The organism is Pseudomonas sp. TKO26 (assembly GCF_003225665.1).
GTDB lineage: Bacteria > Pseudomonadota > Gammaproteobacteria > Pseudomonadales > Pseudomonadaceae > Aquipseudomonas > Aquipseudomonas saponiphila.
Map to the genome: position 1 here is coordinate 1 of NZ_QKLN01000005.1, position 54,911 is coordinate 54,911.

54 protein-coding genes, 6 tRNA genes and 2 pseudogenes (1 of these 62 running past the window's edge) are annotated in these 54,911 nt (G+C 63.0%); 50 read left to right on the top strand and 12 right to left on the bottom strand.

The window, feature by feature from the left end; translation table 11 throughout:
• Together DNK59_RS32080 and DNK59_RS08870 are read right to left on the bottom strand one after the other, a co-directional pair.
• Nucleotides 1-120: pseudogene (locus DNK59_RS32080) on the bottom strand (two-component sensor histidine kinase); the annotation flags it as partial.
• Nucleotides 120-884 (bottom strand): response regulator, encoded by a 765-nt coding sequence (locus DNK59_RS08870; protein ID WP_092316878.1) that lies wholly within the window; start codon nt 882-884, stop codon nt 120-122. The pseudogene DNK59_RS32080 and the gene DNK59_RS08870, both read right to left, overlap by 1 nt.
• A 316-nt stretch (nt 885-1,200) precedes the next feature.
• Between DNK59_RS08870 and pyrF the strand changes: the two genes are divergently transcribed.
• On the top strand, nt 1,201-1,902 hold the full coding sequence (gene pyrF / locus DNK59_RS08875; RefSeq protein ID WP_167365678.1) for an orotidine-5'-phosphate decarboxylase: 702 nt from the start codon (nt 1,201-1,203) through the stop codon (nt 1,900-1,902).
• Between the two features lie 105 nt (nt 1,903-2,007).
• Here the strand turns inward: pyrF and DNK59_RS08880 are convergent, their stop codons facing one another.
• The gene (locus tag DNK59_RS08880) at nt 2,008-3,012 is read right to left on the bottom strand and encodes an NADP-dependent oxidoreductase (RefSeq protein ID WP_092316875.1); all 1,005 of its coding nucleotides are present in this window, start codon (nt 3,010-3,012) and stop codon (nt 2,008-2,010) included.
• Nucleotides 3,013-3,248: 236 nt separating this feature from the next.
• Here DNK59_RS08880 and DNK59_RS08885 point away from each other — a divergent pair, with 236 nt between their 5' ends.
• The 3 genes and pseudogenes from DNK59_RS08885 (at nt 3,249) to DNK59_RS32470 (ending at nt 6,177) form a co-directional block, all read left to right on the top strand.
• Entirely contained in the window at nt 3,249-4,010 is a 762-nt protein-coding gene (locus DNK59_RS08885; RefSeq protein ID WP_110722984.1) for an SDR family oxidoreductase, read from the top strand.
• Nucleotides 4,011-5,091: 1,081 nt separating this feature from the next.
• Nucleotides 5,092-5,316, top strand: a pseudogene (locus tag DNK59_RS32465) (HAMP domain-containing protein); the annotation flags it as partial.
• Nucleotides 5,314-6,177 (top strand): methyl-accepting chemotaxis protein, encoded by an 864-nt coding sequence (locus tag DNK59_RS32470; RefSeq protein ID WP_371920272.1) that lies wholly within the window; start codon nt 5,314-5,316, stop codon nt 6,175-6,177. The pseudogene DNK59_RS32465 and the gene DNK59_RS32470, both read left to right, overlap by 3 nt.
• Before the next feature lie 68 nt (nt 6,178-6,245).
• Here DNK59_RS32470 and DNK59_RS08895 read toward each other — a convergent pair whose 3' ends face one another.
• Nucleotides 6,246-7,016, bottom strand: coding sequence for a hypothetical protein (locus tag DNK59_RS08895; RefSeq protein WP_092316867.1), 771 nt, complete (start codon nt 7,014-7,016; stop codon nt 6,246-6,248).
• Nucleotides 7,017-7,383: 367 nt separating this feature from the next.
• On the opposite strand from DNK59_RS08895, the gene DNK59_RS08900 reads away from it, so the two are divergent.
• The 6 genes from DNK59_RS08900 to DNK59_RS08925 all read left to right on the top strand — a co-directional run bounded on the left by DNK59_RS08900 (nt 7,384) and on the right by DNK59_RS08925 (nt 8,057).
• Nucleotides 7,384-7,459 (top strand) — tRNA-Glu (locus DNK59_RS08900).
• A 2-nt stretch (nt 7,460-7,461) separates the two neighbouring features.
• Nucleotides 7,462-7,537: transfer RNA gene (locus tag DNK59_RS08905), tRNA-Gly, on the top strand.
• Between the two features lie 105 nt (nt 7,538-7,642).
• Nucleotides 7,643-7,718: transfer RNA gene (locus DNK59_RS08910), tRNA-Glu, on the top strand.
• A gap of 3 nt (nt 7,719-7,721) precedes the next feature.
• Nucleotides 7,722-7,797 (top strand) — tRNA-Gly (locus DNK59_RS08915).
• Nucleotides 7,798-7,902: 105 nt separating this feature from the next.
• Nucleotides 7,903-7,978: transfer RNA gene (locus DNK59_RS08920), tRNA-Glu, on the top strand.
• A gap of 3 nt (nt 7,979-7,981) precedes the next feature.
• Nucleotides 7,982-8,057 (top strand) — tRNA-Gly (locus tag DNK59_RS08925).
• 123 nt (nt 8,058-8,180) lie between these two features.
• On the opposite strand, the gene DNK59_RS08930 is transcribed toward DNK59_RS08925, so the two are convergent.
• Nucleotides 8,181-8,813 carry a LysE family translocator gene (locus tag DNK59_RS08930; RefSeq protein ID WP_092316864.1) on the bottom strand — a complete coding sequence of 211 codons (633 nt, stop codon included), beginning with the start codon at nt 8,811-8,813 and terminating at the stop codon, nt 8,181-8,183.
• Between the two features lie 44 nt (nt 8,814-8,857).
• A complete protein-coding gene (locus tag DNK59_RS08935) occupies nt 8,858-9,484 on the bottom strand; it encodes an alanyl-tRNA editing protein (protein ID WP_110722986.1) in 627 nt (208 codons plus the stop codon).
• A gap of 89 nt (nt 9,485-9,573) precedes the next feature.
• Between DNK59_RS08935 and DNK59_RS08940 the strand changes: the two genes are divergently transcribed.
• On the top strand, nt 9,574-10,527 hold the full coding sequence (locus tag DNK59_RS08940; protein WP_110722987.1) for a LysR family transcriptional regulator: 954 nt from the start codon (nt 9,574-9,576) through the stop codon (nt 10,525-10,527).
• Nucleotides 10,528-10,680: 153 nt separating this feature from the next.
• Here DNK59_RS08940 and DNK59_RS08950 read toward each other — a convergent pair whose 3' ends face one another.
• Nucleotides 10,681-11,088 carry a PA2817 family protein gene (locus DNK59_RS08950; RefSeq protein WP_016968255.1) on the bottom strand — a complete coding sequence of 136 codons (408 nt, stop codon included), beginning with the start codon at nt 11,086-11,088 and terminating at the stop codon, nt 10,681-10,683.
• Nucleotides 11,089-11,173: 85 nt separating this feature from the next.
• Nucleotides 11,174-13,621 carry an acyl-CoA dehydrogenase gene (locus DNK59_RS08955; RefSeq protein ID WP_110722988.1) on the bottom strand — a complete coding sequence of 816 codons (2,448 nt, stop codon included), beginning with the start codon at nt 13,619-13,621 and terminating at the stop codon, nt 11,174-11,176.
• Nucleotides 13,622-13,849: 228 nt separating this feature from the next.
• Here DNK59_RS08955 and DNK59_RS08965 point away from each other — a divergent pair, with 228 nt between their 5' ends.
• The 4 genes from DNK59_RS08965 (at nt 13,850) to DNK59_RS08980 (ending at nt 17,015) form a co-directional block, all read left to right on the top strand.
• Nucleotides 13,850-14,509, top strand: a complete 660-nt coding sequence (locus DNK59_RS08965) for a transglutaminase family protein (protein WP_092316850.1) — start codon at nt 13,850-13,852, stop codon at nt 14,507-14,509.
• Nucleotides 14,510-14,551: 42 nt separating this feature from the next.
• Nucleotides 14,552-15,175 (top strand): glutathione S-transferase family protein, encoded by a 624-nt coding sequence (locus tag DNK59_RS08970; RefSeq protein WP_110722989.1) that lies wholly within the window; start codon nt 14,552-14,554, stop codon nt 15,173-15,175.
• 131 nt (nt 15,176-15,306) lie between these two features.
• A complete protein-coding gene (locus DNK59_RS08975) occupies nt 15,307-16,239 on the top strand; it encodes an ABC transporter ATP-binding protein (RefSeq protein ID WP_092316844.1) in 933 nt (310 codons plus the stop codon).
• Nucleotides 16,236-17,015 carry an ABC transporter permease gene (locus DNK59_RS08980; protein ID WP_060838224.1) on the top strand — a complete coding sequence of 260 codons (780 nt, stop codon included), beginning with the start codon at nt 16,236-16,238 and terminating at the stop codon, nt 17,013-17,015. Before DNK59_RS08975 ends, DNK59_RS08980 begins: the two co-directional genes overlap by 4 nt.
• A 52-nt stretch (nt 17,016-17,067) precedes the next feature.
• Here the strand turns inward: DNK59_RS08980 and DNK59_RS08985 are convergent, their stop codons facing one another.
• Nucleotides 17,068-17,583: a DUF2062 domain-containing protein gene (locus DNK59_RS08985; RefSeq protein ID WP_092316841.1), complete on the bottom strand. Its 516-nt coding sequence runs from the start codon at nt 17,581-17,583 to the stop codon at nt 17,068-17,070.
• A 139-nt stretch (nt 17,584-17,722) separates the two neighbouring features.
• On the opposite strand from DNK59_RS08985, the gene DNK59_RS08990 reads away from it, so the two are divergent.
• From DNK59_RS08990 to DNK59_RS09045, 12 genes are all read left to right on the top strand, one after another.
• On the top strand, nt 17,723-19,939 hold the full coding sequence (locus DNK59_RS08990; RefSeq protein WP_110722990.1) for a DNA internalization-related competence protein ComEC/Rec2: 2,217 nt from the start codon (nt 17,723-17,725) through the stop codon (nt 19,937-19,939).
• 117 nt (nt 19,940-20,056) lie between these two features.
• Nucleotides 20,057-20,692, top strand: a complete 636-nt coding sequence (locus DNK59_RS08995; protein WP_016968261.1) for a MotA/TolQ/ExbB proton channel family protein — start codon at nt 20,057-20,059, stop codon at nt 20,690-20,692.
• A complete protein-coding gene (locus tag DNK59_RS09000) occupies nt 20,689-21,117 on the top strand; it encodes a biopolymer transporter ExbD (protein ID WP_110722991.1) in 429 nt (142 codons plus the stop codon). Before DNK59_RS08995 ends, DNK59_RS09000 begins: the two co-directional genes overlap by 4 nt.
• Nucleotides 21,117-22,127 carry a tetraacyldisaccharide 4'-kinase gene (gene lpxK / locus DNK59_RS09005; protein WP_110722992.1) on the top strand — a complete coding sequence of 337 codons (1,011 nt, stop codon included), beginning with the start codon at nt 21,117-21,119 and terminating at the stop codon, nt 22,125-22,127. The genes DNK59_RS09000 and lpxK overlap by 1 nt, the downstream gene beginning before the upstream one ends.
• Before the next feature lie 23 nt (nt 22,128-22,150).
• Nucleotides 22,151-22,336 (top strand): Trm112 family protein, encoded by a 186-nt coding sequence (locus tag DNK59_RS09010; RefSeq protein ID WP_019689343.1) that lies wholly within the window; start codon nt 22,151-22,153, stop codon nt 22,334-22,336.
• Nucleotides 22,333-23,097 carry a 3-deoxy-manno-octulosonate cytidylyltransferase gene (gene kdsB / locus DNK59_RS09015; protein WP_092316829.1) on the top strand — a complete coding sequence of 255 codons (765 nt, stop codon included), beginning with the start codon at nt 22,333-22,335 and terminating at the stop codon, nt 23,095-23,097. Before DNK59_RS09010 ends, kdsB begins: the two co-directional genes overlap by 4 nt.
• Nucleotides 23,097-23,561, top strand: a complete 465-nt coding sequence (locus DNK59_RS09020; RefSeq protein WP_110722993.1) for a low molecular weight protein-tyrosine-phosphatase — start codon at nt 23,097-23,099, stop codon at nt 23,559-23,561. Before kdsB ends, DNK59_RS09020 begins: the two co-directional genes overlap by 1 nt.
• Nucleotides 23,558-24,577, top strand: coding sequence for a UDP-N-acetylmuramate dehydrogenase (murB, locus tag DNK59_RS09025; RefSeq protein ID WP_110722994.1), 1,020 nt, complete (start codon nt 23,558-23,560; stop codon nt 24,575-24,577). Before DNK59_RS09020 ends, murB begins: the two co-directional genes overlap by 4 nt.
• 251 nt (nt 24,578-24,828) lie before the next feature.
• Nucleotides 24,829-25,299, top strand: coding sequence for a (2Fe-2S)-binding protein (locus tag DNK59_RS09030; RefSeq protein ID WP_092316819.1), 471 nt, complete (start codon nt 24,829-24,831; stop codon nt 25,297-25,299).
• Nucleotides 25,296-27,611, top strand: a complete 2,316-nt coding sequence (locus tag DNK59_RS09035) for a xanthine dehydrogenase family protein molybdopterin-binding subunit (protein WP_110722995.1) — start codon at nt 25,296-25,298, stop codon at nt 27,609-27,611. The genes DNK59_RS09030 and DNK59_RS09035 overlap by 4 nt, the downstream gene beginning before the upstream one ends.
• A complete protein-coding gene (locus DNK59_RS09040; RefSeq protein WP_110722996.1) occupies nt 27,611-28,606 on the top strand; it encodes an XdhC family protein in 996 nt (331 codons plus the stop codon). Before DNK59_RS09035 ends, DNK59_RS09040 begins: the two co-directional genes overlap by 1 nt.
• Nucleotides 28,603-29,199, top strand: coding sequence for an NTP transferase domain-containing protein (locus tag DNK59_RS09045; protein ID WP_110722997.1), 597 nt, complete (start codon nt 28,603-28,605; stop codon nt 29,197-29,199). Before DNK59_RS09040 ends, DNK59_RS09045 begins: the two co-directional genes overlap by 4 nt.
• A 62-nt stretch (nt 29,200-29,261) precedes the next feature.
• On the opposite strand, the gene rne is transcribed toward DNK59_RS09045, so the two are convergent.
• Nucleotides 29,262-32,519, bottom strand: coding sequence for a ribonuclease E (gene rne / locus DNK59_RS09050; RefSeq protein WP_110722998.1), 3,258 nt, complete (start codon nt 32,517-32,519; stop codon nt 29,262-29,264).
• A gap of 715 nt (nt 32,520-33,234) precedes the next feature.
• Here rne and rluC point away from each other — a divergent pair.
• From rluC to sppA, 3 genes are read left to right on the top strand one after another with little or no spacing between them, the layout of a single operon-like run.
• On the top strand, nt 33,235-34,191 hold the full coding sequence (gene rluC / locus DNK59_RS09055; protein WP_016965316.1) for a 23S rRNA pseudouridine(955/2504/2580) synthase RluC: 957 nt from the start codon (nt 33,235-33,237) through the stop codon (nt 34,189-34,191).
• The gene (locus tag DNK59_RS09060; RefSeq protein ID WP_110722999.1) at nt 34,181-34,843 is read left to right on the top strand and encodes an HAD-IA family hydrolase; all 663 of its coding nucleotides are present in this window, start codon (nt 34,181-34,183) and stop codon (nt 34,841-34,843) included. Before rluC ends, DNK59_RS09060 begins: the two co-directional genes overlap by 11 nt.
• 21 nt (nt 34,844-34,864) lie before the next feature.
• Entirely contained in the window at nt 34,865-35,854 is a 990-nt protein-coding gene (sppA, locus tag DNK59_RS09065; RefSeq protein ID WP_110723000.1) for a signal peptide peptidase SppA, read from the top strand.
• A gap of 54 nt (nt 35,855-35,908) precedes the next feature.
• On the opposite strand, the gene DNK59_RS09070 is transcribed toward sppA, so the two are convergent.
• Nucleotides 35,909-36,487: a nucleoside triphosphate pyrophosphatase gene (locus tag DNK59_RS09070; RefSeq protein WP_110723001.1), complete on the bottom strand. Its 579-nt coding sequence runs from the start codon at nt 36,485-36,487 to the stop codon at nt 35,909-35,911.
• 105 nt (nt 36,488-36,592) lie between these two features.
• Here DNK59_RS09070 and DNK59_RS09075 point away from each other — a divergent pair, with 105 nt between their 5' ends.
• The 20 genes from DNK59_RS09075 to DNK59_RS09170 all read left to right on the top strand — a co-directional run bounded on the left by DNK59_RS09075 (nt 36,593) and on the right by DNK59_RS09170 (nt 54,576).
• Nucleotides 36,593-37,120 carry a YceD family protein gene (locus tag DNK59_RS09075; protein WP_009047832.1) on the top strand — a complete coding sequence of 176 codons (528 nt, stop codon included), beginning with the start codon at nt 36,593-36,595 and terminating at the stop codon, nt 37,118-37,120.
• A 13-nt stretch (nt 37,121-37,133) separates the two neighbouring features.
• Nucleotides 37,134-37,316, top strand: a complete 183-nt coding sequence (gene rpmF, locus DNK59_RS09080) for a 50S ribosomal protein L32 (RefSeq protein ID WP_003179396.1) — start codon at nt 37,134-37,136, stop codon at nt 37,314-37,316.
• A 3-nt stretch (nt 37,317-37,319) separates the two neighbouring features.
• Nucleotides 37,320-38,330 carry a phosphate acyltransferase PlsX gene (gene plsX / locus DNK59_RS09085; RefSeq protein WP_110723002.1) on the top strand — a complete coding sequence of 337 codons (1,011 nt, stop codon included), beginning with the start codon at nt 37,320-37,322 and terminating at the stop codon, nt 38,328-38,330.
• 126 nt (nt 38,331-38,456) lie between these two features.
• Nucleotides 38,457-39,395 (top strand): ACP S-malonyltransferase, encoded by a 939-nt coding sequence (gene fabD / locus DNK59_RS09090; protein ID WP_110723003.1) that lies wholly within the window; start codon nt 38,457-38,459, stop codon nt 39,393-39,395.
• 16 nt (nt 39,396-39,411) lie between these two features.
• Nucleotides 39,412-40,152 (top strand): 3-oxoacyl-ACP reductase FabG, encoded by a 741-nt coding sequence (fabG, locus tag DNK59_RS09095; protein ID WP_110723004.1) that lies wholly within the window; start codon nt 39,412-39,414, stop codon nt 40,150-40,152.
• Nucleotides 40,153-40,348: 196 nt separating this feature from the next.
• Nucleotides 40,349-40,585, top strand: coding sequence for an acyl carrier protein (acpP, locus tag DNK59_RS09100; protein ID WP_003175607.1), 237 nt, complete (start codon nt 40,349-40,351; stop codon nt 40,583-40,585).
• Nucleotides 40,586-40,695: 110 nt separating this feature from the next.
• A complete protein-coding gene (gene fabF / locus DNK59_RS09105; RefSeq protein WP_110723005.1) occupies nt 40,696-41,940 on the top strand; it encodes a beta-ketoacyl-ACP synthase II in 1,245 nt (414 codons plus the stop codon).
• Entirely contained in the window at nt 41,940-42,755 is an 816-nt protein-coding gene (gene pabC, locus DNK59_RS09110; protein ID WP_092316793.1) for an aminodeoxychorismate lyase, read from the top strand. Before fabF ends, pabC begins: the two co-directional genes overlap by 1 nt.
• Nucleotides 42,756-42,758: 3 nt before the next feature.
• The gene (gene mltG / locus DNK59_RS09115) at nt 42,759-43,919 is read left to right on the top strand and encodes an endolytic transglycosylase MltG (RefSeq protein ID WP_110723006.1); all 1,161 of its coding nucleotides are present in this window, start codon (nt 42,759-42,761) and stop codon (nt 43,917-43,919) included.
• Between the two features lie 19 nt (nt 43,920-43,938).
• A complete protein-coding gene (tmk, locus tag DNK59_RS09120) occupies nt 43,939-44,571 on the top strand; it encodes a dTMP kinase (RefSeq protein ID WP_092316789.1) in 633 nt (210 codons plus the stop codon).
• A complete protein-coding gene (locus DNK59_RS09125) occupies nt 44,564-45,550 on the top strand; it encodes a DNA polymerase III subunit delta' (protein WP_092316786.1) in 987 nt (328 codons plus the stop codon). The genes tmk and DNK59_RS09125 overlap by 8 nt, the downstream gene beginning before the upstream one ends.
• Before the next feature lie 84 nt (nt 45,551-45,634).
• Complete coding sequence (locus DNK59_RS09130) at nt 45,635-46,426, top strand: TatD family hydrolase (protein WP_110723007.1); 792 nt, start codon at nt 45,635-45,637, stop codon at nt 46,424-46,426.
• Between the two features lie 798 nt (nt 46,427-47,224).
• Nucleotides 47,225-47,863 carry a TetR/AcrR family transcriptional regulator gene (locus tag DNK59_RS09135; RefSeq protein WP_092316782.1) on the top strand — a complete coding sequence of 213 codons (639 nt, stop codon included), beginning with the start codon at nt 47,225-47,227 and terminating at the stop codon, nt 47,861-47,863.
• A gap of 139 nt (nt 47,864-48,002) precedes the next feature.
• Nucleotides 48,003-48,971, top strand: coding sequence for a GTP 3',8-cyclase MoaA (locus DNK59_RS09140; protein ID WP_110723008.1), 969 nt, complete (start codon nt 48,003-48,005; stop codon nt 48,969-48,971).
• Between the two features lie 100 nt (nt 48,972-49,071).
• Nucleotides 49,072-49,674: a DUF4823 domain-containing protein gene (locus DNK59_RS09145; protein WP_110723009.1), complete on the top strand. Its 603-nt coding sequence runs from the start codon at nt 49,072-49,074 to the stop codon at nt 49,672-49,674.
• A gap of 18 nt (nt 49,675-49,692) precedes the next feature.
• A complete protein-coding gene (locus DNK59_RS09150; protein WP_092316776.1) occupies nt 49,693-50,256 on the top strand; it encodes a DUF1285 domain-containing protein in 564 nt (187 codons plus the stop codon).
• A 68-nt stretch (nt 50,257-50,324) separates the two neighbouring features.
• The gene (locus tag DNK59_RS09155) at nt 50,325-51,038 is read left to right on the top strand and encodes a GntR family transcriptional regulator (RefSeq protein ID WP_092316774.1); all 714 of its coding nucleotides are present in this window, start codon (nt 50,325-50,327) and stop codon (nt 51,036-51,038) included.
• Nucleotides 51,035-52,033 carry an ADP-ribosylglycohydrolase family protein gene (locus DNK59_RS09160; protein WP_110723010.1) on the top strand — a complete coding sequence of 333 codons (999 nt, stop codon included), beginning with the start codon at nt 51,035-51,037 and terminating at the stop codon, nt 52,031-52,033. The genes DNK59_RS09155 and DNK59_RS09160 overlap by 4 nt, the downstream gene beginning before the upstream one ends.
• Before the next feature lie 154 nt (nt 52,034-52,187).
• Nucleotides 52,188-53,654 carry a cytosine permease gene (locus tag DNK59_RS09165; protein WP_092316770.1) on the top strand — a complete coding sequence of 489 codons (1,467 nt, stop codon included), beginning with the start codon at nt 52,188-52,190 and terminating at the stop codon, nt 53,652-53,654.
• Nucleotides 53,647-54,576 carry a PfkB family carbohydrate kinase gene (locus DNK59_RS09170; RefSeq protein WP_110723011.1) on the top strand — a complete coding sequence of 310 codons (930 nt, stop codon included), beginning with the start codon at nt 53,647-53,649 and terminating at the stop codon, nt 54,574-54,576. The genes DNK59_RS09165 and DNK59_RS09170 overlap by 8 nt, the downstream gene beginning before the upstream one ends.
• 289 nt (nt 54,577-54,865) lie before the next feature.
• On the opposite strand, the gene DNK59_RS09175 is transcribed toward DNK59_RS09170, so the two are convergent.
• Nucleotides 54,866-54,911, bottom strand: partial view of an HD domain-containing protein gene (locus DNK59_RS09175; protein WP_110723162.1) — the final stretch only. Its footprint extends 596 nt past the window's final position; the window shows 46 of its 642 coding nt (coding positions 597-642); its start codon lies off the right edge, out of view — the gene reads right to left on this strand; its stop codon occupies nt 54,866-54,868.

A 54,911-nucleotide genomic window follows, 5' to 3' on the forward strand; every position in this document is an offset into this window, starting at 1 on the left:
GGGCGGCGGTGGGTGTCCGTAATAGTGGAACCAGAAAAATGCCAGAAGATGGGCGAGCACGATCGCGATCAGCAGGAGGCCAAACAGGCGGCCGAACAGCGTATCGAAGCGCCCGCGCATCAGCCGATGTCTCGTGCGTCGAACAGGTAGCCTTCGCCACGCACGGTCTTGATCAGTTGCGGCGATTTCGGGTCGTCTCCGAGCTTCTGCCGCAGGCGCGACACCAGCAGGTCGATGCTGCGATCGAAGGCCTCGATGGAGCGACCCCGGGCCGCGTCCAGCAGTTGTTCGCGGCTCAGTACCCGGCGCGGGCGCTCAATGAACACCCAGAGCAGGCGAAACTCGGCGTTGGACAGCGGCACCACCAGCCCATCGGCGGAGATCAGTTGGCGCAGGACGCTGTTCAGGCGCCAGTTGTCGAAGCGGATGCTGGCCCGCTGTTCGCTGCGGTCGTCGCGGACCCGGCGCAGGATGGTCTGGATCCGCGCCACCAGTTCCCGCGGTTCGAAGGGCTTGGCCATGTAGTCGTCGGCCCCCAACTCCAGGCCGATGATGCGGTCGGTGGGCTCGCAGCGGGCGGTGAGCATGAGGATCGGAATGTCCGATTCGCTACGCAGCCAGCGGCACAGGGACAGGCCGTCTTCACCAGGCAGCATCAGGTCGAGCACCACCACGTCGAAGTGCTCTGCCTGCAAGGCCTGGCGCATCGCCGCGCCGTCGGTGACACCGCTGGCGTGGATGTTGAAGCGTGCCAGGTAGTCGACCAGCAGTTCGCGGATCGGCACGTCGTCATCGACGATCAGGGCCCGGGTATTCCAGCGCTTGTCGTCGCCATTGGCCACGGCTTTGGAGTCGTCATTCAGAGGGGCTGGAGTGTTATGCATGGGTGCGTTCATCTGCCAGGTAGGCTGCCGGCCATCAGGAGGCGACGGCGAGGTTATGGCTTCAGCATAGGCGTCCGGCTCAGAGGCAGGAAGTGCTGTTCGAGGGTGTTGCGGCTGGCGAGGGTAGCGCCGGGTATTGTTGCTGGCGTGTCGTCAGTGTATCTGCGCCGATACAAATGCCGGGGCAGCCCGCGGATTTGACGGTGGATCGAAGATCCCTGGCACCGTTGAGGAGGATTTACCGCTGATCGGGTCCCGGATCGTCCCGGCTTGCGCTACAATCCGCGCCGATTTCGACTTGCCTGAGAGCCCCTTCATGTCCGCCTGCCAGACTCCTATCATCGTCGCCCTGGATTTTCCCACCCGTGACGCCGCACTGAAACTGGCCGATCAACTGGACCCGAAACTGTGCCGGGTCAAAGTCGGCAAGGAGCTGTTCACCAGCTGCGCCGCCGAGATTGTCGGGACCCTGCGCGACAAGGGTTTCGAAGTGTTCCTGGACCTGAAGTTCCACGACATTCCCAACACCACCGCCATGGCGGTCAAGGCCGCCGCGGAAATGGGCGTGTGGATGGTCAATGTGCACTGCTCCGGCGGCCTGCGCATGATGGCTGCCTGCCGCGACGTGCTGGACCAGCGCACTGGCCCCAAGCCGCTGCTGATCGGCGTCACCGTGCTCACCAGCATGGAGCGTGAAGACCTGGCCGGCATCGGCCTGGACATCGAGCCTCAGGAGCAGGTGCTGCGCCTGGCCGCCCTGGCGCAGAAGGCCGGGATGGACGGCCTGGTGTGCTCGGCCCTGGAAGCCCAGGCCCTGAAGAGCGCCCATCCGACCCTGCAACTGGTAACTCCGGGGATTCGTCCGGCGGGCAGTGCCCAGGATGACCAGCGGCGAATCCTCACCCCGCGCCAGGCCCTGGATGCCGGTTCCGATTACCTGGTGATCGGTCGCCCCATCAGCCAGGCGGCCGATCCGGCCAAGGCCCTGGCCGACGTGGTCGCCGAACTGGCTCTGTAACACGCCTGCTCTTGTGGGAGCCGGCTTGCCGGCGATAGCGGTTTTGCGCTTGGCGGCCCTTTCCGGCCGCCGTTGCGGATCGCCGGCCAGCCGGCTCCTGCGGATTCAGACTTTCAGCACCAGCTTGCCGAAGTTCTCGCCGCTGAACAGCTTGCCCAGCGTCTCCGGGAAAGTCTCCAGCCCTTCGACGATATCCTCCTTGCTCTTGAGCTGCCCCTTGGCCATCCAGCCGGCCATTTCCTGCCCGGCGGCGGCGAACTGCGCGGCGTAGTCCATGACCACGAATCCTTCCATGCGCGCCCGGTTGACCAGCAGCGACAGGTAGTTGGCCGGTCCCTTGACCGCTTCCTTGTTGTTGTACTGGCTGATGGCGCCGCAGATCACCACCCGCGCCTTGAGGTTCAGGCGGCTGAGCACGGCATCGAGGATGTCGCCGCCGACGTTGTCGAAATACACATCGACGCCTTTCGGGCATTCACGCTTGAGCCCGGCGTTGACGTCTTCGCTCTTGTAGTCGATGGCGCCGTCAAAACCCAGTTCGTCGATGAGGAACTTGCACTTGTCCTGGCCGCCGGCAATGCCCACCACGCGGCAGCCCTTGAGCTTGGCGATCTGCCCGGCGATGCTGCCCACCGCGCCAGCGGCGCCGGACAGCACCACGGTGTCGCCGGCCTTGGGCGCGCCGACGTCCAGCAGGGCGAAGTAGGCGGTCATGCCGGTCATGCCCAGGGCTGACAGGTAGCGTGGCAGAGGGGCCAGCTTGGGGTCGACCTTGTAGAAGCCACGGGGCTCGCCGAGGAAGTAGTCCTGCACCCCGAGGGCGCCATTGACGTAGTCGCCGACGGCGAATCCGGGGTTGTTGGAGGCAATCACCCGGCCCACGCCCAGGGCGCGCATGACTTCGCCGATGGCCACCGGCGCAATATAGGATTTGCCCTCGTTCATCCAGCCGCGCATGGCTGGGTCCAGGGACAGGTACTCATTCTTTACCAGAATCTGCCCGGCGGCGGGCTCGCCCACGGCTACCTGCTGGTAGGTAAAGGTGTCGCGGGTAGCCGGGCCGACGGGGCGTTTGGCGAGCAGAAACTGGCGATTGGTCAGGCTGGTCATGGCAGGCACTCAAGGGGTGGATGAAGTCCTAGTTGATAGACCCTCGGGTGGGTTGCTGCAAGGTTTGCCGATTCAGCGAATGAATGTCGATCCAGTGTGGTGATGAACACCCCGGTATTTTCATCACCAGGATGCATAAGGCCTCAACCGGCCTTCTGATAATGCTGACGCCGACCTGGACCGCTATGGCTAGATGGGCCTCACAGCTGACCCGTATCTGATCGAGGATCTTTGCAATGAGCATGACGTTTTCCGGCCAGGTGGCCCTGGTGACCGGCGCGGCCAATGGAATCGGCCGGGCGACGGCCCTGGCGTTTGCCGCAGAAGGCTTGCAGGTGGTGGTGGCGGATCTGGATGTGGCCGGGGGCGAAGGCACCGTGGCGCTGATCCACGCGGCGGGAGGCGAGGCGGTGTTCGTGCCCTGCGACGTCACGCTGGAAGCGGATGTGCAACAACTGATGGCCCGTACCCTCGAGGTGTATGGCCGTCTGGACTATGCCTTCAACAACGCCGGGATCGAGATCGAGAAGGGCCGGCTGGCAGAAGGTAGCCTGGACGAGTTCGACGCCATCATGGGGGTCAACGTCAAGGGCGTCTGGCTGTGCATGAAGTACCAGTTGCCGTTGCTGCTGGCCCAGGGCGGCGGGGCGATCGTCAATACCGCCTCGGTGGCGGGCCTGGGCGCGGCGCCGAAAATGAGCATTTATGCGGCGTCCAAGCATGCTGTGATCGGCCTGACCAAATCGGCGGCCATCGAGTACGCCAAGAAAAAGATCCGGGTCAACGCGGTATGCCCGGCGGTGATCGACACCGACATGTTCCGTCGGGCCTATGAAGCGGATCCGAAGAAGGCCGAGTTCGCCGCGGCGATGCACCCGGTGGGCCGTATCGGCACGGTCGAGGAAATCGCCAGCGCCGTGCTTTACCTGTGCAGCGATGGCGCGGCCTTCACCACCGGTCATGCGCTGGCGGTGGATGGTGGTGCCACCGCGATCTGAGCCTTCGACCGGCCCCCGGCGGCAGTTGTCGCGGGGGCTGGATGGAATCGACCTCCAGTGTCCTGAAAACGACCTCGGCGTAGCTTTTTGCCATTATTCCGACGTCAGAGACTTGTGCGTCGGTGCACGCCGTTGCGACCCTTCGCACAGACGGATGGCCCTATGGCCATTGGGGATTGGAAGGGGACAGCGCACCATGACTTCGGCCGCGAGTGGACGTTTTGCCAACCTTGGCATGGCAAAGAAACTGGGTATCGGGTTTGCCCTGGTGTTGCTCTTGACGGCCCTGGTGGCCGGCATTGGTGTCTGGTCGCTGCAGACCATCAGCCAGCGCTTCGACGGCCTCAAGCAAATGTCCCAGCTCAACAGCGGCGTGCTCAAGGTGCGGCTGCTGGAGCAGGACTATGCCCTGCATGGCGACAGCAAGACCGTTGACAGCTTGCACGAGAGCCTGGAGGGGCTGCTGGGGCTGGCCCGGCAGCTCAAGGGGCAGTCGGCGGCCAACCAGACGGCGATGGCTGATGTCGAGTTGGCGCTGGCGGACTATCGCAAGGCCTTCGACGAGTTCGTCGAGCTGACCCAGGCCAAGGACCTGGCCCTGGAAATGGCCAGTTGGTCGGTGTCCAGCGTGGCCAACAACCTCGACGTACTGCAGGCCGGGCTGGCGGATGACGGCGCCTACACCCTCAAGGATTCCCAGGGCAAGGAGGGCGCGGAGTTCATCGAGCAGGCCAACCAGATCAGCCAGGTTTCACGCCTGATGCTGCAGGCCATGAACGAAGCGCGGGTGCGCCTGGACCAGAATCGCAAGGGCGATGAGCAGGCTGGCGCCGAGCAGGGCAAGATCGAACAGGCCGAGCAGGCGCTGGCTCAGGCCGAACAGCTGAAGACCGCGGTCAAGGATGCGGGTTACCAGACGGTGCTCAACGAGGTGTCGGGACACATCGGCAACTTCAGCGAAAAACTCAACGAATACACCGGCCTGCTGACTCAGGAAAAACAGGTCTATCAGAAGCTGCATGAGCGTGCGGCCCAGGTGATGGCCCGGGTCGACCAGGCCTATGTCGCCCAGGACCTGGCGATGCAGGGCGAGCTGGACAAGAACTCCTTGCTGATCATCGGCTCCTCGGCCCTGGCCCTGCTGGTGGGACTGTTGGCGGCCCTGAGCATCACGCGCCTGATCGTGCGACCGCTGCGCAGCGTGATGCATGTGGCCCAGCAGATCGCCGCCGGGGACCTGACGGCCAGCGTGGCCGTGACCCGGCGGGACGAGATCGGCCAGTTGATGCAGGCGATGCAGCAGATGGGCAGCGGCCTGAGCGGTATCGTCAGCGGCTTGCAGGCCGGGATCGAGCAACTGGCCAGTTCGGCCCAGTCGCTGTCCTCGGTGACCGAGCAGACCAACCTGGAAGTCAGCAGCCAGAAAGAAGAAACCGAGCAAGTGGCCACCGCCATGAACCAGATGACCGCCACGGTGCACGATGTGGCGCGTAACGCCGAGGAGGCGGCCCAGGCAGCTCAGGCCGCGGATGACAAGGTCGAGAGCGGGCAACAGGTGGTGCGCCAGAGCATGCAGCGGATCGAGCAACTGGCGGACTCCGCGACCCGGGCCAGCAGCGGCATCGAAAGCCTGAGCGCCGAGATCGACAACATCGGCAGTGTGCTGGATGTGATCAAGAGCGTGGCCGAGCAGACCAACCTCTTGGCCCTCAACGCCGCCATCGAGGCGGCCAGGGCGGGGGAGCAGGGCCGGGGCTTTGCCGTGGTGGCCGACGAAGTGCGGGCCCTGGCCAAGCGGACCCAGCAATCCACCGAGGAGATCGCACGTCTGGTAACTGCGTTGCATGCGGCCGCCGATTCTTCGGTGCAACAGATCAAGGGCAGTGGCGAGCTGGTGAAGCTGGCGGTCAGTGATGCCCTGCAGACCGAGAGCGCCCTGGGCAGCATTGCCGCGGCGGTGTCGTTGATCCAGCAGATGAACCAGCAGATCGCCGCCGCCGCCGAGCAGCAGAGTTCGGTGGCGGAAGAGATCAACCGCAGCGTCACCAGCATTCGTGCCAGTGCCGATCAGTCGTCACTGGCCATGCAGGGCAATGCCGCGTCGAGCATCGAGCTGGCGCAGTTGGGTGTGGAATTGAAAGGGATGGTGGGGCATTTCCGCTTGTAGCGGCGGGGAGGGCGCAGCGGTATCGAACCCTTGTCCGGCGCTGGTTGCGCCGGACAAGGGTTTTTATCTCAGTCGTAGATGGCTTTCTTTTTCCAGTCGGCGTCGGCTTCCACGGTCTTCAGGCCCTGGGTCAGCTCGTTGACTTCATCTTCCGCGGGCTCCAGGGTCGACAACACCATGGAGTTGGCGCGGACCAGAAGTTTATCCAGGTACTCCAGCTGTTCCTTGTAGACCGCTGGATCCGGCTGCTTGCGCAGGTATTGCACGCCGCGTTCGAAGGCCAGGCGGGCCTGGCCCGGCTGGTTCTGCTGCAGGGCGTATTGCCCCAGGTTGTTGAAGAACTCGATGTGCAGCAGCACCAGGATATGGCGGATTTCCTTGATCCAGCGCTTGGCTTCATTGGGTTGCAGGAACCCGTCGTGGGCGGCACGGGTGACCTGGCCGTGCATCGCCTCCAGCAGGAAGCGCACATCCTTGGCCTTGGCTTCGGTCTGGATCGGTGCCGGCGGGTTGTTCACCGGAATCGATTCGCCCTGGCCAATCAGGGTATTGAGCTCGGCCTGGCGCGCCTTGAGCGAGGTGTCGGTCTTGTCCAGGCTGAGTATGCGCTGCACCACGTTGAGCTCCAGGCGGGTCAGCAGCAGTTTGAGGGCCGGGGTCATGAACTGGCCGGGGAAGGTTTCGGTGATCTCGCCGCAGCGGCGCAGGCGGTCATTGAGCTCGACCTTGGTGCGGGCCTTTTCCAGTTTGTTGTTTTCCACCACATGGTTCATGTAGCCAATGGCGATCAATAGTGCGATCCCGGCTATTACCAGCAGGGTGATCATGAGTGGTGTCACCGTTAAAACCTCGTTATAGGATTCGCGTGCGAGTGTAGTGGCTTGGCATTTAGGCGCATAGCGCCGCTCGACGAGCCGGGCATGGCGGGTGCTGCCTATATAGGTAGCGACGGTCCGGGGAGAACCTCGGGTTCAAATTGCCATTACCGGCTGCGGAGGACTATAACGCCTTGTCGAGTGACAGAATATAGGCGTCAAAGCCTGGACCACAGAAAACCCCGCAGCGGGCCTTAAACTGCCCCGAAGTCATTGATTTAAATAAAATTATATCTGGGGGTTGACGGCCTCCCAAAGCATCCATAGAATGCGCGCCACTTTCAACGGAAAGCAAAGCGCAAAACGTTGAAGGCAGTGAATGTTGTAGTGTGTCCCCTTCGTCTAGTGGCCTAGGACACCGCCCTTTCACGGCGGTAACAGGGGTTCGAGTCCCCTAGGGGACGCCAATGCGGGAATAGCTCAGTTGGTAGAGCACGACCTTGCCAAGGTCGGGGTCGCGAGTTCGAGTCTCGTTTCCCGCTCCAATTTTAAACGGCGGCGCTTTCGGGCGAAGTCGAGTGAAACCAGAACCGAAGTCTTCGGATCAGGATCTGGACACCGAAACACACACCATGTGTTCCGGGTAGCGTGTCCCCTTCGTCTAGTGGCCTAGGACACCGCCCTTTCACGGCGGTAACAGGGGTTCGAGTCCCCTAGGGGACGCCATTTGCGGGAATAGCTCAGTTGGTAGAGCACGACCTTGCCAAGGTCGGGGGCGCGAGTTCGAGTCTCGTTTCCCGCTCCATTTTTAAACGGCGGCGCTTTCGGGCGAAGTCGAGTGAAACCAGAGCCGAAGTCTTCGGATCAGGATCTGGACACCGAAACACACACCATGTGTTCCGGGTAGCGTGTCCCCTTCGTCTAGTGGCCTAGGACACCGCCCTTTCACGGCGGTAACAGGGGTTCGAGTCCCCTAGGGGACGCCATTTGCGGGAATAGCTCAGTTGGTAGAGCACGACCTTGCCAAGGTCGGGGTCGCGAGTTCGAGTCTCGTTTCCCGCTCCAAATTCACAAAAACGCCGCTCATCGAGCGGCGTTTTTGTTTGTCCGCGATTCAACCCCTCGTCCTGCCATGAACAAAAAAGGCCCGCCAGTCAGACGACCGTGCGGACCTTTGTCGTGGCTCGCTTACAGCGACAGCAACAGGCGTCCGGCGAACAGCAGCAGGATCAGTCCCATGCAGCGCTCGAACCAGTGTCCCAGGCGCATGAACAGCAGGCGCACCCGGGCGCTGGAAAAGAACAGCGCGACAATCACGAACCACAAAGCGTTGACCAGGCACATCCAGGCCCCATACAGGGCCTGAATGCCCAGCGGCGTGGTGGCGCTGACCAGGGTGGTGAAGATCGCCAGGAAAAACAGGGTCGCCTTGGGGTTGCTGGCGTTGGTCAGGAAACCGGTGGTAAAGGCCCGCAGCAGGCTCTGCGCTGGTTCATCCTGCGCTGTTTCGCCCGGGATGCTGGTCTTGGCCTTGCTTCGCAACAGGCTGACGCCCAGGTACAGGATGTAGGCGGCGCCCAGCAGTTTGGCGGCGCTCAGCAGCCAGGGCGTCGCGTGCATCAATGCGCCGACTCCCAGCAAGGTGTAGAGCACGTGCACCGAAATGCCGGCACCGATCCCCAGGGCGGTGCAGACCCCGGTCATCCGGCCGAAGCGCACGCTCTGGCGGATGGTGACGGCAAAGTCCGGCCCCGGTGCGACCACGGCGAGGAAGTGAACCAGGGCCAGAGCGAGAAACTCGCCAAGATAATTGGACAGCATGCTGACTCCGCAAAGCAGTTAGGGGGGGAAGGGGGCAGGGGTGTTCAGTCGAGGCTGTAGCTGACCGAGAGCGTGCCTTTCTTCTGCGAGATCGAGTCGATCTTCACCCGTCCCAGTTGTTGCAGGTGCTGGACGTGGGTGCCGCCGCAACCGTAGGCGGGCAGCGGGCCAAACCCGACCTGGCGGGTTCCGGCGGCCAGGGAAATGTGTCGGGGCCAATCCTCGCCAATCCATTGCTCAAGGGCGTTCTGCACCTCGGCGCAGTCGATTTCCCCAGGTTGTTCGCCCGGTTTGAACGACACCCGACCCTCTCCAGGCCAGTGATGGGCCTTGATCGGTGTCCAGCCCCGGCTTTGCACAAAGTGGCCGATCAGGTGCCCGGCGGAATGCATGCGGCTGTTGAACAGGCGTTGCGGCTCATCCACGCGAGCCGCATGGCTTCCCGGCGTCAGGGGCAGGCTCAGGTAATGCACGATCTGCTCATCTTCCTGGACGACCCGCAGCACCTGGGCCGCGCCGATCCAGCCGGTGTCGCTGGGCTGGCCGCCGCCCTGGGGGTGAAAGGGCGTGGCGTGCAAGGTTGCGGCAAACAGCCCGTCCCGGGGGATGCAGCTCAGCAGTTCGACCTGGGCGGTCAGCAGATCATGTTCGTAGTACAGGCGAAGCGTCATTTCTCAAACCCTGAATCCAGATGATTTTTTATTATGGGGCCTGGGTTATTGCGTGATAATCCGTTCAAAACTCAATGGACTATTGCGTCATGAGCATAAATCTACCGCTGCCATTACTGGCGGAAATGGCCATCTTCGTCAGGGTGGTGGAAACCGGCAGCTTCTCCGAAGCCGCGCGCCAGCTTGGCTCCTCGCCGTCTGCCGTCAGTCGCAGCATTTCGCGCCTGGAGAAGGCCCTGGCGACCCGCCTGCTGCAACGCACTACCCGCAAGTTGCGCTTGAGCGACGGCGGCGAGGAGGTGTTCAAGCGTTGCAGCGAGATGGTCAGCGCGGCCCGTTCGGTCATGGAGATCAGTGGTCAGTTCACCCATGAGGCCGAAGGCGTGGTGCGGGTCAGTGTGCCCAAGGCGGTGGGGCGCTTCGTGGTGCATCCCCATATGGCGGAGTTTCTTCGGCGCTACCCGAAGGTGGATGTCGAGCTGCTGCATGAAGACCGGGATATCGACCTGATCGAAGACAATGTCGACCTGGCGATCCGCATTACCGACCGCCCGCCGCCGGGATTGATCGGGCGCCAGTTGTTGCGCATTGATCACCTGCTGTGTGCCACCCCGCAGTATCTGGCGGAGCATGGCACGCCGTTGCATCCACAGGATCTGCGTCAGCACAGTTGCATCTATCTCGGGGAAACCCCCAGCGACGCCCGCTGGAAGTTCACCCAGGGCGGCAAGGCGGTGACTGTCGGCGTGCGCGGGCGTTACGCCGCCAACCACACCGGTGTGCGCCTGGATGCGGTGTTGCAGCATCTGGGCATCGGCAGCCTGCCGTATTTCACCGCGCGTCATGCCCTGGAGCAGGGACTGATCGTCCAGGTGCTGCCGGATTGGACCTTTCTTGCCTCCTACCACGGTGGTGCTTGGCTCCTGCATTCACCGACCCGCTACCTGCCGCCCAAGCTGCGGGTGTTCATCGACTATCTGGTGGAATGCCTGGCCAGGGAGCCGACCCTGCACCGCCCCGGCAAAGGCGAACGCAGCTTGTAGGAGCTGGCTTGCCAGCGAAAATATCTCTAAGGGCGATGCAAGACCCAAGGGCCTCTTCGCCGGCAAGCCGGCTCCTACGGAGGCGATGTGGGCGGGCACAAAAAAGGCCCGCCGGACGAACCGGGCGGGCCTTGGTGGCACCAGGGGCTGCAATCAGTGCTTGCTGTCCTGGGCGGAGAGCGCCAGCAATTGTTTTTCCTGGTTCCAGTCGAAGGGCTCGTCGTTCTGCTCGGCTTCGAAGCGGCGTTCTTCCAGGGCCTGGTACAGGTCGATTTCTTCATCGGGCATGTAGTGCAGGCAGTCGCCGGCGAAGAACCAGAGCAGGTCGCGAGGCACCAGGTGAGCGATCTGCGGATAGCGCTGCATGATCTGGCACAGCAGGTCCTGGCCCAGGTACTGGCTTTCGATCGGGTCGATCGGCAGCGAGGCGCGCAGTTCGTCGAAGCGCTCCAGGAACAGCGCATGGCTTTCCTCGGGAACCTGTTCGGCTTCTCCCACCGCCACCAGGATGCTGCGCAGGTGGTCCAGGAGGACGAGATGATCGGCGACGACGTTGGACATGACAGGGTCCTCAAGAGCAAAACGGGCGCGGGAGTATATAGCCCCTGCGCCCGGTTTCATAATCGACCTGCCCCGAAGGGCCTGCCTAGCGGATCTTGCCCTCGCTCAAGGTCAGTTCCTCCTTGGCGAAGTCGTCCACGTCGATGACTTTGCGTCGCGCCGCTTCGGCCTCCCGCAGGCTCTGGGCTTCGGCCGCTTGCAGCACGCCGGCCTCCAGGGCCGCATCGATGGCCGATTCGCCGGCCGCCGGTTTGACCTGGCCGCTTTTCAGCGCTTCGTGGAGTTTCTTCTGCAGTGGATGGCTCGCGCTCAGCAGGTTGCAGGCGTGCTGCAGGGCGCCGACCGGATCGTCCTTGGCTTGTGGGCGATAGCAGCCGGCGAGTACCGCTTCCAGGGCCGGGTCGCCCTGGGCGCGGCCAATGATTTCCGCCACTTCGGCATCCAGGCGGTCCGACGGCCCGGTATGGCGACGGCCGAAGGGAAACACCAGTACTCGCAGCAGGCAGCCGAAGAAGCGGCTGGGGAAGTTGCCGAGCAACTCGTCCAGGGCGCGTTCGGAGTGGCCGAGGCTTTCTTCCAGGGCCCAGGCCAGCAGGGGGCGCAGGTACTCCGGTGAATCCAGATCGTGATAGCGCTTGAGTGCCGCCGAGGCCAGGTACAGGTGGCTGAGCACATCGCCCAGGCGCGCCGAGAGCCGCTCGCGCCGCTTGAGTTCGCCTCCCAGGAGCATCATGGAAAAGTCGGCCAGCAGGGCAAAGGCCGCGGCCTGGCGGTTCAGGGCACGGAAGTAGCGCTGGCTGAGCGGATCGCCCGGGGCCTGTTCGAAGTGGCCCAGGCCCAGGTTCAGCACCAGGGTGCTGGCAGCATTGCTCACGGCAAAACCAATGTGCTGGAGCAGCAGGGCATCGAACTCCTTCAGCGCCTGGTCATGGTCCTCGCGTCCGGCCAGGGCCATTTCCTTGAGCACGAACGGGTGGCAGCGGATCGCCCCCTGGCCAAAGATCATCAGGTTGCGCGAGAGGATATTGGCGCCTTCCACGGTGATGAAGATCGGTGCGCCCTGCCAACTGCGGCCCAGGTAGTTGTTGGGCCCCATGATGATGCCCTTGCCGCCGTGCACGTCCATGGCGTGGCTGATGCACTCGCGCCCGCGCTCGGTGAGGTGGTACTTGAGGATGGCCGACAGCACCGAGGGCTTTTCTCCCAGGTCCACGGCATTGGCGGTGAGCATGCGCGCGCTGTCCATCAGCCAGGCGTTGCCGCCGAGGCGGGCCAGGGCTTCCTGGATGCCTTCGAAGGCCGCCAGTGGCACGTTGAACTGCTCACGCACCTGGGCGTACTGGCCGGTCACCAGGCTGGTGAACTTGGCGGCGCCGGTGCCGACCGCCGGCAGGGAGATCGAGCGCCCCACCGACAGGCAGTTCATCAGCATCATCCAGCCTTTGCCGAGCATTTCCCGGCCGCCGATCAGATAGTCCAGGGGAATGAACACGTCCTTGCCGGAGTTCGGGCCGTTCATGAAGGCGGCGCCCAGGGGCAGGTGGCGGCGGCCGATCTCCACCCCCGGGGTGTCGGTGGGAATCAGCGCCAGACTGATGCCCAGGTCTTCCTGGTCACCCAGCAGGTGATCCGGGTCGTGGGCCTTGAAGGCCAGGCCCAGCAGGGTGGCCACCGGGCCCAGGGTGATGTAGCGCTTTTCCCAGTTCAGGCGCAGGCCGAGGGTTTCCTCGCCCTGCCATTGGCCCTTGCAGATGATCCCGGTGTCGGGCATCGCGCCAGCGTCGGAGCCTGCCAGCGGGCCGGTGAGGGCGAAGCAGGGAATGTCGTCGCCACGGGCCAGGCGCGGCAGGTAGTGATTGCGTTGGTCATCGGTGCCGTAGTGCAGCAGCAGTTCGGCCGGGCCTAGGGAGTTGGGGACCATGACCGTGGAGGCCAGGTCGCCGCTGCGGGTTGCCAGTTTCATCGCCACCTGGGAGTGGGCGTAGGCGGAAAAGCCTTTGCCGCCGTACTCCTTGGGAATGATCAGGGCAAAGAAGCCGTGTTCCTTGATATGGGCCCAGGCCGCGGGAGGCAGGTCCATGTGCTGGCCGATCTGCCAGTCGCTGACCATGGCGCAGAGTTCTTCGGTGGGGCCGTCGATGAACGCCTGTTCTTCGGCGGTCAGTTGGGCCTTGGGATAGGCCAGCAAGGTGTTCCAGTCGGGGCGGCCGCTGAACAGCTCGCCGTCCCACCACACGGTGCCGGCATCGATGGCGTCGCGCTCGGTTTGCGACATGGGCGGCAGCACTTTCTGCATCCAGGTGAACAGCGGGGCGCTGAAGTACTTGCGGCGCAGGTCGGGCAGCAACAGCGGCGCGGCAATGGCCGCCAGCACGATCCAGAACACCAGCAGCAACCAGCCGGGAGCCCGGCTGAAGGCGCCCATGGCCAGCAGGTAGACGGCAACGATGCCCAGGGCGGGCAGGGGGGCGGTGCGGCGGTGCGCCAGATAGGCGACCCCAACCAGCAAAACCAGTATCCACAACAACAGCATATTCAATCCTCCATGAAGCCAGGGGCCAAATCACCCTCAGAGCTTAGTCGGCCTCCGACAAAGCGGGTGATTGCGGTGGTGCGGGTGCGACGCTTGAGTTTGCCGGCCTGCGGGGGCTTTGAAGCACGGCTGGTGATACTCGGACCGACCCTGATCTTTGGCCGAAACGTCGTTATCGCCAGGGCGGTCCTCTCGATAGACTCCAGGCTTCGCTTGGAGGTTTTGCCCATGAACCAGTACTTGCGTCCCAGCCGCTTCATCGATAGTGACCACCCTGCGGTGGTGGAGTTCGCCGAATCTCATCGCGGTGCCGGCGGCGATCCGCGGCAGCAGGCGGTGAACCTTTACTACGCGGTGCGTGAGGCCGTGCGTTACAACTTCTATTCCTTCAGCCCTGATCCGCAAACCCTGCGGGGCAGTCATGCCCTGATCGCCGGCGAAAGCTACTGTGTGCCCAAGGCCACTCTGCTGGCCGGTTGTGCCCGGCATTGCGGGATACCCGCGCGCATCGGTCTGGCGGACGTGCGCAATCACCTGTCGACCCCGCGTCTGCTGGAGCTGCTGCGCAGTGATGTGTTCGCCATGCACGGCTACACCGAGCTGTACCTGCAGGGGCGTTGGGTCAAGGCGACGCCGGCGTTCAACCAGAGTCTGTGCGAACTGTTCGATGTGGCGCCGCTAGAGTTTGACGGGGTGCAGGACAGTGTCTTTCACCCCTTCAACCGTCAGGGCGACCAGTCGATGGAGTACCTGGTGGATCATGGGCGCTTCGCCGATGTGCCGCAGGAGCTGTTCTTCAGCCACCTGCAGGCATGCTATCCCCATCTGTTCGGCGAGCAGGGGGGCGTACTGCCGGGGGACATGCGCAGTGATTTGAGTCGCGGCTGATCCGGCGTAGACTGCCCCGGCATTCATAACTGAGGGATGGTCATGCTGAAGATCTGGGGTCGCAAGAACTCGTCGAATGTCAGGAAGGCGTTGTGGTGTGCCGAAGAGCTGGGGCTGGCCTATGAGTCCCTGGATGCCGGTGGCGCCTTCGGCGTGGTGGACACTCCGGCCTACCGGGCGCTGAACCCCAATGGGCGCATCCCGCTGATTGAAGACGACGGCTTCGTGCTCTGGGAGTCCAACACCATCGTGCGTTACCTGGCCGCTCGGCATGCCGCCGACAGCCACTGGCATCCGGCCGATGTGCAGGCCCGGGCCAGTGCCGAGAAGTGGATGGACTGGACCACCTCGACCTTCGCCGAGCCTTTCCGCCACCTGTTCTGGGGAGTGTTGCGCACTCCGGCCGAGCAGCAGGACTGGGCGCAGATCCATGCCGCCAAGGCTACCTGTGCCGAACTGCTGGCTCGGGTCGATCAGGCGCTGGCCGACCAGCCCTACCTGTCCGGGCCGGAAATAGGCGTGGGGGATATTCCCCTGGGGAGCTTCATCTACGCCTGGTTCGAGATGCCCATCGAGCGCCCTGCAATGCCGCATCTGCACGCCTGGTACGAGCGCTTGAAGCAGCGCCCGGCCTATCGTCGGGCGGTGATGACCGCTTTGACTTAATACCCACTATCAACAAGCGTGACTGTACTTGCGTGGCTCAGGCCCGCACCATGGCGTGCGTCCGGCGTCGTTGCAATCCGGCCGGACCGCCCTTAATTATTCAATTCCCCTTCTTGGTGCATGAATCCGATATGAGTTCCGCTCTGTCCATCCGGCAGCTAACCAAAACCTACGGCAACGGTTTCCAGGCCCTGAGTGGTATCGATCTGGACGTCGCCGAAGGTGATTTTTTCGCCCTGCTTGGCCCTAACGGGGCCGGTAAATCCACCACCATCGGCATTCTTTCGACCCTGGTGAACAAGACCAGCGGCAGCGTGAATGTCTTCGGTCACGACCTTGATCGTGAGCCGGCGGCGCTCAAGCGCTGCATCGGTGTGGTGCCGCAGGAATTCAATTTCAACCAGTTCGAGAAGACTTTCGACATCGTCGTGACCCAGGCCGGCTACTACGGCATTCCGGCGAGGATCGCCAAGGAGCGGGCCGAGCAGTACCTGACCCAGCTCGGCCTGTGGGACAAGCGCGATGTGCCTTCGCGCTCCCTGTCCGGAGGCATGAAGCGGCGCCTGATGATCGCTCGGGCCCTGGTCCACGAGCCGCGCCTGCTGATCCTCGACGAACCCACGGCCGGGGTCGACATCGAGCTGCGTCGTTCGATGTGGACCTTCCTCACCGAGCTCAACCAGAAAGGCATCACCATCATCCTCACCACCCATTACCTGGAAGAGGCTGAGCAGTTGTGCCGCAACATCGGCATCATCGACCACGGCACCATCGTCGAGAACACCAGCATGCGTCAGCTGCTGAGCCAGTTGCATGTGGAAACCTTCCTGCTCGACCTCAAGCACGACCTGCGGGTGGCGCCGCAGTTGGCCGGCTATCCGACCCGGCTGGTCGACAGCCACACCCTGGAAGTCCAGGTGGACAAGGCCGTCGGCATCACCGCGCTGTTCGGTCAACTGGCCCTGCAGAACATCGAGGTCTTGAGCCTGCGTAACAAAACCAACCGACTTGAGGAGCTGTTCGTGTCCCTGGTGGAGAAAAATCTGTCGAAGGTGGCGGTATGAGTTCGGAGTTGAAACCCAACCTGGTGGCACTCAACACCATCGTCTATCGCGAGATCCGCCGCTTCACCCGGATCTGGCCGCAGACCCTGCTGCCGCCGGCCATCACCATGGTCCTGTACTTCGTCATCTTCGGTAACCTGATCGGCCGGCAGATCGGCGATATGGGTGGCTTCACCTACATGGAGTACATCGTGCCGGGGCTGATCATGATGTCGGTGATCACCAACTCCTACGGCAACGTGGTGTCGAGCTTCTTCGGCAGCAAGTTCCAGCGCTCCATCGAGGAACTGATGGTATCGCCGGTGTCGCCGCACACCATCCTGATCGGCTATACCCTCGGCGGGGTCCTGCGGGGCCTGATGGTGGGGATCATCGTGACCCTGCTGTCGCTGTTTTTCACCACGTTGCAGGTGCATCACCTGGGCGTCACCGTACTGGTGGTGGTGCTGACGGCGACCATCTTCTCGTTGCTGGGGTTCATCAACGCGGTGTTCGCGCGCAACTTCGATGACATCTCGATCATCCCGACGTTCGTGCTGACCCCCCTGACCTACCTGGGCGGGGTGTTCTACTCGATCAACCTGCTGCCGCCGTTCTGGCAGACCGTGTCCCTGGCCAACCCGGTGCTGCACATGGTCAACGCCTTCCGCTTCGGCATCCTTGGGGTGTCGGACATCCGCATCAGCGTGGCCATCACCTTCATGTTGGTGGCCACCGTGGTGCTGTACATCGGTTGCGCCCGGTTGCTGGTCAGCGGGCGCGGCATGCGTCAGTGAATGGTTTGCGCGTCTGAGAAAACGGCCTCCCTCGGGAGGCCGTTTTCGTTGTTCATGGGCGCTGCTGCTTGCGCCTGCGCCACTGGCGCGCGACCCACCAGCGCCAATAGAGCATGGTCAGGCAATAGGCCGTGGCTCCCAGCACCAGCCCGGCCACCACCGAGCCCAGGAGAAAGGGTTGCCACAGGGTGCTGAGCTGACCGCTGATCCACTCCCAGGTCAATTCGTCCGGCAGGGTGCGGGCCGGCACGTTCATCAGCCAGGCCCCCAGTTGATAGGTGCAGAAGAACACCGGCGGCATGGTGATGGGATTGGTCAACCAGACCAGGCTGACGCTGATGGGCATGTTGGCCCGCAGCCAGACCGCCAGCGCCGCGGCTAGCAGCATCTGCATCGGAATCGGGATGAAGGCGGCGAACAAACCCACCGCCATGGCACGGGCCACGGAGTGCCGATTGAGGTGCCAGAGGTTGGCGTCATGCAACAGCGTGCCAAGAAAGCGTAAGGACTTGTGTTCCCGGATGCTGGCCGGATCTGGCATGTAACGTTTGAATAAGCGCCGGGGCATAAGGCTTCTCGGTTGGATCAGGTCGCGATTATGAACGGATTCTAGTCAGGGCAAATTCAGACATTGTGACAAATGATAAAACCGCGCCGCCGATCCTCGGCTAAGCCCAGAGTAGGGACTGCCAAGGAGGGGCTGGCTGATGGGGACGGGGTTGCTGGCGCTGGCCGCGGGGCTGCTGGCGCTGGGTTTTCTGCCGGTGTTGCCGCCGGTCTGGCTGTTGCTGGCGATGTCGGTGGTGGGGCTGATGCTGCTGCCCTTTCGTACACATCCCGTGGCATTTTTTCTCTTCGGTTTCGCCTGGGCTTGCATCTCCGGGCATTGGGCCCTGGATGATCGCCTGGCTCCTGGCCTGGAAGGGCAAACCCGCTGGCTGGAGGGGCAGGTCAGTGGTTTGCCGGAGCAGGGCCAGGGCGTGGTGCGCTTTGAGCTGCAGGCCGCCCAGGCCCGGCGCGAGCGACTGCCGCAGCGGATGCGTCTGGCCTGGCACGACGCTCCGCCGCTGCACAGTGGCGAGCGCTGGCGCCTGGCGGTCAAGCTGCGGCGTCCTGCCGGCCTGCTCAATGTCCAGGGGTTCGATTACCAGGCCTGGCTGCTGGCGCGGCGCATCGGGGCCGCCGGCACGGTCAAGGCCGGGCAGTTGCTCAGGCCCGCGCGCCTGGCCTGGCGCGAGGGCCTGCGCCAGCGCCTGCTGGATGTCGAGGCACAAGGACGTGGCGCCGGGCTGGCGGCACTGGTGATGGGCGACGGCTCGGGTCTGACGCGCCAGGACTGGCAGGTGCTGCAGGACACCGGCACGGTTCACCTGATGGTGATTTCCGGTCAGCACATCAGCCTGCTGGCCGGGGTGATCTACCTCGCAGTGGCCGGGCTGGCCCGCTGGGGCGTCTGGCCCGAGCGCCGGCCGTGGCTGCCCTGGGCCTGTGCCCTGGCCTTTCTCGGGGCCCTGGGCTACGGCCTGCTGGCCGGGTTCGATGTGCCGGTGCAGCGTGCTTGCGTGATGGTCGCCCTGGTCCTGCTCTGGCGTTTGCGCTTTCGCCATCTGGGCGTCTGGCGACCCTGGCTGCTGGCGTTGAATGCGGTGTTGCTGTTCGAGCCCCTGGCCAGTTTGCAGCCGGGATTCTGGCTGTCGTTTGCCGCGGTGGCGATCCTGCTTCTCACCTTCGCCGGGCGCCTGGGGCGCTGGCGTTGGTGGCAGGCCTGGAGTCGGGCTCAGTGGCTGATCGCCATTGGCCTGCTGCCGCCGCTGCTGGCCCTGGGGTTGCCCATCAGTTTCAGCGGTCCCCTGGCCAATCTGCTGGCGGTGCCCTGGATCAGTCTGCTGGTGCTGCCGCCGGCGCTGCTGGGTTGTCTGCTGCTGCCGCTGCCTCATGTGGGCGAAGGCTTGCTGTGGCTGGCCGGGGGGCTGCTGGATGGGCTGTTCCGCCTATTGGGGGTGATCGCCGGTGCCTGGCCGGCCTGGGTGGCGCCGTTGCTGCCCTGGTGGCTTTGGGGGCTCAGTGCCCTGGGGGCCTTGCTGTTGCTCCTGCCCAGCGGTGTACCGCTGCGGGTGCTGGGGTGGCCGCTGCTGCTATTGGCCTTCTGGCCGCCCCAGCCGGTGCTGCCCGAGGGGGAGGTGGAGGTCTGGCAACTGGACGTGGGGCAGGGGCTGTCGATGCTCCTGCGCACCCGCGATCACGCCATGCTCTACGATGCCGGCGCCCGGGTGGGGGATTTCGATCTCGGCGAGCGGGTGGTGCTGCCAACCTTGCGCAAACTGGGGATCAGGCAACTGGACCTGATGCTGCTCAGTCATGCCGATAACGATCATGCCGGTGGCGCCCTCGCGGTCTGGCGCGGAATCGATGTGGCCCGGGTGCGCAGCGGCGAGCCCGGGGCATTGCCCGCCGCCTTGCAAGCACAGCCGTGCGAGTCTGGCCTGGGCTGGCAATGGAATGGGGTGCGCTTTCGGCTTTGGCAATGGTCGGCGGCGACCGATGGCAACCAGGCTTCCTGCGTGTTGCAGGTCGAGGCTCGAGGCGAGCGGCTGTTGCTCACCGGCGACATCGACGTGCATGCCGAACGGGCCCTGCTCGCCAGTGCGCTGGCGGTGCACACCCACTGGTTGCAGGCGCCCCATCATGGCAGCCGCACTTCTTCGTCCATGGCCCTGCTGCAGCGCCTGCGACCGACAGCGGTGCTGATTTCCCGCGGGCGGGGCAACGCCTTCGGTCATCCCCATGCCGAGGTGCTGGCGCGCTATCGACGGCTGGGGCTGGCGGTTCATGACAGCGCCGATCAAGGAGCGCTGACACTGCGCCTGGGGACTTTCGGGCCCGTGCAAAGCCTGCGCGCGCAGCGGCGTTTCTGGCGCGATTGAGCATTAATGCCTTAAATAACCGTGAGTTATTAAAGCCCGTGAGCATGCGACATCACGGTCTTCGGTGCGTCCAGCCCCTATGTTAGAGTGGCGCACTTTTTCGAGGGGACTGTCACTGTGTGGGAATTGGTCAAATCCGGCGGCTGGATGATGTTGCCGATCATTCTGAGTTCCATCGCGGCTGTGGGCATCATTGCCGAGCGTTTGTGGACCCTGCGGGCCAGCCGAGTCACCCCGCCCCATCTGTTGGGTCAGGTCTGGCGCTGGATCAAGGACAAGCAACTGAACAAGGAAAAGCTCAAGGAGCTGCGTGCCGATTCGCCCCTGGGAGAGATCCTCGCCGCGGGCCTGGCCAATTCCAAGCATGGTCGCGAGATCATGAAGGAATGCATCGAAGAGGCGGCGGCCCGCGTGATCCACGAACTGGAACGCTACCTCAATGCCCTCGGCACCATCGCCGCCATGGCCCCGCTGCTGGGCCTCTTGGGCACGGTGCTGGGCATGATCGACATCTTCAGTTCGTTCATGGGCTCGGGCATGACCACCAACGCCCACGTGCTGGCCGGCGGTATTTCCAAGGCCTTGATCACCACCGCCGCGGGGCTGATGGTGGGGATTCCTTCGGTGTTCTTCCATCGCTTCCTGCAACGTCGGGTCGATGAGCTGGTGGTGGGCATGGAACAGGAAGCGATCAAGCTGGTGGAAGTGATCCAGGGTGACCGCGATGTCGACCTGGCCGAGGGCAAAGCGTGAAATTCCGTCGCAAACCCCGGGAAACCGTGGACATCAACCTCGCGTCATTGATTGACGTGGTGTTCATCCTGCTGCTGTTTTTCGTCGTCACCACCACCTTTACCCGGGAAACCGAGCTGCGGGTCGACCTGCCGGAAGCGGTCAGCGGCTCACCCGCCGAAGACCAGGAGGTCAAGCAGCTGGATATCGCCATCAGCGCCGACGGGGTGTTCTCGGTCAACAATCAGGTCCTGCCGAAAAATGACCTGGCCACCCTGATCGAGGCCTTGCAGAAGGAGTCGGCTGGGGATACCCATCTGCCGCTGTCCATCAGCGCCGACGGCAAGACTCAACACCAAGCGGTGATCACTGCCATGGATGCGGCCGGCAAGCTCGGTTTCAGCCACCTGCGCATGACCACCGTCGAGGCGGCGCCGGCACCCTGATGGCACTCTCCGATCGTTTGCTCGCCGCCTGGTACAACGGCCACCCCGCGCTGAAACTGCTGCAGCCTCTGGAGTGCCTGTACCGCCGAGTGGTGGTGGGCAAGCGCCGGCGCTTTCTGGCGGGCGAGGGGGCGATCTATCAGCCGCCGGTGCCGTTGATCGTAGTGGGCAACATTACCGTTGGCGGCACGGGCAAGACGCCGCTGATCTTGTGGCTGGTGGCGCACTGTCAGCGCCTCGGCCTGCGGGTCGGGGTGGTCAGTCGCGGCTATGGCGCCAAGCCGCCGCAACTGCCCTGGCGGGTGACGGCCGCTGACAGCGCCACGGTGGCCGGCGATGAACCGTTGCTGATCGTCCAGCGCTGTGGCGTACCGCTGATGATCGATCCGGATCGCAGCCGCGCGGTACAGGCCTTGCTGGCCGCCGAACCGCTGGACCTGATTCTCTCTGACGACGGCCTGCAACATTACCGCCTGGCCCGTGACCTGGAACTGGTGCTGATCGACGCTGCCCGTGGCCTGGGCAACCGGCGCTGCCTGCCGGCCGGGCCCCTGCGCGAGCCGGTGGAACGCCTGCAGAGTGTCGATGCACTGCTTTACAACGGCGCCCTTGATGATCGCGCCGACGGTTTTGCCTTCCATCTCAAGCCTTCGGCGCTGGTCAATCTGCAGAGCGGCGAGCGCCGCCCGGTGGAGCACTTCGCGCCAGGGCAGGCGGTGCATGCGGTGGCCGGCATCGGCAACCCCCAGCGTTTCTTCAATACCCTTGAAACGCTACACTGGCGGCCTGTCCCCCATGCATTTGCCGATCACGCTCAATACAGTGCGCAGGCCCTGGCCTTCACCCCGTCATTGCCGTTGGTCATGACCGAGAAAGATGCGGTCAAGTGCCGTGAATTTGCGGCGGCCGACTGGTGGTACCTGGCGGTGGATGCGGTGCCGTCCGCGGCCTTCATCACCTGGTTCGATACCCAGCTGATGCGCCTGCTGCCTGATCGTCTGTTGCCTTAATCGCTTTTATCCAGGGAAACCTCATGGACACCAAACTGCTCGACATCCTGGCCTGCCCGATCTGCAAGGGCCCGCTCAAACTCAGCGCCGACAAGACCGAGCTGATCAGCAAGGGCGCCGGCCTGGCCTATCCGATCCGCGACGGCATCCCGGTGATGCTGGAAAGCGAAGCCCGTACCCTGACCGCCGAAGAGCGTCTGGACAAATGAGCGGCGCCTTTACCGTGGTCATTCCGGCGCGCTTTGCCTCCACCCGCCTGCCGGGCAAGCCTCTGCAACTGATCGCCGGCAAGCCGATGATCCAGTGGGTCTGGGAGCAGGCCTGCAAGAGCAGCGCCGAGCGGGTGGTGGTGGCCACCGACGACCCGCGTATCGTCGAGGCGTGCCAGGGCTTTGGCGCGCAAGCGCTGCTGACCCGGGAAGATCACAACTCGGGAACCGATCGCCTGGCGGAAGTCGCCAGCCAGCTTGGCCTGGCGGCGGATGCCATCGTGGTCAACGTCCAGGGCGACGAGCCGCTGATCCCGCCTTCGGTGATCGATCAGGTGGCCGCCAACCTGGCCGCCCACACCGAGGCGCGCATGGCCACCCTGGCCGAGCCGATCGAGGATGTGCAGACGCTGTTCAATCCCAACGTGGTCAAGGTGGTCACCGACCTCAACGGTCTGGCCCTGACCTTCAGCCGTGCCACCTTGCCCTGGGCGCGGGATGCATTCGCCAAGAGTCATGAGCACTTGCCGGAAGGCGTGCCTTACCGGCGCCACATCGGCATCTATGCCTATCGCGCCGGTTTCCTCCATGACTTCGTCAGCTGGGGCCCGTGCTGGCTGGAAAACACCGAATCCCTGGAGCAGTTGCGTGCCTTGTGGCACGGCGTGCGGATTCATGTCGCCGATGCCCTGGAGGCCCCACCCACCGGCGTCGATACCGCCGAAGACCTTGAGCGCGTTCGGCGCCTGCTGGAGGCCTGATGCGGGTTCTGTTCGTCTGCCTGGGCAATATCTGTCGCTCGCCCACTGCCGAGGGTGTGCTGCGCCACAAGTTGCGCGCGGCCGGCCTGGGCGATCAGGTGCAGGTCGCGTCGGCTGGCACCAGCGACTGGCATATCGGCAAGGCCCCGGATTCACGCAGCCAGCAGGCGGCCTTGCGCCGTGGCTACGACCTTTCGGCGCAACGGGCGCAGCAGGTCGGCAGCGCCGATTTCGCCGTGTATGACCTGATTTTCGCCATGGACCAGAGCAACCTGCGCAACCTCAAGGCCTTGCAGCCGGCTGGGGGTAAAGCCGAGCTGGACCTGTTCCTGCGTCGCTACCAGGCGCCGCTGTATGAAGTGCCGGACCCGTATTACGACGGCGAGCAGGGCTTCGAGCAGGTGCTGGACCTGATCGAGGATGCCTGTGACCGGTTGGTGATCGAATTGAAGGGACGGTTATGACCCTGCAGATTCAGTCCGATGTTTCGCTCAAGCCATTCAACAGCTTCGGCGTCGAGGTCAAGGCCCTGCGCTTTGCCCAGGCCCACAGCGACGACGACGTGCGCGAAGCCCTGGCCTATTGCGCCGCGCAGCAGTTGCCCCTGCTGGTGATCGGTGGCGGCAGCAACCTGCTACTGACCGCGGATATCCGGGCCCTGGTGCTGCGCATGTCCAGCCGCGGCATCCGTCTGCTCAGTGACGATGGGCAGCGGGTGGTGGTGGAAGCCGAGGCCGGGGAAACCTGGCATCCCTTCGTGCTGTGGACCCTGGAGCAGGGCTTGTCCGGGCTGGAGAACCTGAGCCTGATTCCCGGCACCGTGGGCGCTGCGCCGATGCAGAACATCGGCGCCTATGGCGTGGAGATCAAGGACGTGTTCGCCGGCCTGACCGCCCTGGACCGGCACACCGGTGAATTGCGCGACTTCGACCTGGCCCAGTGCCAGTTCGCTTACCGCGACAGCCTGTTCAAGCATGAGGCCGGTCGCTGGTTGATCCTGCGGGTGCGTTTTGTCCTCAATCGCGTCGATCACCTGCACCTTGAGTACGGTCCGGTGCGTCAGCGCCTGAACGAGCAGGGCATCGAGCATCCGACGGCCAGCGACGTCAGTCGGGCGATCTGCAGTATCCGCAGCGAGAAACTTCCCGACCCGGCGGTGCTTGGCAATGCCGGCAGTTTCTTCAAGAACCCGGTGGTCCCGGCGCTGCTGGCGGCGCAGATCAAGCAGGCCTATCCGGGGCTGGTGGGTTATCCCCAGGCCGATGGACAGGTCAAGCTGGCGGCCGGCTGGCTGATCGAGCAGGCGGGCTGGAAGGGCTTTCGTGAAGCCGATGCCGGGGTCCATCGCCTGCAATCCCTGGTGCTGGTGAACTACGGCACGGCCACCGGCCTGCAACTGCTGGAGCTGGCCCGGCGGATCCAGCACGATATCGCCGAGCGTTTCAGTGTCGAGCTGGAGATGGAGCCGAATCTGTATTGAGGCGACTCTTGAACTAAGCTCAGCGCTTGAGCCAGAGGCCTTGCACGGTGCACACCCTGCAAGGCTTTTTTATGTCCGGCGGCTTAACTTAGCTTGCTAACAATGTAAGTATTTGTCGTCCCCAAAGGCCCGGTGAAGCCCCGTCTTCACAAGAGAGCCCGATTAGCCTGAGCCGATCTGCGCGCACCTCATTCGCATGGCCGCGTGGCAGACGGCTCGACCCCATCACCTCATAGAATGCGGGCGTGCCCATGATTACCCTGAAGCTCAATGGTCAAGATCATCCCCTGGACGTCACCGAGGACATGCCGCTGTTGTGGGCCATCCGCGATGTGGCGGGTTATAGCGGCACCAAATTCGGTTGCGGCATGGGCCTGTGCGGTGCCTGCACCGTGCATGTCGACGGCGACCCGGCGCGCAGTTGCATCACCCCGGTCGGTACGGTGCTGGGCAAGAATGTCAGCACCATCGACTACCTGCACAACGACCCGGTGGGGCAGGTGGTGCAGCAAGCCTGGCTGGATACGGCGGTGGCCCAGTGCGGCTACTGCCAGGGCGGGCAGATCATGTCCGCCACGGCCTTGCTCAAGATCCATCCCAATCCCAGCGACGAACAGATCGAAGAGGCGATGCTCGGCAATATCTGCCGCTGCGGCACCTATAACCGGATCAAGACCGCGATCCGCCAGGCGGCCAACCATCTGCAGGAGGCCAAGGCATGAGCTCTTTACCCAGTGATTTTGCCCTGAGCAACCTCAGTCGCCGTGGTTTTCTCAAGGGCGTGGGCGCCACCGGAGCCCTGGTACTGGCGGCCAGTTGGGGCTGGCAGCAGGCGTTTGCCGAGGACAAGAAATTTGGTGCCGATGGTATGCCCCACGGCTGGGTCGACGATCCCAAGGTCTATGTGAGCATTGCCAGTGACGGCAGCGTGACGGTGATCTGCAACCGTTCGGAGATGGGCCAGGGGGTGCGTACCAGCCTGAGCATGGTGGTGGCCGATGAGCTGGAGGCCGATTGGGCCCAGGTCAAGGTCAGGCAGGCGCCGGGGGATGAAGCGCGATTTGGCAACCAGGACACCGACGGCTCGCGCAGCATGCGCCATTGGTACGAACCCATGCGGCGTTGCGGCGCCGCTGCGCGGACCATGCTGGAACAGGCGGCTGCCGAGCAGTGGCATGTAGCGCCGAGCGAGTGCCGGGCGCAGTTGCACAAGGTGGTTCACCAACCCAGCGGGCGCGAACTGGGCTATGGCGCCCTGGCTGCAGCGGCGGGGGCTCTGGCGGTACCGGCCCGGGACAGTCTGCGCCTGAAGCAGCCGTCGGAGTTTCGCTATATCGGCAAGGAAGCGACTCGCGCCATCGACGGCCAGGACATCGTCAACGGCCGCGCGGTGTACGGCGCCGATGTGCATTTTGAAGGCATGCTGTTCGCCGCGGTGGCGCGGCCCCCGGTCTATGGCGGCAAGGTCAAGTCGGTGGATGACAGTGCGGCCCTCAAGGTGCCGGGAGTGATCAGGGTGCTGCCCATCGACAGTCGTCCCGTGCCTTCCGAGTTCCAGCCCCTGGGGGGCGTGGCGGTGGTGGCGAGCAATACCTGGGCGGCAATCAAGGGTCGTGATGCCTTGAAGATCGAGTGGGACGATGGGGCCAATGCCGGCTACAACTCCGTCCAATACCGCAAGGAACTGGAGGCGGCGGCACAGCAACCGGGCAAGGTGGTGCGCAGCACCGGTAATCCGGATGAGGCCATGAGCAAAGCCGCGAGCAGCCTGGAGGCCACTTATTACCTGCCGCACCTGGCCCAGGCGCCCATGGAGCCGATGGTGGCGGTGGCGCGCTTTGTCGACGGGCGCTGTGAAGCCTGGGCGCCGAGCCAGGCACCCCAGGTGACCCGCGAGCGGATCGCCGAGCGCCTGGGCATCGGCTTTGATCAGGTCACGGTCAATGTCACCCTGCTGGGCGGTGGTTTCGGGCGCAAATCCAAGCCGGACTTCATTCTGGAGGCGGCCATCCTGGCCAAGGCCTTTCCCGGCAAGGCGGTGCGGGTGCAGTGGACCCGGGAAGACGACATCCATCACTCCTACTTCCATACGGTGTCGGCGGAGTACCTCAAGGCTGGCTTGAACGATGACGGCATGCCCGCCGCATGGCTGCATCGCACCGTGGCCCCGAGCATCACTGCGCTGTTCGCCCCGGGAATGAACCATGAGGGCGCGTTCGAACTGGGCATGGGCTTCACCAACATGGCCTATGCGATTCCCAATGTGCGCCTGGAAAACCCCGAAGCGGCGGCCCATACCCGGGTGGGTTGGTATCGCTCGGTGTCGAACATTCCCCACGGCTTCGCCATTCAGAGTTTTGTCGACGAGCTGGCCCACAAGGCGGGGCAGGACCCACTGAAGTACCAGCTCAAGCTGCTGGGGCCGGATCGTCAGATCGACCCGCGAACCCTGAGCGAGGAATGGAATTACGGCGAGTCTCCGGAGCGTTACCCGATCGATACCGGGCGCATGCGTGCGGTACTGGAAACCGCAGCCAAGGCCGCCGGCTGGGGGCGCTCGCTGCCCAAGGGGCGTGGCTTGGGGCTGGCGATGCACTATAGCTTCGTGACCTATGTGGCGGCGGTGATCGAGGTGGAGGTCAAGGACGATGGCACGCTGATTGTGCACAAGGCCGACATCGCCGTGGATTGCGGCCCGCAGATCAACCCCGAGCGTATCCGCTCGCAGTTCGAGGGCGCCTGTGTCATGGGCCTGGGTAATGCGGTGCTGGGGGAAATCAGCTTCAAGGATGGCAAGGTCCAGCAGGACAACTTCCACATGTATGAGGTGGCGCGCATGTCCCTGGCGCCCAGGCAGGTGCAGGTGCACCTGGTAACGCCTGCGGGGGATGTACCGCTGGGCGGTGTCGGTGAGCCCGGCGTGCCGCCGATTGCCCCGGCCCTGTGCAATGCGATCTTCGCCGCTACCGGCAAGCGCATCCGCAACTTGCCGGTGCGTTATCAGTTGCAGGGCTGGCAGCAGGCGGGTGCCTGATGGACAGTGTCGACCTGAATGTCCTGCGCAGCGTGCTGGAGTGGCGCCGTGCCGGGCGCGGGGTGGTGCTCTACAGCGTGGTCCAGACCTGGGGCAGCGCGCCGCGCCCCCCGGGCGCCATGCTTGCCCTGCGCGACGACGGCGTGGTGATCGGCTCGGTGTCCGGCGGCTGCATCGAGGACGACCTGATCAGCCGCCTCGGGGACGGGCGTCTGGCACCACAGGGGCCGCCGGTGCAATTGGTGACTTACGGTGTGACGGTGGAGGAGGCGGCGCGTTTCGGTCTGCCCTGTGGCGGCACCCTGCGCTTGACCGAGGAGCGGGTCGGCGATCCGTCCTGGGTTGCCGAGTTGCTGCAACGTTGCGCGGCGCATCAGATCGTGGCCCGGGAGTTGAACCTGAGCACTGGCCAGGTGTTGCTCAAGGCGGCGGGCAAGCGGGATGAACTGGCGTTTGATGGCGTCACCCTGCGGGCGATCTACGGGCCGCGCTGGCGCCTGTTGCTGATCGGCGCCGGGCAGCTGTCTCGTTATGTGGCGCAAATGGCTCGCATGCTGGATTTCGAGGTGCTGGTCTGTGATCCGCGCCAGGAGTTCGTGCATGGCTGGGAGGAGCAGGATGGACGCTTGGTCGCCGGCATGCCGGACGATGCGGTGTTGAGCATCGAGCCTGATGAGCGCACGGCGGTGGTGGCCCTGACCCATGATCCGCGCCTGGACGATATGGCCCTGCTGACCGCCCTCGATTCGCCGGCGTTTTATGTCGGTGCCCTGGGTTCCCGGGTCAATAGCCAGAAGCGCCGGGACAATCTGGCCCTGCTGGGATTGTCGAGCGCGGCCATCGAGCGCTTGCATGGGCCGGTGGGGCTGCACATCGGCAGTCATACTCCGGCGGAAATTGCCCTTTCGTTGATGGCGCAGATCGTGGCGCTGAAAAATGGTGTCGAGCCCCTGTCGCAGCAGCCGTTGGTGCGCGTGGTCGAGGTGGCCGGATGAGTCCCAGGCCTTGCGCGATCATCCTGGCGGCGGGGCAGGGCAGTCGTTATCGACTGGCGCTCGCAGACGATCAGGACAAGTTGCTGGCGCCTTGCGTAGGGCGCGATGGCGTAGCGCGGCCGGTACTGGAACAGGTGCTGGTCAACCTGCCGGCCGAGGTGGTTCGGCGGGTCCTGGTCACGACGCCGGGGCGGCCGCGGGTGGCAGAGCTGGGGCGGGCCTATGGTTGTCAGGTGTTGTTGCTGGACTCCCCGGGCATGGGGCACAGCCTGGCGGCTGCGGTAGCGGCCAGTGCCGACGCCAATGGCTGGGTAGTGTTGCTGGGGGATATGCCCTTCATTCTGCCTGCCAGCATCAGGCGGGTGATCGCGGGGTTGACTGAGGAGTGCATCAGCGTGCCGCGGCTGGGGGGCGAGCTGGGGCATCCGGTGGGGTTTGGCCGGGGTTATGGTGCTGCGTTGCAGGGTTTGTCCGGTGATCGTGGGGCCAGGTGTCTGTTCGCTGCGGGCAAGGTGCTCGAAGTGCCCTTGAACGACCCGGGAGTGGTGTGGGATGTGGATCTGCCGGCGGCGCTGGTGTTTCGCGAGCGCTGAATGGCAGGCATGAAAAAGCCCCGCCCGGAGACCCGGGCGGGGCTTTTTCATTGCCGATGGAGTCAGGCGAGCGGTTTAGGCTCGTGCTGCTTTTCTTCGGCGTGAGCGACGTGCTCAACGGCGTGTTCGACGTTGTGCGGTGCTTCTTCCACCACCGGGGCAGGTTGCTCTGCCACGGCTTCGGTGACTGGCGCCGGTGCTGCTTCAGCCGCCTCGACAGGCGCTGGAGCGGCTTCGACCACCACTGGCGCTTCTACCGGAGCGGGTTCGGCAGCAGCTACCGCTTCAACCGGGGCGGCAGCGGCAGCCAGTTCGGCTTCCTTCTGCAGACGCTCGGCTTCACGCTTGCGACGGCGCACTTCGCGCGGATCGTTTGGTGCGCGACCGTTGCTGGTCAGGGCGCTCACCGGAGCCGCTTCAACCACTGGAGCCGGGGCTTCGGTGACTGCTGGGGCAACAGCTGGTGCAGGCTCTTCAGCCTGTGCAGGCTGCTGGGCAATCACTGGCTGCTCGATGGCAACAGGTTCAGCGGCCGGGGCCGGAGCTTCCTGAGCAGGCTCAATGGCTTTTTCCTCAGCCACTGGCGCCTGGACTGCAGGTTCTGCAACCGGCTGCTCGGCTACCACAGGTTGTGCTTCGACAGTCACGGCGGGTTCGGCGGCGACTTCAACCTGAGGCTGCTCTGCCACAACCGGGGCAGCTTCGGCCACTGGAGCCTGTTCAGCCGGGGCCAGTTCAACAGCTGGAGCAGCCGGCGTTTCCACTTCAGTAGTGGCTTCGACCACAGGCGCTTGCGGAGCCTGCTCTGCAACAGCGGCGGTTGCGCGTTCGGCTTGCTGATGCGCTTGGGCTTCAGCGTTGGCGCTGATGGCGGTGCTGGCAACAGCGGCAGTGACCGCGAGGCCGGCGGCCAGATCGGCGCTGCCTGGCTCTTCGGCGTTCTCTTCCGAACCTTCGATCACGTTGCCGTTGGCATCACGCTGGCGCTCGCGACGGTTGCTGCGACGACGCTGGCCGCGGGAGCGACGGCGTGGACGTTCGCCGTCGGCGTTGTCCTGGCCTTCTTCCTGCAGTTGCTCTTCGTTCGGCAGTGCTTCTTCTTCGCTGGCGGCAGCGGCCTGAGCCTGTTCGGCGCGTGGCTGACGCTCTTCACGCGGCGGACGCGGCTGGCGCTCTTCCCGTGGCGCACGAGCTGGGCGCTCTTCGGCTACGGCAACGGCGGCGGTAGCAGCGGCTGCGGCGGGAGCGGCATCCAGAGGCTCGCGCAGTTCGCGAACACGCTCTTCACGCTCGCCACGTGGCTTGCGGTCTTCACGTGGGGCGCGCGGTTGACGCTCTTCACGCGGAGCGCGAGGTGCGCGTTCTTCGCGGGCTGCACCTTGGACTTCTTCGCGAGCTTCACGCACTTCCCGAGGTTGACGTTCTTCCCGTGGTGCGCGCTCTTCACGCGGTGCACGTTCCTCACGTGGCTTGCGCTCTTCGTCGCGGCGACCGTTACGGTTGCGGCTCTGTTGACGGCCGTTGCGACGCTGCTCTTCGTTGTTGCGGGCAGGGCGCTCGGTTGCCGGCTTCTCGACCACAACCGGAGCGGCCGGCTCTTCCTTGGAGGCGAACAGACTGACCAGGGACTTGACCAGGCCTTTGAACAGGCTTGGCTCGGCAGCAACCGGGGCTGGAGCGGCAACCGGGGCGACGGCTTCGGTCGGCACAGGGGCGTTGGCGCGGGCCGGCGCAGTCTTCACCGCGGCTTCCTGGCGAACCAGGGTACGGGTGGCGGCGGCTGGCTGGACTTCTTCGGCTTCGGCTGCGGCCGCGGCGATTTCGTAGCTGGACTGGTTGGTGTTGGCTTCCGGGCTGTCATCGCGCAGACGCTGGACTTCGAAGTGCGGCGTTTCCAGGTGATCGTTCGGCAGGATGACAATGCGAGCGCGGGTGCGCAGTTCGATCTTGGTGATCGAGTTGCGTTTTTCGTTGAGCAGGAAGGCAGCGACCGGAATCGGCACTTGGGCGCGAACTTCGGCGGTGCGGTCTTTCAGGGCTTCTTCTTCGATCAGGCGCAGGATCGCCAGGGACAGCGACTCGACGTCACGGATGATGCCGGTGCCGTTGCAGCGTGGGCAGACGATGCCGCTGCTTTCGCCCAGGGATGGACGCAGGCGCTGACGGGACATTTCCAGCAGGCCGAAGCGCGAGATGCGGCCGATCTGCACGCGGGCGCGGTCGGCTTCCAGGCATTCGCGGACTTTTTCTTCCACGGCGCGCTGGTTCTTGGCTGGCGTCATGTCGATGAAGTCGATGACGATCAGGCCGCCGATATCACGCAGGCGCAGTTGGCGAGCGATTTCTTCCGCTGCTTCCAGGTTGGTCTGCAGGGCGGTTTCTTCGATGTCGCTGCCTTTGGTGGCGCGAGCCGAGTTGATGTCGATGGACACCAGGGCTTCGGTCGGGTCGATGACGATGGAGCCGCCGGAAGGCAGTTCGACCACGCGCTGGAAGGCGGTTTCGATCTGGCTTTCGATCTGGAAGCGGTTGAACAGCGGCACGCTGTCTTCGTACAGCTTGATCTTGCTGGCGTACTGCGGCATCACCTGACGGATGAAGGTCAGGGCTTCGTCCTGGGCTTCAACGCTGTCGATCAGCACTTCGCCGATGTCCTGGCGCAGGTAGTCGCGGATCGCGCGGATGATCACGTTGCTTTCCTGGTAGATCAGGAATGGCGCGGAGCGATCCAGGGAAGCTTCCTTGATGGCGGTCCAGAGTTGCAGCAGGTAGTCGAGGTCCCACTGCATCTCTTCACTGCTGCGGCCCAGGCCGGCAGTGCGCACGATCAGGCCCATGTCGGCAGGTGCCACCAGGCCGTTCAGCGCTTCACGCAGTTCGTTGCGCTCTTCGCCTTCGATACGGCGGGAGATGCCGCCGGCGCGTGGGTTGTTCGGCATCAGTACCAGGTAACGACCGGCGAGGCTGATGAAGGTGGTCAGGGCAGCGCCCTTGTTGCCACGCTCTTCTTTCTCGACCTGGACGATGACTTCCTGGCCTTCGCTCAGGACGTCCTTGATGTTGACGCGGCCTTCGGGGGCTTTCTTGAAGTATTCGCGGGAGATTTCTTTGAGGGGCAGGAAGCCGTGGCGCTCAGAGCCGAAGTCGACAAAGGCAGCCTCAAGGCTTGGTTCGATGCGAGTGATGCGGCCTTTATAGATGTTGGCCTTTTTCTGCTCGCGTGCACCGGACTCGATGTCCAGATCGTAGAGGCGCTGGCCGTCTACCAGGGCAACACGCAACTCTTCGGGTTGAGTTGCGTTAATCAGCATTCTTTTCATGTAGTACCGTCGGTTTCCGGGCTGCCGGAAACGGCGTTCGGCACACACGACTTCTCACGGTCGGTGTCAGGTGCGTCAGGAGTGGTTGACCACTCGAGTGTCTAGCGAGGTTCGTCCGAATAACTAAGAACGAAGTCGCGACTCACGCGTCCTGCTTGCTGTGGTGACTAAGGCACCGCTTAAGCAAAAGTCTGTCAGGAGGAGGAATCAACCGGCGACTGTGGACGAGATGAAGCGTCTTGAATAAAGCCTAATGCTACACAGTCCGACGGTTGTGCATCTCCACCCTACACGTATCCCTGATAATTCGGGTGCTGCCGCGCGCAGAATCCGCAGCGGGTTGGCATTTACCGTGAACTCCGAAAGGGGAGGTCACGCATCATGGCTAAAGGCGTTGTTTCCGCAACCTTCGCTTGGGGTTGTCAGGCGCTGACTGCACTTTGTGAACTGGCCGTTAATCGCTGCATAAAAGGCGAGTGATAACTCTGCTTTTTACGGGTTTCAGGCCTCATGTCACCTGCGCTTGTTACAACGTCAGACTCTTCCGGTATGTAGCGAGAGCTGCGTAGGACGGCCTTGCGTCCTTATGAATTGCGTTGGTCAGGGCCGGCTAGTTGCCGCTGTTCCGCTGTCCAGCCGCTTTTGGCGGCGTTCGCGACTATAGCAGCAATCATTAAGTGCTTCAAATCCATAAAAAATTGTTATCATTCGCGCCATGACGACTACTGCCCCCTCGACTCCAGGCGTTCAATTGCTTGAAGTCTCGCCGGAATATGCCGGCCAACGTATTGATAACTTCCTTCTCGCGCGACTCAAAGGCGTGCCCAAGACCTTGATTTATCGCATTTTGCGTAAAGGCGAAGTGCGAGTGAACAAGGGGCGGATCAAGCCCGAGTACAAGCTGCAGGCGGGTGATGTGGTACGCGTGCCGCCGGTGCGCGTACCCGAGCGCGACGAACCGGTGCCGCTGGCTCAAGGGTTGTTGCAGCGACTGGAGGCCTCGATTGTCTTTGAAGACAAGGCGCTGATCGTGATCAACAAGCCTGCCGGCATTGCCGTGCACGGCGGCAGCGGCCTGAATTTCGGAGTGATCGAAGCCTTTCGTCAGTTGCGTCCGGACGCCAAGGAGCTGGAGCTGGTGCATCGCCTCGATCGCGACACGTCCGGCCTATTGATGATTGCGAAGAAGCGCAGCATGTTGCGCCACCTGCATGCCGCGCTGCGTGGCGATGGTGTGGACAAGCGCTACATGGCGCTGGTGCGTGGTCACTGGGCAACGGCCCTGAAGCAGGTGCGCGCGCCTTTGCTCAAGAGCAATCTGCGTTCTGGCGAGCGCATGGTGGAAGTCAATGAAGAAGGCAAGGAGGCCTTGACGGTGTTCAAGGTGCTGCGCCGCTTCGGCGAGTTCGCCACCATGGTCGAGGCCAAGCCGGTGACTGGCCGTACTCACCAGATTCGCGTGCACACCCTGCATGCCGGGCACTGCATAGCCGGTGACAGCAAGTACGGTGATGATGACTTTACCCGTGAGATTCGCGAGTTGGGCGGCAAGCGTCTGTTCCTTCACGCCTATATGTTGACGGTGCCGCTGCCCGATGGCGGCGAGCTGAAGCTGCAGGCGCCGGTGGATGAAATGTGGGCCAAGACCGTGGAGCGCTTGAGTGCACCCTGATTACCAGCTGTTGATCTTCGATTGGGACGGCACTCTGGCGGATTCCATTGGTCGGATTGTCGAGTCGATGCATGTGTCTGCCGATCGCTCCGGTTTTTCCCGGCGCGACGATTTTGCCGTCAAGGGCATCATCGGCCTTGGCTTGCCGGAGGCGATTCGTACCTTGTATCCCGAAATCGACGATGGTCAGTTGGTGGCCTTTCGTCAGCATTACGCGGATCACTACATCGCGCTGGAGGCTGAGCCTTCGCCCTTGTTTGCTGGCGTGGTGCAGTCTCTGGAGGCTTTCCGGAGCGAGGGCTATCGGTTGGCGGTTGCCACGGGCAAGGCTCGGCGCGGATTGGATCGGGTGCTGAAGGCGCACGGTTGGGAAGAGTATTTCGATGTCACCCGGGCGGCCGACGAAACCGCCAGCAAGCCTCATCCGTTGATGTTGGAGGAGATTCTTGCTCATTGCGGTGTCGGGCCAAGGCACGCATTGATGGTTGGCGATTCCTCCTTTGATCTGTTGATGGCGCGCAATGCCGGCATGGATTCGGTGGCTGTGAGCTACGGTGCTCAGTCCATCGAGGCTTTGCAGGCTTTCGAGCCGCGCTTGTCCATCGACCGTTTTCCTCAATTGCACGCCTGGCTGAGTCAGGCTGCCGAATAAGTTTTTGCTGGGGTAGCAGGCATGAGCGACGAATGGAAGGCGCCAAGCAAGGCGGGCGCTGAAGAGGGTGATGATAAGAGCTGGAAGCTGCTGGAAAAGACGCTCCTGGCCGGTGTTCAGGAGCAGCGTCGTTCGCGGCGCTGGGGGATCTTCTTCAAGCTGCTGACCTTTGTGTATCTGTTTGCGGCGTTGGCTTTGTTTACGCCGCTGATGACCATGGAAAAGAACGCGGCTCGTGGTGGCAGCTACACCGCGGTGATCGATGTCACGGGGGTGATTGCCGATAAGGAGTCGGCCAGTGCGGACAATATCGTCGGCAGTCTGCGTACCGCCTTCGATGATCCCAAGGTCAAGGGCATTGTCCTGCGCATCAACAGCCCTGGCGGCAGTCCGGTGCAGTCTGGCTACGTCTATGACGAGATTCGTCGTCTGCGGGCTTTGCACAAGGACACCAAGGTCTATGCGGTGATTTCTGATCTGGGGGCTTCTGGTGCTTACTACATCGCCAGTGCGGCCGATGAGATCTATGCCGACAAGGCGAGTCTGGTGGGCTCCATTGGCGTTACGGCGGCCGGGTACGGGTTTGTCGGCACCATGGAGAAGTTGGGGGTTGAGCGTCGTACCTATACCTCTGGCGAGCACAAGTCGTTCCTCGATCCGTTCCAGCCGCAGAAACCTGATGAAACTCAGTTCTGGCAGGGCGTGCTGGACACCACTCATCGTCAGTTCATCGCTAGCGTCAAGCAGGGTCGTGGCGAGCGTCTCAAGGATAAAGAGCATCCTGAGCTGTTCTCGGGGTTGGTCTGGTCCGGTGAGCAGGCGTTGCAGCTGGGCTTGATCGATGCTCTGGGTAATACCAGTTCGGTGGCGCGGGACGTGATTGGTGAGAAGGAGCTGGTGGACTTCACCGTCCAGGAGTCGCCACTCGATCGCTTTTCGAAGAGGCTGGGGGCCAGCGTGGCCGAGCAGATCGCCATGTGGATGGGCTTTCAGGGGCCGGCCTTGCGCTGATTGGGTGCTGCCCAATGGAAAGCCGGCCTGAGTGCCGGCTTTTTTATTGCGGTTTCAGGGGATTTCCACGCCCTGGGCCAGCAGCATGTCCACCAGTCGGATCAGTGGCAGCCCTACAAGGCTGGTGGCGTCGCTGCCGGAGGTGCTCTGGAATAGGCTGACCCCCAATCCTTCGGCCTTGAAGCTGCCGGCGCAATCGTAAGGTTGCTCGGTGTGCAGGTAGCGTTCAATGCGGGCGCTGTCCAGGATGCGCATGTTGACCGTGAAGGGTACGCAATCGACCTGGCAATCGCCGGTCTGGCTGTTGAGCAGGGCCAGGCCGGTGAGGAAGGTGACGCTGCTGCCACTGGCGTCCAGCAGCTGCTGGCGGGCCTTGTCGAAAGTTTGGGGTTTGCCAATGATGCGTTCGCCCAGTACGGCAACCTGGTCCGAGCCAATGATCAGGTGCGCTGGATGGGTGTCTGCAAGGGCGCGAGCTTTTTCTTCGGCCAGGCGTCTCACCAGCTCCGTGGCGGACTCGCCCGGGCGATGGCTTTCGTCGATATCGGGAGAGCTGCAGGTGAAGGGCAGGTGCAGGCGGGAGAGCAATTCCCGGCGGTAGACCGAGCTTGAAGCGAGTAATAAAGGCAGCATGCGCATCTCCTGAGGCGGGCCGGGAATTCTAGCGGGGCTCGCAAGTGACGGACAGGGCTGAATTTCCTTTGACATGGCTGGGGGCATCCCTATAATGCTGCGCCTATGTTGAATGACCCGATTCCACCTCACGTTGACCCGCGCAAATTGGCTGACCGTGGCACCACCCTTCAAGGTGAACTGCTGCTGGCCGATTTGGAGAGACTCTGCGACCCGCTTTCCGACAATGTCGGTACGGTGCAGGCTAAATTCGTTTTCGAGCGTGACGAGCGTAAAGCTGTAGTTATCCACAGCTCCATCGACGTCGAAGTCAAAATGGTTTGCCAGCGTTGTCTTGAGCTGGTCACCCTGCCGATCCACAGCGAGTGCAGTTACGCCGTGGTGAAGGAGGGTGCGAATACCCAGTCGTTGCCGAAAGGTTATGACGTGCTGGAACTGGGCGAAGATCCTTTGGATCTGCAGGCGTTGATCGAGGAGGAGCTTTTGCTTGCCTTGCCCATCGTGCCTGCTCATCATCCGGAAGAATGCCAGCAGCCGGCGGGGCTCGATGAGCCCGAACCGAGCGAGGACGAGGTAACGCGGTCCAACCCGTTCAGTGTATTGGCGCAGTTAAAGCGTGACCCAAACGTTTAGGAGTTAATCAATTATGGCTGTTCAGCAGAACAAAAAATCCCGCTCTGCCCGTGACATGCGTCGTTCCCACGATGCTCTCGAGGCAAGCACTCTGTCCGTAGAAAAGACCACCGGTGAAGTTCACCTGCGTCACCACGTATCGCCAGAAGGCGTATACCGTGGTCGTAAAGTGATCGACAAGGGCGCTGACGAGTAATCCTTGTCCGCTCAAGTCATCGCGATTGACGCAATGGGCGGGGACTTCGGTCCCCGCAGCATTGTTCAGGCCAGTATTGCTTGCCTGTCTGCTACCCCCTCGCTGCATCTGACCCTGGTGGGTCAACCCTCCCTTCTTGAAGATCTGCTTTCTGGCCACTCGGCTGTGGATCGCGCGCGCCTGACAATCGCTCCTGCCAGTGAAGTGATCACCATGGACGAGAAGCCTGCCCAGGCTCTGCGCGGCAAGCCCGATTCTTCGATGCGGGTGGCGCTTGAGCTGTTGCGGGATGAAAAGGTCCAGGCCTGCGTCAGTGCCGGCAACACCGGGGCGCTGATGGCGTTGTCGCGTTATGTGCTCAAAACCCTGCCCGGCATTGATCGTCCGGCGATGGTGGCGGCGATTCCCACTCAGCGTGGCTATTGCCAGTTGCTGGACCTGGGCGCCAACGTCGATTGCAGTGCCGAGCACCTGTTGCAATTCGCGATCATGGGTTCGGTTGCGGCGGAAAGTCTGGGGGTTGTCCGGCCACGGGTGGCTTTGCTGAACATTGGCACCGAAGACATCAAGGGTAACCAGCAGGTCAAGCTGGCAGCGAGTCTGCTTCAGCAGGCGCGGGGCCTGAACTACATAGGCTTCGTCGAAGGTGACGGGCTATATCGCGGCGAGGCTGATGTGGTGGTGTGCGACGGTTTTGTCGGCAACATCCTGCTCAAGTCCAGCGAGGGTCTGGCCACCATGATCGCTGCCCGTATCGAGGCGTTGTTCAGGCGCAATCTGCTGTCCCGGGTTGTGGGGGCGCTGGCCCTGCCACTGATGCGGCGATTGCAGGCGGACCTGGCGCCGGCCCGGCACAACGGTGCGAGCTTTCTCGGGTTGCAGGGAATAGTGGTGAAAAGCCACGGTTCTGCGGGTGTTCAAGGGTTTCAGAGTGCGATTCAGCGTGCGCTGATCGAAATCCAGGAAGACCTGCCGCGACGCCTGCACGGGCGCCTTGAAGATCTGTTGCTTTAGGCGTTTATCCTGTGGAGTGCTTAAATGTGACCGCTCAGTTCAATTGGCCATCCAACTGTCAGTTTCTTGCGTCCACCGCGGTGTGACGTCAATTCTCCGACGACAAGATCATTAGGGGCTTGTTACATGTCTGCATCCCTCGCATTCGTCTTTCCAGGACAGGGCTCGCAGTCCCTCGGCATGTTGGCCGAGTTGGGCGCGCAGCACCCGCTGATCCTCGACACATTCAAAGAAGCCTCCGATGCTCTGGGCTACGACCTCTGGGCGCTGACCCAGCAAGGTCCCGAAGAGCTGCTCAATCAAACCGACAAGACTCAACCGGCCATCCTCACTGCCTCCATCGCCCTGTGGCGCCTCTGGTTGGCCGAGGGTGGAGCGCGTCCGGCCTTCGTTGCGGGTCACAGCCTGGGTGAATACAGCGCCCTGGTGGCGGCTGGCAGCCTGACTCTGGCCGAAGCGGTCAAGCTGGTCGAGCGTCGTGGCCAGCTGATGCAGGAAGCTGTGCCGGCAGGTCAGGGCGGCATGGCGGCAATTCTTGGTCTGGACGACGCTGATGTCTTGGCGGCCTGTGCAGAAGCGGCGCAAGGTGAAGTGGTCAGTGCGGTGAACTACAACTCCCCGGGCCAGGTGGTCATCGCTGGTGCCAAGGCGGCTGTGGATCGCGCCATCGAGGGCTGCAAGGCTCGCGGTGCCAAGCGTGCCATGCCGCTGCCGGTCAGCGTGCCGTCCCATTGCGAGCTGATGCGCCCTGCGGCAGAGCGTTTTGCCGAGTCGATCGCAGCGATCAACTGGCAGGCGCCGCAGATTCCTCTGGTGCAGAACGTTAGCGCTGCCGTGGCGGCCGACCTCGATACTCTCAAGCGTGACTTGCTAGAGCAGCTGTACAAGCCTGTGCGCTGGGTCGAGTCGGTGCAGACCCTGGCCGCCCAAGGCGCCACTCAATTGGTGGAATGCGGCCCGGGCAAGGTCCTGGCTGGTCTCAACAAGCGCTGCGCCGAAGGCGTGTCGACCTCTAACCTGAATACCCCAGATGCCTTCGCTGCCGCCCGTGCAGCGTTGGCCTGAACTAGGAGAAGCTTGCATGAGTCTGCAAGGTAAAGTTGCACTGGTGACCGGCGCCAGCCGTGGTATCGGCCAGGCCATCGCGCTTGAGCTGGGTCGTATGGGCGCCATCGTGGTGGGTACCGCCACTTCCGCTTCCGGTGCCGAGCGCATTGCCGCTACCCTCAAGGAAAACGGCATTCAGGGCACCGGCCTTGGGCTCAATGTCACCAGCGACGAGTCCGTGGCTGCGGTGCTGGCCAGCATCACCGAGCAGTTCGGTGCTCCGGCGATTCTGGTGAACAACGCCGGCATCACCCGCGACAATCTGATGATGCGCATGAAAGATGACGAGTGGTACGACGTGGTCGACACCAACCTGAACAGCTTGTATCGCCTGTCCAAGGGTGTTCTGCGCGGCATGACCAAGGCTCGTTGGGGTCGAATTATCAGTATTGGCTCGGTTGTGGGTGCCATGGGCAACGCCGGCCAAGTAAACTACGCCGCCGCCAAAGCCGGTCTGGAAGGTTTCAGCCGTGCCCTGGCGCGTGAAGTAGGTTCGCGGTCGATCACTGTGAACTCGGTTGCTCCAGGTTTTATCGACACCGATATGACCCGTGAGCTGCCGGAAGCACAGCGTGAAGCCCTGCTGACGCAAATTCCGCTGGGTCGTCTGGGCCAGGCTCAAGAGATCGCGCAAGTGGTCGCTTTTCTGGCATCCGACGGTGCGGCATACGTTACCGGGGCTACAATCCCGGTCAATGGCGGGATGTATATGTGAGTCAAATGTGACGGATTGCTTCAAAAAAATGTCATACGAGCTGTCTAAAATCCGTTATAAAGCTGCAATCAATTTATAGGCAGATGGTCAAAGGGTTTGAGGGACGAAGCTTTCAGTTGAAAAGCTGAAAAGCCTTTCTATACACTTACCCACTGGCCAGCTGCCTGAATTTGTCCATTAGGAGTGAAAACAAGGTATGAGCACCATCGAAGAGCGCGTCAAGAAAATCGTTGCTGAGCAACTGGGCGTTAAAGAAGAAGAAGTTGTGAACACCGCTTCCTTCGTTGAAGACCTGGGTGCCGACTCCCTTGACACCGTTGAGCTGGTGATGGCTCTGGAAGAGGAATTCGAGACCGAAATCCCTGACGAAGAAGCTGAAAAGATCACTACCGTTCAAGCAGCTATCGACTACGTTACCAGCCACCAGGCTTAATCGTTTGTAGTCGTCTTTTGCTGTCATGGAAAAACCGCACTGCCGTTACGGCGTGCGGTTTTTTCTTTAGGCCTGATACAAAGTGTCGTCATTAGAAAAAGGAGAGTGCTGTGTCGCGTAGACGCGTCGTAGTCACCGGTATGGGTATGTTGTCGCCACTGGGTACGGATGTACCGAGTAGCTGGCAGGGCATTCTGGCTGGCCAAAGTGGCATTGGTCTGATCGAACACACCGACCTTTCTGCCTATTCCACCCGTTTTGGCGGCTCGGTAAAGGGCTTCAATGTCGAGGAGTACCTGTCGGCCAAAGAGGCCCGCAAACTCGACCTGTTCATTCAGTACGGTCTGGCGGCCGGATTTCAGGCGGTGCGCAACGCCGGCCTGGAAGTCACTGATGCCAACCGTGAACGCATCGGCGTGGCCATGGGTTCGGGTATTGGTGGTTTGACCAATATCGAAGAAACCAGTCGCACCCTGCACGATTCCGGCCCACGACGGATTTCTCCGTTCTTCGTGCCGGGCTCGATCATCAATATGATCTCCGGTTTCCTGTCCATCCACCTGGGTGCCCAGGGGCCGAACTACGCCATTTCCACGGCGTGCACCACCGGCACCCACTGCATCGGCATGGCCGCACGCAACATCGCCTACGGTGAAGCCGACGTGATGATCGCCGGCGGTGCCGAGATGGCCGCCTGCGGCCTGGGCATGGGCGGCTTCGGCGCGTCCCGTGCGCTGTCGACCCGTAACGACGAACCGACCCGCGCCAGCCGTCCCTGGGACAAGGGGCGTGATGGCTTCGTGTTGTCCGACGGTGCCGGTGCCCTGGTGCTGGAAGAGCTGGAGCACGCCAAGGCGCGTGGCGCCACCATCTACGCCGAGCTGATCGGTTTCGGCATGAGTGGCGATGCCTATCACATGACTTCGCCGCCTGCCGATGGCGCTGGCGCCGCTCGCTGCATCGCCAACGCCCTGCGCGACGCCAAGCTCAATGTCGATCAGGTGCAATACATCAACGCTCATGGCACTTCGACCCCTGCCGGTGACCTGGCAGAAGCCGAAGCGATCAAGACGGTGTTTGGCGATCACGCCTACAAGCTCGCAGTCAGCTCCACCAAGTCCATGACCGGTCACCTGCTGGGTGCTGCCGGGGCGATCGAGGCGATCTTCAGCGTGCTGGCCATCAATAGCCAGGTTGCGCCGCCCACCATCAACCTGGATGAGCCGGATGAGGGCTGCGACCTCGATTTCGTGCCGCACACCGCGCGCAGCATGGACATCGATGTGGTGCTGTCCAACTCCTTCGGCTTTGGTGGCACCAACGGCTCCCTGGTGTTCCGCCGGTTCTCCGAGTGATGCACTGCTGGGTCGACGGTCGGCCGGCTGACGCACTGTCGCTCAAGGACCGCGGCCTGGCCTATGGCGATGGTCTGTTCGAGACCATCGCTGTCAGATCCGGGCAGCCGCAACTGTTGGAGCGGCACTTGCAACGTCTGGCCGAGGGCTGTCGACGTTTGGCGCTGAATGCGGATCAGGCGCTGATTCGCCACGAAGTGCTGGCCTATGCGGCGGCGTTGGGGGAGGGCGTGCTCAAGCTGATCCTGACCCGCGGCGACAGTCTGCGGGGTTATGCTGCCGATCCGGCAGCCATGGCGCGACGCATTCTCCAGGGCGCTGCCTTGCCGGCCTATCCTGCGGCCAATGCCGAGCAGGGCATTGTGCTGTTTCCCTGCGCTACGCGTTTATCCGAGCAGCCGTTACTGGCGGGCCTCAAGCATCTCAACCGCCTCGAACAGGTGCTGGCTCGCGCCGAATGGCGTGATGCCGAACATGCCGAAGGCTTGATGCTCGATGGCGCCGGGCGAGTGATCGAGGCGGTGTTCAGCAATCTGTTCCTGGTCAGTCAGGGGCGCTTGCTGACAGCCGACCTGAGTCGTTGCGGGGTGGCCGGAGTGATGCGCGCGGAAATTCTGTTTCAGGCCGCGTCACTGGGAATTTCCGTGGAGGTCACGGACATCAGTCTCGATCAGTTGCAGCAGGCGGACGAAGTCTTCGTCTGCAATAGCGTCTATGGCATCTGGCCGGTGCGTGCCTGTGCCGGGATGCGCTGGTCGGCGGGACCGCTCACCCGTAAACTGCAAGGCATTACCCGCGCACTACTGGATGCTTGATTCGTGAGACGTAAATTACTGCTCCTGCTGGAAACCGGACTGGTCCTCGCAGGGCTGCTGCTGGGCGCGAGTGCCTGGAAACTGCACTCGGCCCTGGAACAACCGCTGAACCTCTCCCAGGAGCAGTTGCTGGATGTGCCCGCCGGTTCGACGCCCACCGGCACCTTCAATCGTCTGCAAGCCGATGGCGTGATCCGGGATGGGTTCTGGTTGCGTCTGTACTGGCGCTTCAATCTTCAGGGCCAGCCTCTGCACAGTGGCGAGTACCGCATGACGCCAGGCATGACGGCCGAAGGTCTGATCGGTCTCTGGCAGCGCGGCGAGGTGGTGCAGTACAGCCTGACCCTGGTGGAAGGCTGGAACTTCCGCCAGGTGCGCAATGCCTTGGCCAAGAGTGACAAGCTGCAGCAGACCCTGGCTGGCCTCAGCGACAGTCAGGTGATGGAAAAACTCGGCCATGGCGGGGTGTTTCCCGAAGGACGTTTCTTCCCCGATACCTATCGTTATGTGAAGGGCATGACCGACGCCGAGCTTCTGGAAAAAGCCTTCGACCGTCTGGACGATGTGCTGGCCAAAGAGTGGAGCAAGCGAGCTGATGACGCGCCTTACAACGACCCTTATCAGGCGCTGATCATGGCGTCGCTGGTGGAAAAGGAAACCGGCGTGCCACAGGAGCGTGGACAGATCGCCGGAGTCTTTGTGCGGCGCATGCAGATCGGCATGCTGCTGCAAACCGACCCGACGGTGATCTATGGTCTGGGCGAGCGCTATACCGGCAAACTGACCCGGGCCCATCTCAAGGAGGCCACGCCCTATAACACCTACGTGATTGCCGGGCTGCCGCCGACGCCGATTGCCATGGTCGGGCGCGAGGCGATTCACGCCGCCCTCAATCCGCTGCCGGGCAAGAGCCTGTATTTTGTTGCCCGGGGCGATGGCAGCCATGTGTTCTCCGATGACCTGGATGCCCATAACAGTGCCGTGCGCGAATTCCAGCTCAAGCGCCGCGCCGACTACCGCTCCAGCCCGGCGCCGCTGGCCGCCCCGGCCACGCCTGAGAGCCCGACGCCAACCGTCACCCCGAGCCCGGACAGCGCGTCGCCAGCACCCGCCGAAGCTCCCGTTGCGGTGGACCCGGCGCCGGCACCGAAAAGCCCGCAATGACTTTGATTAAGGACTGCCTGTGACTGGCTTGTTTATTACCCTGGAAGGCCCGGAAGGCGCCGGGAAAAGTACCAACCGCGAGTACCTCGCCGAGCGCCTGCGCGCCGCGGGCATTGAGGTGGTGTTGACCCGTGAGCCCGGCGGCACGCCCTTGGCCGAGCGGATTCGCGAAGTGCTGCTGACGCCGGGTGAGGAAGTCATGAATGCCGACACCGAGTTGCTGTTGGTGTTCGCTGCCCGTGCCCAGCATCTGGCCACGGTGATTCGCCCGGCACTGGCCCGCGGCGCGGTGGTCTTGTGTGACCGTTTCACCGATTCAACCTACGCCTATCAGGGCGCCGGTCGTGGCCTTAGCCTTGAGCGCATCGAGGCCCTGGAACGTTTTGTCCAGGGCGAGCTGCGCCCGGATCTGACCCTGGTGTTCGACTTGCCGGTGGATGTCGGCCTGGCCCGGGCCAGTGCCCGCGGTCGGCTGGATCGCTTCGAACAGGAGGGTCAGGCGTTTTTCCAGAAGGTGCGCCAGGCGTACCTGACCCGCGCCGCCGCCGCACCTCAGCGTTATTGCCTGGTGGATGCGGCGCAGCCCCTGGCCCTGGTCCAGCAGTCCCTGGATGCCCTGTTGCCGCAATTGCTGGAGCGCGCCCGTGGCTGAAGTCTTTCCCTGGCAGGACGGCCTCTGGCAGCAGTTGGCCGGGCGCACGCAACATGCCCACGCCTATCTGCTGCACGGCCCGGCGGGCATTGGCAAGCGAGCGCTGGCCGAACGCCTGATGGCGCGTCTGCTGTGCCAGCGCCCGAACGGGCTGGATGCCTGTGGCCAGTGCAAGTCCTGCCTGCTACTCCAGGCCGGTAGTCATCCGGACAACTACGTACTGGAGCCCGAAGAGGCGGACAAGGCGATCAAGGTCGACCAGGTGCGTGAGTTGGTGAGCTTCGTGGTGCAGACCGCGCAGTTGGGGGGGCGCAAGGTGGTGCTGATCGAGCCGGTGGAGTCGATGAACATCAATGCTTCCAACGCCTTGCTGAAAAGCCTTGAGGAGCCTTCCGGGGATACCGTGCTGCTCTTGGTGAGTCATCAGCCGAGCCGCTTGCTGCCGACCATCAAGAGTCGCTGTGTCCAGCAGGCATGTCCCTTGCCTAGCGCGGCGATGAGCCAGCAATGGCTGGCCGGAGCCCTGCCCGAATGTTCCGATGAAGAGCGCTTGGAACTGCTGACCCTGGCTGCCGGATCGCCGCTGGCCGCCGTCGGCTTGCAGGCCCAGGGGGTTCGCGAGCAGCGGGCGCTGGTGGTGGACGGGGTGAAGAAGTTGCTCAAGCAGCAACAATCGCCGACCCAGCTGGCCGAGGCCTGGAACGCCATTCCTCTGTTGCTGTTGTTCGACTGGTTCTGTGACTGGTCGAACCTGATCCTGCGTTACCAGTTGACCCAGGACGAGGATGGCCTGGGTTTGCAGGACATGCGCAAGGTGTTGCAGTACCTGGCGCAGAAGTCCGGCCAGGACAAAGTGCTGGCGATCCAGGACTGGATCCTGGCCCAGCGCCAAAAGGTCCTGAGCAAGGCTAACCTCAACCGCGTGTTGCTGTTGGAGGCGCTGTTGGTGCAATGGGCGGCGTTGCCGTCCCGGCACTGAGCGGCCTGTCCCTGAGTCAGGCTGGTATCCGGTCGGACGACAATGCCCGGCCCTTTCATTGATCGGATGTAGTTGTAGGCTCCCATGCTCGTAGATTCCCATTGCCACCTTGATCGTCTCGACCTCGCCGCCCATGCCGGTTCCCTGGATGCGGCACTGGCCGCTGCCCGCCAGCGCGGTGTCGGGCACTTCCTGTGCATTGGCGTCAGCGCCGACAACGCCGCAGACGTCAAGGCCCTGGCCGAGCGTTACGACGATGTCGATTGCTCGGTAGGGGTGCACCCGCTGGACGTGCAGCCCGGCGCGGCGCCGGCCCTGGACTGGCTGCTGGAGGAACTGAATCACCCGCGAGTGGTGGCCATTGGCGAAACCGGTCTGGACTATCACTACGAACCGGAAGCGGCCGAGCTGCAGCAGGCGTCTTTCCGTTTGCATTTGCAGGCCGCGCAGCAGACCGGCAAGCCGGTGGTGGTGCACACCCGCGGTGCCCGCGCCGACACCCTGGCGCTGCTGCGGGAAGCGGCATTGCCCAATGCCGGCGTGCTGCATTGCTTCACCGAGGACTGGGACATGGCCAGGGCGGCTCTGGATTTGGGGTTCTATATCTCGCTGTCGGGTATCGTCACTTTCCGCAATGCCGATGCCCTGCGCGATGTGGCTCGCCAGGTGCCTGCCGATCGGCTGCTGGTGGAAACCGATTCGCCGTACCTGGCGCCCATCCCGTATCGCGGCAAGCCCAACCTGCCGCAGTACGTGCGTGAAGTGGCGGAGTTCCTGGCGATGTTGCGTGGCGAAGCCTACGAGGCCTTTGCCGAACAGACCACGGCCAACTTCAAGCGCCTGTTTCCCCTGGCTCGAGTCAAGGGCGAGGCCTGAGCCGTTAGTGGATGGCCTGAATTACAGGCAAAAAAAACCCGGGTTCTGGGGGGTGAATCCGGGTTAAGACCATTAGGAGTAAAACTAAGGCACGCGGTCCATCGGTACCTAAATCGGCGTTTCACTTGGGGGAGATGTCCCGCCGACAGTTGAAGTATTGATCACTATTGCAATCAGTCCAGTTGCCCCCGCTTGGTTTTTAAACAAATTTGGAATACGCGCGCTTCGCTTGGGTTCTCATTTTTCGAGGTTCAGCGCTTTTATTCCTGAAGTTCCGCTGTTTTTCACTGTTTTTGGCGCAGTTCAGGGTAAAGCGACGACTGTTGTTGCGCGTTTTGCACACAAGCTGTTGCAGTTTAGCCCAGCACCCAGGCTGATCCTGATCAATGGCAACGGCGTTTTCAGAATGTTCGCCCTTTCTCGATGTCTTTTTCGATGCTTTTCAGGGCTTTTTCCAATCCCGATAAAGCAACGAGGCTGACGAGTAATGACGTCATTGCGACTCATGAATGTGTTTTCGTCGAGTAGGGGGCATAGGTTGGGATCGGGTACCCGTTATGGAAAAGGTCTAGACTTTGCGGTCTGATCCGAGCCTCGAAGCCCTTGGGCGTTTGCTATGTGAACCGTGCGCCGGCCCCGTATTCACGGGATTTCCCAGCTTTTGGCAACCCATTCAGGGGCGGGTGTCAGGCGTGCTTTTGCGCCAGAAACGGCTGCAACGAAGGATGATCCGTGCATTTTGGCGCAAGTTAGGCATAATACGCGGCTTCGATTTTGACCCCGAACAGACCTTTTCTTATGCAGAAAGAACCTCGTAAGGTCCGTGAGTTTCGTCGCCGCGAGCAAGAAATTCTCGATACCGCGCTCAAGCTGTTCCTCGAACAAGGTGAAGACAGTGTCACCGTCGAGATGATTGCGGATGCCGTGGGTATCGGCAAAGGGACCATCTACAAGCATTTCAAGTCCAAGGCGGAGATCTACCTGCGCCTGATGCTCGACTATGAGCGTGACCTGAACGAGCTACTGCACTCTGCCGATGTCGACAAGGACAAGGAAGCCCTGTCCAGGGCCTACTTCGAATTTCGCATGCGCGACCCGCAGCGCTACCGGCTGTTCGACCGCCTGGAAGAGAAGGTGGTCAAGGGCAATCAGGTGCCGGAAATGGTCGAGGAGCTGCACAAGATCCGCGCTTCCAACTTCGATCGCCTGACCTTGCTGATCAAGGGCCGTATCAGTGAAGGCAAGCTCGAAGACGTACCGCCTTACTTCCACTACTGCGCCTCTTGGGCGCTGGTGCATGGCGCGGTGGCGCTGTACCACTCGCCGTTCTGGAGCAATGTGCTCGAGGACCAGGAAGGCTTCTTCCAGTTCCTGATGGATATCGGCGTGCGCATGGGCAACAAGCGCAAGCGCGACCCCGACACCTCGAACAGCTAAGGCATTCAGCCGCTGTATTGCGCCATCGACCATCTGTATGGCGCAGTGTCCGAGGAATATACTCAGGCATGGGACTTGCCAGAACCTGATTTTTGAGTCAGGTTTTGGCCGGTTCTCCCTTCCTACGCCGGAGTTATCCATGATCGTTGATCGTCAAGGCAGGCGCTTTCGCAATTTGCGGATCAGCCTGACGTCCGCCTGCAATTACGCCTGTACCTACTGCGTGCCCAACGGCAAGCGGCTGGTAGCTGCCCAGGACGAGTTGTCGGCCGAGGCGATGGCTCGCGGCGTGGCGTATCTGATTGAAGCGGCCGGTATTGAACGGCTGCGCATCACCGGCGGTGAACCGCTGGTCAGTCCCAAGCTGGAAGCCTTCATGGCCGCAGTCGGGCGCATGGGGCTGGAAGACATCAGCCTGACCACCAACGGCCAGTTGCTGGCACGCAAGCTGCCATTGCTGGTGGAGGCGGGGATCCGCCGGATCAATGTTTCTCTGGATACCCTGGATGCCGCGGCTTTTCGCAGCATCGCCCGGGGTGGCGATCTGGCCAGCGTGCTCGATGGCATGCAGCAGGCACGCGCGGCCGGGCTGAAGATCAAGGTCAACATGGTGCCGTTGCGCGGTCAGAACCTGGACCAGGTCATGCCCCTGCTCGATTACTGCCTGGAGCGTGGCTACGAGCTGCGCTTCATTGAACTGATGCGCATGGGGCACCTGGCCAGCGATGGCAATGCCTTCCTGCAGCAGTTTGTCAGTCTGCAGCAACTGCTGGAGATCATCGGCCAGCACTATGAGTACCTCCAGGCCGATGCCCCGCTGGATGCGACCGCGGTGCGCTACGAGATTCCCGGGCTCGGTTATTTCGGCGTGATTGCCAACGAAAGCGTGCCGTTCTGCCGGACCTGTTCGCGCCTGCGGCTGTCCTCTACCGGTTGGTTGCACGGCTGCCTGTCGTCAAGCAATCGCCACTATGTTGGCGACCTGCTGGACAAGCCGCGCCATCAAGCCTTGCCGGCGCTCCAGCGTTTGCTGGTCAAGGCCCTGGGCGACAAGCAGGACCTGGCCTTTTCCGGTGGCGCCACGGTGATGAAAATCATCGGCGGCTAGATCGGGTGGCGCTGGAGTTTCCTCCATTTGCCTAGCTGGCGCGGAAGCTGCATCTCGTGGCAATTCGCCGGTTTTCCGTCACCGGTTTTTGGAGGGTAGGATGCGTAGCCTGGTTTTGCTGCTGGCCTTTTTGGCACTCGGCGGCTGCATGAATGTCAGTGATATGGGCGAGGGGGTGCGCTATCACCTGAGCGATGCGGGAGTGCTCGATCACAGCGATACCCGGCGTACCAGTTCATTCCGCATTCAGCCGGATTCGTTCATTTTCATCGCCCAGGGACACTTTGTGCCGCCGGGCGGTGCTTATCCTCGACCCAACGTGGTGGCCGAAGAGGCGTTCAACGGTTTTGTCGAGTATTTCCCCATGGTGCGCCGGGCCAAAGCGCCCGAGGGCTTGAACGAAGCCATGGCCGAAGCCCGGGAAGTGGGCGCCCACTATTTGCTCTACGCTCGTTTCGCCAAGGCCGACGATCGCATCGGCAACTCCGATGAGTGGCTGGACCAGGAGGCGGTGGATCGCCTTGGGCTCGATACCAGTACCATCCAGATCATGCTGATCGAAACCAGTACCCAGTACCTGATCGATACGGCCCGTATTCGCAGTCGTGGCGGATTACTGACGCTCCACGACAACAAGCCCCAGGATCTGCTGGGCCCACCGCTGCAGCAATATGCTCGCGGTTTGCTGGGCCTGAGCGACTGATTGAACGAGGAGAGCGGTATGAGTGGTCCAGGCAAGGCCAACGACCTGTTGGCACAGATTCCCAAGGCCGAGAAGGGCCTGCCGCCGGTCCACCTGTGGAATCCCGATTTCTGTGGCGATATCGACATGCGTATCGCCCGTGATGGCACCTGGTACTACCTGGGCTCCCCTATCGGTCGCAAGCCGATGGTCAAGCTGTTCTCCACCATCATCCGCCGCGATGGCGACGACTACTTCCTTGTTACCCCGGTGGAGAAGGTGGGCATCAAGGTCGACGACGCCCCTTTCGTCGCCGTGACCCTGGAGGTCGAAGGGCAGGGTGAGGCACAGGTGCTGCGCTTCACCAGTAATGTCGACGAGCAGGTGGTGGCCAACGTCGAGCATCCGTTGCGGGTGGTGATCGATCCGCTGACCCAGGAGCCTGCGCCCTATGTTCTGGTTCGAAACAACCTTGAGGCGCTGATCCATCGCAATGTGTTCTACCAGTTGGTGGAGCTTGCGCAGACTCGCGTTCTCGATGGCCAGCGCTGGCTGGGCGTGTGGAGTGCTGGGGTGTTCTTCCCCATTGGCCTTGAGCCCTAAAGACATTTCAATTTCGATTTCGAGATATTTCTTGATCTTGATCCGGGGTTTCATGTATCAAGCCGGACATGCCTAAACATGTTCGATTCGATAAGAAAACAAGAGTGGTCGACGAGCTGATCCGGCGCATTGAAAGCGGTCTGCTGGAAGACGGCTTCCAACTGCCTGGAGAGCACCAGTTGGCCGGGGAGTTTGGTGTCAGTCGTGGCACCTTGCGTGAAGCCCTGGCCGAGCTCAAGCGGCGCAACTACATCGCCACGCAGAGCGGGGTGGGGTCCATCGTCACCTTCGACGGCGTTGCCCTGGATCAGCATCACGGCTGGGCCCAGGCCCTGGCCGAGAGCGGTGCTTTGGTCAACACCGAGGTACTGCGCCTGGAGGCCGTGCGTCGACCGGAGCTCAAGCACCGCCTGGGCACCGAGCAGTTCATTGCCCTGGATCGCCGCCGGCGCAGTACCGACGGCAGGGTGCTGTCCCTCGAACGTTCCCTGATCCCGGCCTCCGGCGAGCTGGAAGGCTTGCCCCGGGTCGGCCTGATCGATGATTCCCTGACCATTACCCTGGCCGCCTACGGCTACATCGGCGAGCGCGGCGATCAATGGATCGGCGCCGAACCCTTGAACGCCGAAGATGCCCAGCTGCTCGGGCGGGCGCCGGGAGATGTGTTTCTCAAGGCCTTGCGCACCACCTATGACCGCCAGGGGCGGTTCATGGAACAGGTCGAGAGCCTGCTGGATCCGCAGCATTTCCGCATGCACCTGCAATTTGGAGAGTCGCGGTGAGCCCGCTCCAGCGGGCACTTGGCGCTTTCTATGGTCTGGCCCTGGGCGATGCCCTGGGCATGCCGACCCAATCCTTGAGTCATGAACAGATTCACCAGCGTTTCGGTGTGATCCGCACGCTGGAAGATGCGGGTCCCGCGCAGCCGATTGCTGCCAACCTGCCCGCAGGTTCGATCACCGACGACACCGAACAAGCGATCCTGGTAGGGCGCCTGCTGGTTCAGGGCCAAGGTCGGATCGATCCGGCGGCCCTGGCTCGGAGCCTGATCCAGTGGGAGGCGGCGATGCAGGCCAAGGGCTCCCAGGACCTGCTCGGCCCTTCCACCAAACGCGCCATTGAAATGATCCTCGCCGGTGAATCGGTGGAGGAGGCCGGGCGCTATGGCACCACCAATGGCGCCGCCATGCGTATCACGCCGGTGGGTATCGCCGCCGATGTCGCCAGTGCTCAAGGCTTTGTCCAGGCGGTGGTCGAAGCCTGTCAGGTCACGCATAACACCAGCCTGGGAATCGCCAGCGCGGCGGCGGTAGCGGCGGTGGTGTCCGCCGGCATCAATGGCGCCTCGCTGATCGAGGCCCTGCCCCTGGGGGTACAGTTTGCCCGCCAGGCACAGGCTCATGGCCACTGGGTGGCCGGGGCCACCATCGCGGCGCGCCTGGAGTGGGCCGGCACCCTGAGGATTGAAGGCGACAAGCAAGCATTTGCACGAATGCTGTATGAACTGATCGGTACCTCGGTGGCCTCCCAGGAGTCGGTGGTGGTCAGTTTCGCCCTGGCCCGGCAGGTTGCCCTCGGGCAGCTTGAAGCCTTCGAGGCACTGTGCATGGCCGCCGGTCTTGGCGGCGACACCGACACCATCGCGGCGATTCTCGGCGCCATGCTGGGCGCCTGCCTGGGTTTGGAGGCCTGGCCCGCAGAGTTGATCCATCAGGTGCAACAGGTCAATGAACTGGACCTGCTACCTCTGGTAGAAGCGTTGCTGGCGCTGCGTTAAGTCGTCGCACCCAGTACCGAGCCCCAGGCTCGCTATACCTTTCGGCCATACTGCCGATCGCTAGGGAAAGCTGGAACACGGCCAGGAATGCCGGATTGTTCTGTGACTTCCGAAATTGCCAGACACCCCAATAACGGCAACAGGAGTTTCATTCATGAGTTCATCGACGGTCGGCTCAGGCGCCGGGCAACTGGAAACCCGCGGTATCGAGCCGGTTCCCGAGGCCGAGTGCAACGGTCATCCGTTGCAGTTGTTCTGGGTCTGGTTCGCGGCCAATATCAGCATTCTCGGCTTGCCCCTCGGGGCGACGCTGGTGGCGTTTCGTGGCTTGTCGATCTGGCAGGTGCTGCTGGTGGCGATCCTCGGTTCAGTGGGCTCGTTCGCCGTGGTTGGCCTGATCTCCGTGGCCGGCCGCCGCGGTCGGGCCCCCAGCCTGACCCTGTCCCGGGCGATCTTCGGCGTGCGTGGCAACATCGGGCCGACCCTGGTGTCGATGCTGTCGCGGGTCGGCTGGGAAACGGTGAATACCACCACGGCAGCCTTTGTCCTGCTGTCCCTGAGTTCGATCCTGTTCCAGACCCCGGCTTCGGCCAAGGACGCGCCGCTGCTGACCCTGCTGTTCATCGGCATCTTCGTCCTGATGACCCTGAGCGTCTCCGGCCTGGGCCACGCCACCTTGCTGGTGATCCAGAAGTGGGCCACTTACGGTTTTGGTGCGCTGAACGTCCTGGTGGGCGGTTTCCTCTGCGCCACCATCGACTGGACGGCGGTGTTCAATGCGGCGCCGGCCCCCGTGAGCGCAATGATCATCGGGGTCGGCACCATGGCGGCCGGTACCGGGATCGGCTGGGCCAGCTCCGGGGCCGACATGTCGCGCTACCAGCATCGCTCGGTGACGGCCGGGCGCCTGGTGGCCTCGGCGGCATTCGGCGCCGGTATCCCGCTGGTGCTGCTGATCACCCTGGGCGGCCTGCTGTCGGTGGGCAATGATCACCTGGCTTCGGCGGTGGACCCGATCATCGCGATCCGCGACATGCTGCCCACCTGGATGGCCGTGCCTTACCTGATCGCGGCCTTTGGTGGCCTGCTGCTGTCCAACAACCTGTCGGTGTATTCCGCCGGTCTCACCGCGCTGACCCTGGGCCTCAAGGTCAAGCGGGTCTATGCGGTGCTGGTGGATATCGTGGCGATCTTCCTCGGCTCGATCTACTTCATGCTGATTGCCGACAGCTTCTACGGGCCCTTTATCAGCTTCATTTCTCTGCTGGCGGTGCCGATCACTGCCTGGGTGGGGATCTTCGTGGTGGACCTTATCCATCGCCATTACTACAGCGCCGATGATTTGTTGAATGTCGGGCCGAGCAGTGCTTACTGGTACCAGGGCGGGATCGAGTGGCGGGCGTTCGGTGCCTGGGTGCTGGCGATCATTCTGGGATTCTGTTTCACCAGCATCGGCACCACCGCAGAAGACGTCTGGTTCACCGGGCCGCTGGCCGATTCCTGGCTGGGGCATAACGGCCTGGGCTGGATCGTCACCTTCCTGGTGGCCGGCGGTGGATACGCTCTGCTGGGCGGAGCCCGTGACCGGCGTGGGGCCTTTGTCGAGAATGCCAATGCCTAGGTTGCTCCATAGCGGGCAGGTGATCGTCGACCTGGTGATGGCCGTGGACCGTCTGCCGGCTGCCGGTGGTGATGTCCTGGCCCAGTCGGCGAGCTTCGAGGCTGGCGGCGGCTTCAATGTCATGGCCGCGGCGGCGCGCAATGGCTTGCCGGTGCTCTACCTGGGGCGCCACGGCCAGGGGCGCTTTGGCGATCTGGCCCGAGCGGCGATGCAGGCAGAAGGCATTGGCCTGAGCCTGCCGCCCAGCCCGGGCGCCGATACCGGTGTGTGCGTGGCCCTGACCGATGCCTCGGCCGAGCGCACCTTCATCTCCCATATCGGCGCCGAGGGTGAACTGTCGGCCGAGGATCTGGCAGAGGTCAGGGTCCAGGCGGATGACTATCTGTATGTCAGCGGCTACAGCCTGCTGCAGGCGAGCAAGGCTCAAGCCCTGGTCGACTGGCTGCTGGCATTGCCGCGCTCGGTGCCCGTGATGTTCGATCCGGGGCCTCTGGTGGACTCCCCCGACTCCCCCCTGATGGCGGCCCTGTTGCCGCGTATCGATATCTGGAGCTGTAACCGCGCCGAAGCCTTGGGCTTTACCGCCAGTTCGAGTATCGAGCTGGCCTTGCAGCGGCTTGGCGCCTGGCTGGCCCCCACGGCTTTGCTGCTGCTGCGCGACGGTGCTCGGGGCTGCTGGATAGGACGCCAGGGGCAGCTGGCGCAGGTGGGCGGATTCAAGGTCCAGGCGCTGGACAGCAATGGCGCCGGCGACGCCCATGCCGGAGTCTTTGTCGCAGGGCTGGCGGCGGGGCTTGAGCCACTGGCGGCCGCTCGCCGAGCCAATGCCGCAGCGGCCATTGCCGTGACCCGCCGTGGTCCGGCCACCGCACCTGGCCATGCTGAAGTGGACGCGTTGCTGCAGGCTCAGGAACCCCAGTGAGTGCACGGCGCAGGCCGGCTCGGCTTGCGCGATGCCTCGAACGGCGCCTGGCGGAAGCAACTCCGGCCTGGGCACTGGGTCAGGCCAAACACCACAGCAGCAGGCTGTGGCCGAACCCCGGCGCAGGGCAAGGCCCAGACTGGTCACCGCCAGGAGGCAGACGAACACTGCCGCCGAGCGGGCGGCGCCGATCCAGTCCGAGAGGTGACGGGAGCCGACCATGGCGACGCCGGTTGCTTGTGTTCCTGGTGGTTTCAGGGTTGGCCGCGAGCGGAGTTGGCGCGCAGGCTCATTCGCCGATTTCCTCCAGCAATTCCTGCCTGAAGCGTTGCAGG

What these genes read in the sequence shown, in the direction of transcription:
- DNK59_RS08870 (WP_092316878.1), bottom strand. Translation starts at nt 884, where the DNA reads ATGCATAACACTCCAGCCCCTCTGAATGACGACTCCAAAGCCGTGGCC.
- pyrF (WP_167365678.1), top strand. Translation starts at nt 1,201, where the DNA reads ATGTCCGCCTGCCAGACTCCTATCATCGTCGCCCTGGATTTTCCCACC.
- DNK59_RS08880 (WP_092316875.1), bottom strand. Translation starts at nt 3,012, where the DNA reads ATGACCAGCCTGACCAATCGCCAGTTTCTGCTCGCCAAACGCCCCGTC.
- DNK59_RS08885 (WP_110722984.1), top strand. Translation starts at nt 3,249, where the DNA reads ATGAGCATGACGTTTTCCGGCCAGGTGGCCCTGGTGACCGGCGCGGCC.
- DNK59_RS32470 (WP_371920272.1), top strand. Translation starts at nt 5,314, where the DNA reads ATGGGCAGCGGCCTGAGCGGTATCGTCAGCGGCTTGCAGGCCGGGATC.
- DNK59_RS08930 (WP_092316864.1), bottom strand. Translation starts at nt 8,813, where the DNA reads ATGCTGTCCAATTATCTTGGCGAGTTTCTCGCTCTGGCCCTGGTTCAC.
- DNK59_RS08935 (WP_110722986.1), bottom strand. Translation starts at nt 9,484, where the DNA reads ATGACGCTTCGCCTGTACTACGAACATGATCTGCTGACCGCCCAGGTC.
- DNK59_RS08940 (WP_110722987.1), top strand. Translation starts at nt 9,574, where the DNA reads ATGAGCATAAATCTACCGCTGCCATTACTGGCGGAAATGGCCATCTTC.
- DNK59_RS08950 (WP_016968255.1), bottom strand. Translation starts at nt 11,088, where the DNA reads ATGTCCAACGTCGTCGCCGATCATCTCGTCCTCCTGGACCACCTGCGC.
- DNK59_RS08955 (WP_110722988.1), bottom strand. Translation starts at nt 13,621, where the DNA reads ATGCTGTTGTTGTGGATACTGGTTTTGCTGGTTGGGGTCGCCTATCTG.
- DNK59_RS08965 (WP_092316850.1), top strand. Translation starts at nt 13,850, where the DNA reads ATGAACCAGTACTTGCGTCCCAGCCGCTTCATCGATAGTGACCACCCT.
- DNK59_RS08970 (WP_110722989.1), top strand. Translation starts at nt 14,552, where the DNA reads ATGCTGAAGATCTGGGGTCGCAAGAACTCGTCGAATGTCAGGAAGGCG.
- DNK59_RS08975 (WP_092316844.1), top strand. Translation starts at nt 15,307, where the DNA reads ATGAGTTCCGCTCTGTCCATCCGGCAGCTAACCAAAACCTACGGCAAC.
- DNK59_RS08980 (WP_060838224.1), top strand. Translation starts at nt 16,236, where the DNA reads ATGAGTTCGGAGTTGAAACCCAACCTGGTGGCACTCAACACCATCGTC.
- DNK59_RS08985 (WP_092316841.1), bottom strand. Translation starts at nt 17,583, where the DNA reads ATGCCCCGGCGCTTATTCAAACGTTACATGCCAGATCCGGCCAGCATC.
- DNK59_RS08990 (WP_110722990.1), top strand. Translation starts at nt 17,723, where the DNA reads ATGGGGACGGGGTTGCTGGCGCTGGCCGCGGGGCTGCTGGCGCTGGGT.
- lpxK (WP_110722992.1), top strand. Translation starts at nt 21,117, where the DNA reads ATGGCACTCTCCGATCGTTTGCTCGCCGCCTGGTACAACGGCCACCCC.
- DNK59_RS09010 (WP_019689343.1), top strand. Translation starts at nt 22,151, where the DNA reads ATGGACACCAAACTGCTCGACATCCTGGCCTGCCCGATCTGCAAGGGC.
- kdsB (WP_092316829.1), top strand. Translation starts at nt 22,333, where the DNA reads ATGAGCGGCGCCTTTACCGTGGTCATTCCGGCGCGCTTTGCCTCCACC.
- DNK59_RS09020 (WP_110722993.1), top strand. Translation starts at nt 23,097, where the DNA reads ATGCGGGTTCTGTTCGTCTGCCTGGGCAATATCTGTCGCTCGCCCACT.
- murB (WP_110722994.1), top strand. Translation starts at nt 23,558, where the DNA reads ATGACCCTGCAGATTCAGTCCGATGTTTCGCTCAAGCCATTCAACAGC.
- DNK59_RS09030 (WP_092316819.1), top strand. Translation starts at nt 24,829, where the DNA reads ATGATTACCCTGAAGCTCAATGGTCAAGATCATCCCCTGGACGTCACC.
- DNK59_RS09035 (WP_110722995.1), top strand. Translation starts at nt 25,296, where the DNA reads ATGAGCTCTTTACCCAGTGATTTTGCCCTGAGCAACCTCAGTCGCCGT.
- DNK59_RS09040 (WP_110722996.1), top strand. Translation starts at nt 27,611, where the DNA reads ATGGACAGTGTCGACCTGAATGTCCTGCGCAGCGTGCTGGAGTGGCGC.
- DNK59_RS09045 (WP_110722997.1), top strand. Translation starts at nt 28,603, where the DNA reads ATGAGTCCCAGGCCTTGCGCGATCATCCTGGCGGCGGGGCAGGGCAGT.
- rne (WP_110722998.1), bottom strand. Translation starts at nt 32,519, where the DNA reads ATGAAAAGAATGCTGATTAACGCAACTCAACCCGAAGAGTTGCGTGTT.
- rluC (WP_016965316.1), top strand. Translation starts at nt 33,235, where the DNA reads ATGACGACTACTGCCCCCTCGACTCCAGGCGTTCAATTGCTTGAAGTC.
- sppA (WP_110723000.1), top strand. Translation starts at nt 34,865, where the DNA reads ATGAGCGACGAATGGAAGGCGCCAAGCAAGGCGGGCGCTGAAGAGGGT.
- DNK59_RS09070 (WP_110723001.1), bottom strand. Translation starts at nt 36,487, where the DNA reads ATGCTGCCTTTATTACTCGCTTCAAGCTCGGTCTACCGCCGGGAATTG.
- DNK59_RS09075 (WP_009047832.1), top strand. Translation starts at nt 36,593, where the DNA reads ATGTTGAATGACCCGATTCCACCTCACGTTGACCCGCGCAAATTGGCT.
- rpmF (WP_003179396.1), top strand. Translation starts at nt 37,134, where the DNA reads ATGGCTGTTCAGCAGAACAAAAAATCCCGCTCTGCCCGTGACATGCGT.
- fabD (WP_110723003.1), top strand. Translation starts at nt 38,457, where the DNA reads ATGTCTGCATCCCTCGCATTCGTCTTTCCAGGACAGGGCTCGCAGTCC.
- fabG (WP_110723004.1), top strand. Translation starts at nt 39,412, where the DNA reads ATGAGTCTGCAAGGTAAAGTTGCACTGGTGACCGGCGCCAGCCGTGGT.
- acpP (WP_003175607.1), top strand. Translation starts at nt 40,349, where the DNA reads ATGAGCACCATCGAAGAGCGCGTCAAGAAAATCGTTGCTGAGCAACTG.
- pabC (WP_092316793.1), top strand. Translation starts at nt 41,940, where the DNA reads ATGCACTGCTGGGTCGACGGTCGGCCGGCTGACGCACTGTCGCTCAAG.
- DNK59_RS09130 (WP_110723007.1), top strand. Translation starts at nt 45,635, where the DNA reads ATGCTCGTAGATTCCCATTGCCACCTTGATCGTCTCGACCTCGCCGCC.
- DNK59_RS09135 (WP_092316782.1), top strand. Translation starts at nt 47,225, where the DNA reads ATGCAGAAAGAACCTCGTAAGGTCCGTGAGTTTCGTCGCCGCGAGCAA.
- DNK59_RS09140 (WP_110723008.1), top strand. Translation starts at nt 48,003, where the DNA reads ATGATCGTTGATCGTCAAGGCAGGCGCTTTCGCAATTTGCGGATCAGC.
- DNK59_RS09145 (WP_110723009.1), top strand. Translation starts at nt 49,072, where the DNA reads ATGCGTAGCCTGGTTTTGCTGCTGGCCTTTTTGGCACTCGGCGGCTGC.
- DNK59_RS09150 (WP_092316776.1), top strand. Translation starts at nt 49,693, where the DNA reads ATGAGTGGTCCAGGCAAGGCCAACGACCTGTTGGCACAGATTCCCAAG.
- DNK59_RS09155 (WP_092316774.1), top strand. Translation starts at nt 50,325, where the DNA reads ATGCCTAAACATGTTCGATTCGATAAGAAAACAAGAGTGGTCGACGAG.
- DNK59_RS09165 (WP_092316770.1), top strand. Translation starts at nt 52,188, where the DNA reads ATGAGTTCATCGACGGTCGGCTCAGGCGCCGGGCAACTGGAAACCCGC.
- DNK59_RS09170 (WP_110723011.1), top strand. Translation starts at nt 53,647, where the DNA reads ATGCCTAGGTTGCTCCATAGCGGGCAGGTGATCGTCGACCTGGTGATG.